The sequence below is a fragment of the Bacillus haimaensis genome, assembly GCF_048270625.1.
Taxonomy (GTDB): Bacteria; Bacillota; Bacilli; order Bacillales; family Bacillaceae_I; genus Sutcliffiella_A; species Sutcliffiella_A haimaensis.
On sequence record NZ_CP158164.1, the window covers coordinates 1,899,673 to 1,957,343 of the forward strand.

The 57,671-nt window shown below is 42.2% G+C and carries 52 protein-coding genes and 2 pseudogenes (2 of these 54 only partly in view); 4 read left to right on the top strand and 50 right to left on the bottom strand.

Going from position 1 to position 57,671, the window contains the following annotated elements:
- A protein-coding gene (locus ABN702_RS09690) for a recombinase family protein (protein ID WP_417900481.1) crosses the window boundary here: on the bottom strand, positions 1-600 show its 5' portion. 75 nt of this gene lie to the left of the window's left edge; only the first 600 of its 675 coding nucleotides appear in the window; the start codon lies at positions 598-600; its stop codon lies off the left edge, out of view.
- Positions 601-737: 137 nt separating this feature from the next.
- Between ABN702_RS09690 and lexA the strand changes: the two genes are divergently transcribed.
- The gene (gene lexA, locus ABN702_RS09695) at positions 738-1,355 is read left to right on the top strand and encodes a transcriptional repressor LexA (protein ID WP_204413878.1); all 618 of its coding nucleotides are present in this window, start codon (positions 738-740) and stop codon (positions 1,353-1,355) included.
- 50 nt (positions 1,356-1,405) lie between these two features.
- On the opposite strand, the gene ABN702_RS09700 is transcribed toward lexA, so the two are convergent.
- From ABN702_RS09700 to hflX, 8 genes and pseudogenes are all read right to left on the bottom strand, one after another.
- On the bottom strand, positions 1,406-1,636 hold the full coding sequence (locus ABN702_RS09700) for a phage holin (protein WP_417900482.1): 231 nt from the start codon (positions 1,634-1,636) through the stop codon (positions 1,406-1,408).
- 44 nt (positions 1,637-1,680) lie between these two features.
- A complete protein-coding gene (locus ABN702_RS09705) occupies positions 1,681-2,085 on the bottom strand; it encodes a hypothetical protein (protein WP_417900483.1) in 405 nt (134 codons plus the stop codon).
- Between the two features lie 125 nt (positions 2,086-2,210).
- Positions 2,211-2,837, bottom strand: a complete 627-nt coding sequence (locus tag ABN702_RS09710; protein ID WP_417900484.1) for a DUF421 domain-containing protein — start codon at positions 2,835-2,837, stop codon at positions 2,211-2,213.
- Between the two features lie 139 nt (positions 2,838-2,976).
- A pseudogene (locus ABN702_RS09715) lies at positions 2,977-3,482 on the bottom strand (GNAT family N-acetyltransferase).
- A 117-nt stretch (positions 3,483-3,599) separates the two neighbouring features.
- On the bottom strand, positions 3,600-4,934 hold the full coding sequence (glnA, locus tag ABN702_RS09720; protein WP_417900485.1) for a type I glutamate--ammonia ligase: 1,335 nt from the start codon (positions 4,932-4,934) through the stop codon (positions 3,600-3,602).
- A 68-nt stretch (positions 4,935-5,002) separates the two neighbouring features.
- Positions 5,003-5,404: a MerR family transcriptional regulator gene (locus ABN702_RS09725; RefSeq protein WP_417900486.1), complete on the bottom strand. Its 402-nt coding sequence runs from the start codon at positions 5,402-5,404 to the stop codon at positions 5,003-5,005.
- Positions 5,405-5,647: 243 nt separating this feature from the next.
- On the bottom strand, positions 5,648-6,916 hold the full coding sequence (locus ABN702_RS09730; protein ID WP_417900487.1) for an aminotransferase class I/II-fold pyridoxal phosphate-dependent enzyme: 1,269 nt from the start codon (positions 6,914-6,916) through the stop codon (positions 5,648-5,650).
- A gap of 12 nt (positions 6,917-6,928) precedes the next feature.
- Complete coding sequence (gene hflX / locus ABN702_RS09735) at positions 6,929-8,197, bottom strand: GTPase HflX (protein WP_417900488.1); 1,269 nt, start codon at positions 8,195-8,197, stop codon at positions 6,929-6,931.
- 387 nt (positions 8,198-8,584) lie between these two features.
- On the opposite strand from hflX, the gene ABN702_RS09740 reads away from it, so the two are divergent.
- Positions 8,585-9,193: a trimeric intracellular cation channel family protein gene (locus ABN702_RS09740; protein ID WP_417900489.1), complete on the top strand. Its 609-nt coding sequence runs from the start codon at positions 8,585-8,587 to the stop codon at positions 9,191-9,193.
- On the opposite strand, the gene ABN702_RS09745 is transcribed toward ABN702_RS09740, so the two are convergent.
- Both ABN702_RS09745 and ABN702_RS09750 read right to left on the bottom strand, forming a co-directional pair.
- Positions 9,190-9,717 (bottom strand): glycosyl-4,4'-diaponeurosporenoate acyltransferase, encoded by a 528-nt coding sequence (locus ABN702_RS09745; protein ID WP_417900490.1) that lies wholly within the window; start codon positions 9,715-9,717, stop codon positions 9,190-9,192. The genes ABN702_RS09740 and ABN702_RS09745 overlap by 4 nt on opposite strands.
- Before the next feature lie 16 nt (positions 9,718-9,733).
- A complete protein-coding gene (locus ABN702_RS09750) occupies positions 9,734-10,810 on the bottom strand; it encodes a glycosyltransferase (RefSeq protein WP_417900491.1) in 1,077 nt (358 codons plus the stop codon).
- Between the two features lie 147 nt (positions 10,811-10,957).
- Between ABN702_RS09750 and ABN702_RS09755 the strand changes: the two genes are divergently transcribed.
- On the top strand, positions 10,958-12,463 hold the full coding sequence (locus ABN702_RS09755) for a phytoene desaturase family protein (RefSeq protein WP_417900492.1): 1,506 nt from the start codon (positions 10,958-10,960) through the stop codon (positions 12,461-12,463).
- A 63-nt stretch (positions 12,464-12,526) separates the two neighbouring features.
- On the opposite strand, the gene spoVK is transcribed toward ABN702_RS09755, so the two are convergent.
- The 25 genes from spoVK to yfmF form a co-directional block, all read right to left on the bottom strand.
- Positions 12,527-13,450 carry a stage V sporulation protein K gene (gene spoVK, locus ABN702_RS09760; RefSeq protein WP_417900872.1) on the bottom strand — a complete coding sequence of 308 codons (924 nt, stop codon included), beginning with the start codon at positions 13,448-13,450 and terminating at the stop codon, positions 12,527-12,529.
- 305 nt (positions 13,451-13,755) lie between these two features.
- A complete protein-coding gene (gene hfq / locus ABN702_RS09765) occupies positions 13,756-13,983 on the bottom strand; it encodes an RNA chaperone Hfq (protein ID WP_204413848.1) in 228 nt (75 codons plus the stop codon).
- A gap of 30 nt (positions 13,984-14,013) precedes the next feature.
- A complete protein-coding gene (miaA, locus tag ABN702_RS09770; protein WP_417900493.1) occupies positions 14,014-14,964 on the bottom strand; it encodes a tRNA (adenosine(37)-N6)-dimethylallyltransferase MiaA in 951 nt (316 codons plus the stop codon).
- A 101-nt stretch (positions 14,965-15,065) separates the two neighbouring features.
- Positions 15,066-16,955: a DNA mismatch repair endonuclease MutL gene (gene mutL, locus ABN702_RS09775; RefSeq protein ID WP_417900494.1), complete on the bottom strand. Its 1,890-nt coding sequence runs from the start codon at positions 16,953-16,955 to the stop codon at positions 15,066-15,068.
- Between the two features lie 16 nt (positions 16,956-16,971).
- Complete coding sequence (gene mutS / locus ABN702_RS09780; RefSeq protein ID WP_417900495.1) at positions 16,972-19,581, bottom strand: DNA mismatch repair protein MutS; 2,610 nt, start codon at positions 19,579-19,581, stop codon at positions 16,972-16,974.
- Positions 19,582-19,756: 175 nt separating this feature from the next.
- Positions 19,757-20,296 (bottom strand): outer spore coat protein CotE, encoded by a 540-nt coding sequence (locus ABN702_RS09785; RefSeq protein ID WP_386637371.1) that lies wholly within the window; start codon positions 20,294-20,296, stop codon positions 19,757-19,759.
- Between the two features lie 310 nt (positions 20,297-20,606).
- Positions 20,607-21,038 (bottom strand): RicAFT regulatory complex protein RicA family protein, encoded by a 432-nt coding sequence (locus ABN702_RS09790; RefSeq protein ID WP_417900496.1) that lies wholly within the window; start codon positions 21,036-21,038, stop codon positions 20,607-20,609.
- Positions 21,039-21,043: 5 nt separating this feature from the next.
- Complete coding sequence (gene miaB, locus ABN702_RS09795) at positions 21,044-22,579, bottom strand: tRNA (N6-isopentenyl adenosine(37)-C2)-methylthiotransferase MiaB (protein ID WP_417900497.1); 1,536 nt, start codon at positions 22,577-22,579, stop codon at positions 21,044-21,046.
- Between the two features lie 164 nt (positions 22,580-22,743).
- Positions 22,744-23,922: a glycine C-acetyltransferase gene (locus tag ABN702_RS09800; RefSeq protein ID WP_417900498.1), complete on the bottom strand. Its 1,179-nt coding sequence runs from the start codon at positions 23,920-23,922 to the stop codon at positions 22,744-22,746.
- Between the two features lie 42 nt (positions 23,923-23,964).
- On the bottom strand, positions 23,965-25,005 hold the full coding sequence (gene tdh / locus ABN702_RS09805) for an L-threonine 3-dehydrogenase (protein WP_417900499.1): 1,041 nt from the start codon (positions 25,003-25,005) through the stop codon (positions 23,965-23,967).
- A 507-nt stretch (positions 25,006-25,512) separates the two neighbouring features.
- On the bottom strand, positions 25,513-26,379 hold the full coding sequence (locus ABN702_RS09810) for a 2-oxoacid:ferredoxin oxidoreductase subunit beta (protein ID WP_417900500.1): 867 nt from the start codon (positions 26,377-26,379) through the stop codon (positions 25,513-25,515).
- Between the two features lies 1 nt (position 26,380).
- The gene (locus tag ABN702_RS09815; RefSeq protein WP_417900501.1) at positions 26,381-28,117 is read right to left on the bottom strand and encodes a 2-oxoacid:acceptor oxidoreductase subunit alpha; all 1,737 of its coding nucleotides are present in this window, start codon (positions 28,115-28,117) and stop codon (positions 26,381-26,383) included.
- A 260-nt stretch (positions 28,118-28,377) separates the two neighbouring features.
- The gene (locus ABN702_RS09820; protein ID WP_417900502.1) at positions 28,378-29,364 is read right to left on the bottom strand and encodes a dipeptidase; all 987 of its coding nucleotides are present in this window, start codon (positions 29,362-29,364) and stop codon (positions 28,378-28,380) included.
- 45 nt (positions 29,365-29,409) lie between these two features.
- Entirely contained in the window at positions 29,410-29,670 is a 261-nt protein-coding gene (spoVS, locus tag ABN702_RS09825; RefSeq protein ID WP_009330666.1) for a stage V sporulation protein SpoVS, read from the bottom strand.
- A 151-nt stretch (positions 29,671-29,821) separates the two neighbouring features.
- Complete coding sequence (locus ABN702_RS09830; protein WP_386637388.1) at positions 29,822-30,616, bottom strand: TIGR00282 family metallophosphoesterase; 795 nt, start codon at positions 30,614-30,616, stop codon at positions 29,822-29,824.
- A gap of 108 nt (positions 30,617-30,724) precedes the next feature.
- Complete coding sequence (gene rny, locus ABN702_RS09835; RefSeq protein ID WP_239582705.1) at positions 30,725-32,284, bottom strand: ribonuclease Y; 1,560 nt, start codon at positions 32,282-32,284, stop codon at positions 30,725-30,727.
- A gap of 366 nt (positions 32,285-32,650) precedes the next feature.
- Positions 32,651-33,691, bottom strand: coding sequence for a recombinase RecA (gene recA / locus ABN702_RS09840; RefSeq protein WP_417900503.1), 1,041 nt, complete (start codon positions 33,689-33,691; stop codon positions 32,651-32,653).
- 241 nt (positions 33,692-33,932) lie between these two features.
- Positions 33,933-35,183: a competence/damage-inducible protein A gene (locus tag ABN702_RS09845; protein WP_417900504.1), complete on the bottom strand. Its 1,251-nt coding sequence runs from the start codon at positions 35,181-35,183 to the stop codon at positions 33,933-33,935.
- 32 nt (positions 35,184-35,215) lie between these two features.
- Positions 35,216-35,794 (bottom strand): CDP-diacylglycerol--glycerol-3-phosphate 3-phosphatidyltransferase, encoded by a 579-nt coding sequence (pgsA, locus tag ABN702_RS09850; RefSeq protein WP_417900505.1) that lies wholly within the window; start codon positions 35,792-35,794, stop codon positions 35,216-35,218.
- A 109-nt stretch (positions 35,795-35,903) separates the two neighbouring features.
- Positions 35,904-36,797, bottom strand: coding sequence for a helix-turn-helix domain-containing protein (locus tag ABN702_RS09855; protein WP_417900506.1), 894 nt, complete (start codon positions 36,795-36,797; stop codon positions 35,904-35,906).
- 22 nt (positions 36,798-36,819) lie between these two features.
- Positions 36,820-37,611, bottom strand: coding sequence for a DUF3388 domain-containing protein (locus tag ABN702_RS09860; RefSeq protein ID WP_386637398.1), 792 nt, complete (start codon positions 37,609-37,611; stop codon positions 36,820-36,822).
- Positions 37,612-37,768: 157 nt separating this feature from the next.
- Entirely contained in the window at positions 37,769-38,026 is a 258-nt protein-coding gene (locus ABN702_RS09865) for a DUF3243 domain-containing protein (RefSeq protein WP_386637400.1), read from the bottom strand.
- Between the two features lie 68 nt (positions 38,027-38,094).
- Positions 38,095-38,811: an elongation factor P 5-aminopentanone reductase gene (ymfI, locus tag ABN702_RS09870; protein WP_417900507.1), complete on the bottom strand. Its 717-nt coding sequence runs from the start codon at positions 38,809-38,811 to the stop codon at positions 38,095-38,097.
- Between the two features lie 83 nt (positions 38,812-38,894).
- Positions 38,895-40,178: an EF-P 5-aminopentanol modification-associated protein YfmH gene (gene yfmH / locus ABN702_RS09875; RefSeq protein WP_417900508.1), complete on the bottom strand. Its 1,284-nt coding sequence runs from the start codon at positions 40,176-40,178 to the stop codon at positions 38,895-38,897.
- The gene (gene yfmF, locus ABN702_RS09880; RefSeq protein ID WP_417900873.1) at positions 40,179-41,456 is read right to left on the bottom strand and encodes an EF-P 5-aminopentanol modification-associated protein YfmF; all 1,278 of its coding nucleotides are present in this window, start codon (positions 41,454-41,456) and stop codon (positions 40,179-40,181) included.
- A gap of 242 nt (positions 41,457-41,698) precedes the next feature.
- Here yfmF and ABN702_RS09885 point away from each other — a divergent pair, with 242 nt between their 5' ends.
- Entirely contained in the window at positions 41,699-41,842 is a 144-nt protein-coding gene (locus tag ABN702_RS09885; RefSeq protein ID WP_417900509.1) for a hypothetical protein, read from the top strand.
- Between the two features lie 46 nt (positions 41,843-41,888).
- Here ABN702_RS09885 and ABN702_RS09890 read toward each other — a convergent pair whose 3' ends face one another.
- The 14 genes and pseudogenes from ABN702_RS09890 to pnp form a co-directional block, all read right to left on the bottom strand.
- Positions 41,889-42,614: a GntR family transcriptional regulator gene (locus tag ABN702_RS09890; protein WP_386637406.1), complete on the bottom strand. Its 726-nt coding sequence runs from the start codon at positions 42,612-42,614 to the stop codon at positions 41,889-41,891.
- A 695-nt stretch (positions 42,615-43,309) separates the two neighbouring features.
- Positions 43,310-45,664 carry a DNA translocase FtsK gene (locus ABN702_RS09895; protein WP_417900510.1) on the bottom strand — a complete coding sequence of 785 codons (2,355 nt, stop codon included), beginning with the start codon at positions 45,662-45,664 and terminating at the stop codon, positions 43,310-43,312.
- Between the two features lie 148 nt (positions 45,665-45,812).
- Positions 45,813-46,028 carry a YlzJ-like family protein gene (locus tag ABN702_RS09900; RefSeq protein ID WP_417900511.1) on the bottom strand — a complete coding sequence of 72 codons (216 nt, stop codon included), beginning with the start codon at positions 46,026-46,028 and terminating at the stop codon, positions 45,813-45,815.
- Positions 46,025-46,777, bottom strand: a complete 753-nt coding sequence (locus tag ABN702_RS09905) for a ClpP family protease (protein WP_417900512.1) — start codon at positions 46,775-46,777, stop codon at positions 46,025-46,027. The genes ABN702_RS09900 and ABN702_RS09905 overlap by 4 nt, the downstream gene beginning before the upstream one ends.
- A 144-nt stretch (positions 46,778-46,921) precedes the next feature.
- Positions 46,922-48,585, bottom strand: a pseudogene (locus ABN702_RS09910) (ribonuclease J).
- A gap of 241 nt (positions 48,586-48,826) precedes the next feature.
- Positions 48,827-49,699, bottom strand: a complete 873-nt coding sequence (dapA, locus tag ABN702_RS09915) for a 4-hydroxy-tetrahydrodipicolinate synthase (protein ID WP_417900513.1) — start codon at positions 49,697-49,699, stop codon at positions 48,827-48,829.
- Entirely contained in the window at positions 49,692-50,963 is a 1,272-nt protein-coding gene (gene dapG / locus ABN702_RS09920) for an aspartate kinase (protein WP_417900514.1), read from the bottom strand. Before dapG ends, dapA begins: the two co-directional genes overlap by 8 nt.
- Before the next feature lie 160 nt (positions 50,964-51,123).
- On the bottom strand, positions 51,124-52,164 hold the full coding sequence (gene asd / locus ABN702_RS09925) for an aspartate-semialdehyde dehydrogenase (RefSeq protein ID WP_417900515.1): 1,041 nt from the start codon (positions 52,162-52,164) through the stop codon (positions 51,124-51,126).
- Positions 52,165-52,290: 126 nt separating this feature from the next.
- Entirely contained in the window at positions 52,291-52,890 is a 600-nt protein-coding gene (locus ABN702_RS09930) for a dipicolinate synthase subunit B (protein WP_386637421.1), read from the bottom strand.
- Position 52,891: 1 nt separating this feature from the next.
- On the bottom strand, positions 52,892-53,788 hold the full coding sequence (gene dpaA / locus ABN702_RS09935; RefSeq protein ID WP_417900516.1) for a dipicolinic acid synthetase subunit A: 897 nt from the start codon (positions 53,786-53,788) through the stop codon (positions 52,892-52,894).
- A gap of 243 nt (positions 53,789-54,031) precedes the next feature.
- Complete coding sequence (locus ABN702_RS09940) at positions 54,032-54,274, bottom strand: YlmC/YmxH family sporulation protein (protein ID WP_417900517.1); 243 nt, start codon at positions 54,272-54,274, stop codon at positions 54,032-54,034.
- 77 nt (positions 54,275-54,351) lie between these two features.
- Complete coding sequence (locus ABN702_RS09945) at positions 54,352-55,593, bottom strand: M16 family metallopeptidase (RefSeq protein ID WP_417900518.1); 1,242 nt, start codon at positions 55,591-55,593, stop codon at positions 54,352-54,354.
- A 30-nt stretch (positions 55,594-55,623) separates the two neighbouring features.
- Entirely contained in the window at positions 55,624-56,589 is a 966-nt protein-coding gene (locus ABN702_RS09950) for a polysaccharide deacetylase family protein (RefSeq protein ID WP_417900519.1), read from the bottom strand.
- A gap of 160 nt (positions 56,590-56,749) precedes the next feature.
- A protein-coding gene (gene pnp, locus ABN702_RS09955) for a polyribonucleotide nucleotidyltransferase (protein WP_417900520.1) crosses the window boundary here: on the bottom strand, positions 56,750-57,671 show its final stretch. It continues 1,196 nt past the right edge of the window; the window shows 922 of its 2,118 coding nt (coding positions 1,197-2,118); its start codon lies off the right edge, out of view; its stop codon occupies positions 56,750-56,752.

A 57,671-nucleotide genomic window follows, 5' to 3' on the forward strand; every position in this document is an offset into this window, starting at 1 on the left:
CGCTTTGGAGACATCATTTCCGAGCCCTCTTAGTGTGGCTGCAATCTCATGGAAGGTCAGCTTGTTGTTACGGAGCCTTGCTATCTCCTCCACTGGAACATCAAGCCTTTCACGGCCTGGGCTCGCATGCAGGTTGGAAAGGTTCTTGGATGGATCATATCCATTCCTGACTGCCCGCTGCATTCCCCTTTTAATTTTCAGGTTATGTAATTTGCGTTGATATTCTTCAACAATACCTACGATATCCAAGACCATGGAATCGGAATCTGATAGGGACACCTCCCCATTGTCTGTGATGGTGAATATCTTCACCTTATGCTTTCTCAGCCAATGCAAGAATGCAATCTTAGCATTTCCGCGCCCCAAGCGTGTCTCATCCTGTATAAGGACGACATCAATTTCCTGGTTGGACGTGATCTCGATGATCTTGAAAACTCCTTCCCTATCCAAATCGAAACCGCTAGCCTGCTCTTCTATCACTTCCACAATTTCAATGTGGTGCTGTCTAGCCAACATGAGCAGCTCTTCCTTCTGTCTTACCAGTGACGTTTCCTGAGTCTCTTTCTTTGTACTGACTCGGCAATAGATGATGCCCTTCATCGTTACCACCCCTATAAATATCTAGATTACTTATTATCAGGCGAACAAATATTCCTGTCAATTATTCGAACTTATGTTTGTATTTTTGATGCGAACATGCTATACTATTCATAATATTAATGATAGAGGTGCGGAATATGAAACTATCAAAAAGGCAACAAGATATCCTGAATTTCATTAAAAAAGAAGTACAGGATAAAGGCTATCCCCCATCCGTTCGTGAAATAGGCGAAGCGGTAGGACTTGCTTCGAGCTCCACAGTCCACGGACATCTTGCCCGCTTGGAAAGCAAAGGGCTTATCCGTCGTGACCCTACTAAGCCTAGAGCCATTGAGATCAGAGATATGGAAGACGAAATGACGCCAAGAATTTCTGCAGTCAATGTCCCGATCATCGGTAAAGTAACTGCAGGGCAACCTATCACAGCCATCGAGAACGTTGAAGACTACTTCCCGTTGCCTGACCGCTATGTTGCACCAGATGAGCAGGTTTTCATGCTTGAAGTTATGGGAGACAGTATGATCGAAGCTGGAATCCTTGATGGAGACTATGTCATTGTACGCCAGCAGCAGTCCGCAAATAATGGGGATATTGTTGTTGCGATGACTGAGGATGATGAAGCAACTGTAAAACGTTTCTTCAAAGAAAAAGACTACATCCGTCTTCAACCGGAAAACTCCACACTTGAGCCGATTATTGTTCGGAACGTGAGCATACTTGGTAAAGTGATCGGGGTTTATCGTAATATCCATTAACAGAACCAAAAAAGCCAACAGCATTTGTTGGCTCTTTTTCGTTCTGTTTTTCATTTGACTCTTTGTCTTGCTTTTTTCGTCCAGTCATTATCCTTCCACCATGCAATCACCGATGCGACAATTGTCCATATTAATGTATAAAGCTGTTCCAACTGCTCGGAGCTAACAGGTATAGGAGATTTGTCCATCATTACCAAAACCTGATTGACCAGTGCAAGAACCAGGAAAACCACACGAAACCAGGCGCCTTTGGATATAGGTCTAATAGGTGCTTCCGACATTATGAATTCTCCTTTATTAATAGAGTTTCGATTAAATTTATCTTTTATCTTGGAGTAATGGGCTTGACCGTTATAGCAAAAGAAGTAGAGGTGGTTAGGCACCCATCCAGGTCACATTCACTCAATAATCCCAATTGGATAGCTGATTTTATTTTTGCTTCATCAGGTTTTTTCACGACTTGAACTAATTCATTCATCTCTAATTCTTCTAATCTCCTAACAGTTGGTTCTTCATTGTATTTCTCACTCTTCCTTACTTGCCTCTGCAATTTAAAACTTCCCAATTGTATTTCACCCTTACCTTGAGCTCCTATCTGTTTATCAAAGTAATGATGGAACGCTTCTTTCAGTTGATTCATTTCTATTTCAATCTCTTTTTTTTGCTTGTTGTATTCGTAATATTTCTCCAGCATATCGGCAGTTAACGACTGTTCCGTACTTTTAGACATCCCCGTGCCTCCTTAAAAGACTAGATAGTTCATCATATTTGATAATCAAAAAAATATACCTTCATTTCAATATAAAAAGTCCCCTCCTATTTTTCATAGAGGGGACACAGAGAAGCGGATCCACATTAATCCAACCATTCTGCCGGTTGGTCTTTTTTGGCATGTTTCTTTTCATTCACTTCACTGAAAAGATTACCTTCCTTCTCACTTTTAGGTAGATTATTGGTGGACACTGTTGGGTCTATCATGAGTTTAATTAACTGAAGTTCCTGGTATAAAAAGGACAAGTCCTTTCGTGTAACTGGTTTTGCCTGTTCTATCAATTCATAACCAATTTGTCCGTTCGGTTCCAATGTAGCCCATTTTACATTACTGATTTTAGTAATATTTTGTTGTCTTAATTTCATTTCCAATTGATCCACTGTAAACCTTAGATTTCGTAGAGTGTTCTCCTTGATTACACCATTCTCTATGATAATCTTGGATTTCCCGGTTATTAGTTTTTCAAAGACGTCTGATTTCAACTGCAAGTATTCGATTAGTACCAGGGTTATTACCAGGACAGCCCCGACACCGAATGTCGTCCAAATATTCTTTCCTGCCAATGGCTGTATCAATAAAGAACCAATACCGATCATAATGACTGTTTGAGCAAGTGTCATTTGAGAAATTGATTTTCTTCCAGCAATTCTTAGAAGAAAGGTTCCAATGATAGTAATTAATACTGCTTTCCATAACCAATCCCAATCCATTTTAGTTAAACCTCCTTACAATTATGACAGAGCATGCTTTTACTATTTACTATTTACTATTTACCATTTAAAGATAATTATTGGAAAACAAAAAAGTGACTTACTTTTACAGTAAAGTCACTTGTATTTAAACATCTATCTATTGCAAGATCAATTCATAATAAGGTTCTTCCTGTTTTGTATATTCAAACCATCTTGTCTCCAGAAAGTGTAGTCCAGCCTTCTCTAGTACCTTTAATGAACTAGTATTATTAGCATCAGCAGCTGCATGTATTTTTTTTACATTTCCATTCAATTTGGCAAATTCCACGCAGGCTAGAGCTGCCTCTGATGCATAACCTTTCCCCAGCTTGATTTTGAAAAGTGGTAGATTAATTCGATTTCCTCTACAGACTCCTTCACATTAAAACCTGCAGCTCCAATCGTTTTCCCTGAATCCTTCTCCACTACCGCATAGACCGATAGACCATATTTTTTATGGCAATTACGGTACCACTCCAATACTCTGGACAATTTATTTAATGGGGTTGCCCCACCACAGAATTTCATTCCCTCCTGATCTCCCCAAAAGTTTTTTGCGGCTTCCACATCATGTTCATCAAATATTTTCAAATATATCCTCTCTGACTTCGCAACGAACTCCATATGTACCCCCTAATTAGAAAAAAAATACTTTTCTTAATATTAGCACGTCTGCTTGAAATAAGGATATATACCCTAAAAAAAACCCCTTACACCAATGGTATCAGGGGTTTGCATGTATTAATATTGAGATAGATACTGGTCGCGTTCCCAAGGATGAACTTGCGTGCGGAACATATCCCACTCTATTTCTTTCGCTTCGATGAAGTGCTCAAGCAAGTGCTCCCCAAGAGCGGCTTGAATGACTTCGTTGGATTTCAATTCTTCAAGTGCAGCAGCAAGAGTTGCCGGAAGATCTGCGATTCCTGCAGCAACGCGCTCTTCTTTGTTCATTACGTAGATATTGCGGTCAATTGGTTTAGGTGCTTCCAATTTGTTCTTGATTCCATCAAGTCCAGCTTGCAGTAATACAGCCATTGCAAGGTAAGGGTTGGCAGCCGGATCTACACTGCGCACTTCTACACGGGTAGAGATTCCACGTGATGCCGGGATACGGATTAATGGGCTACGGTTACGTGCAGACCATGCAACATAACAAGGTGCTTCGTATCCAGGTACTAGACGTTTGTAAGAGTTTACAGTCGGGTTGGTTACTGCTGTAAAGCTTGTAGCATGCTTAATAATACCTGCGATGAAATGTCTTGCATTTTCGCTGAGCTCTAAATCACCATTTTGGTCATAGAACGCATTTTCGCCATCTTTGAATAAGGAAAGGTTGCAGTGCATACCAGATCCGTTAACACCGAACAACGGCTTAGGCATGAACGTTGCATGTAATCCATGCTTGCGTGCAATTGTTTTTACAACAAGTTTAAATGTTTGGATATCATCACAAGCTGTAATAGCATCAGCGTATTTGAAATCAATTTCATGTTGTCCTGGAGCTACTTCATGATGAGAAGCTTCGATTTCAAAGCCCATCTCTTCAAGTTCAAGAACGATATCACGACGGCAGTTTTCACCAAGGTCTGTTGGAGCTAAGTCGAAGTAACCACCTTTATCGTTCAATTCTAAAGTAGGTTCTCCTTTTTCATCCAGTTTGAATAGGAAGAACTCTGGCTCTGGTCCAACGTTGAAATTTGAAAATCCTAAATCTTCCATTTCTTTTATCATACGTTTTAAATTAGCACGAGGGTCCCCTTCGAATGGAGTTCCATCGGGATTGTAGATATCACAGATAAAACGGGCAACCTTACCTTTTTCGGAAGTCCAAGGGAATACCACGAAAGTATCCAGGTCCGGATATAGGTTCATATCTGATTCTTCAATACGTACAAATCCTTCAATGGATGAACCATCGAACATCATTTTATTGTCTAAAGCCTTTTCTAATTGACTTACAGGAATCTCCACATTCTTGATGGTACCAAGGATGTCTGTGAATTGAAGACGAATGTACTTTACGTTTTCTTCCTGAACAATGCGTTTAATATCCTCTTGTGTATACTTAGCCATTTACATGTTCCTCCTCAGAATTTTTACTATGTTAGTTTTTAATAAAACTTACCAAATAACTCAAAAAATCAATGGAAAAATCGAGACATGTCTCCTTGGCGAAGACTGGTTCGATTCTGTCTTCCGGCTTGCATCATTTCTGCTCGCAATAGCTTTCGAAGTTCTTCGTCCGATAAATCAGGCTTTGCAACATTTTCGGCCACTTCTGGCGCTGGTATTGTATGCTGATCTTTCATAGCCATCAAATGCTTGACTCCTGCTATGTTAACCTTCTGTTCAATCAGATGTTTGATCTCAAGTAGCGTATCCACATCATTGAAAGAAAAAAGGCGGCGGTTTCCTTCAGTACGTGCAGGTTGAATCAAATCGTTCTCTTCATAATAACGGATTTGCCGAGCGGACAATTCCGTAAGCTGCATGACAATCCCAATTGGAAACAATGGCATTGAGCGTCTGATATTGTCACTCATTCCAAATCCTCCTTTCACTAATTACTGTGAAGTTAACCTAAGTTTATCTGATGTTAGATAATCTGTCAAGAACATGTTAGGTTTTCTAACATAGAATTTAGAAATGGAGTGAATTATGTACAATCGAGGGATGCCCCTTATTACTATAGCCTGTCCACACTGAATGAAAACATATAATTACCCCTGATTTCCGAGTCAGGTAATCAAAAATAAAAGAGCCCTCAAAAAAGAGAGCTCTTTCACTTAAATATCCAATAAATCCTTTTCGATGAGATGATCGATCGCAGTACATACAGCAATCTTCACGTGCGAATAGGTAAGTCCACCTTGAACATAGGCAACATATGGTGCACGAATCGGACCGTCCGCTGTAAGCTCGATGCTTGCTCCCTGGATGAAGGTCCCGGCAGCCATGATGACATCATCCTCATAGCCAGGCATATAATTGGCGTAAGGCGTGACGTGGGAATTGACAGGAGATGCATATTGTATCGCCTGACAGAATGCGATCATCTTTTCCTTGTCATCAAACTGGACGGATTGAATCAGATCTGTTCTTGGTGCATCCCAGCTTGGCGAGGTATTCATGCCCAGTTCCTCCAAGAACGCAGCCGTGAAGATGGCGCCTTTCAAAGCCTGTCCTACTACATGGGGGGCAAGGAAAAAGCCCTGATACATTTCCTGCAAGCTGTACAGGGATGCCCCGGCTTCCGCTCCGATTCCAGGGGAAGTCATTCGATACGAGCACGCCTCAACCAATTCCTTCTTACCGACAATATAGCCGCCTGTCTTGGCTATTCCGCCACCGGGATTTTTAATGAGGGAGCCGGCAATCAAGTCTGCCCCTACATGGCAAGGTTCAAGCTGTTCGACAAATTCCCCGTAGCAGTTATCGACAAACACTACCACATCTGGTTTGATTTCTTTTACAAACGCAATCATTTCCTTGATTTCTTCTATTGTAAAGGAAGGACGTGTTGCATAACCTTTGGAGCGCTGTATCCCGATCATTTTCGTTTTCGGCGTGATGGCGTTGTTGACAGCCTCCCAATCGATTCCACGGTTATTCTTCAGATCCACCGTTTTATAGTCGATGTTGAATTCTTTAAGTGAGCCCACTCCGGTTCCACGAATGCCAACAATCTCCTCCAATGTATCATATGGTTTGCCTGTCATATATACCAGCTCATCCCCAGGACGCAATATACCGAACAAAGCAATGGAGATGGCGTGTGTACCCGAGATGATTTGGGGACGGACCAAGCCCGCTTCCCCGCCGAACACCTCGGCATAGATCTTTTCCAATGTTTCTCTTCCACTATCATCATAGCCATAACCGGTAGTAGGAATAAAATGGGAGTCACTCACCCTGTTCTGCTGAAAACTTTGCAGAACCCTGAATTGATTCGTTTCGATATTCGAGTCCACTTGTTTAAAAAGTTCTTGAAGCTGATTTTCCACTTTGATTACTAATGGTTCTATCGTTTCCCCGTGCTGTAATAATTGAAACATGCCTAATCTCCTCTAATTTCGCTTTCTATTTTTTATCTCTGTAGACAATTTGGAGTTGTCAAAATAATACCCTTCCATTTCGTAACCATCTTTTTCGTCCACGAACACAAATTTACGGACAATGGTCTCCTGCTTGAGCTGCGACATTAATTTACCTTGTTCGGAGGGGACGAATATATGGTAAGGGTTCATCTCTTTTACCATCATTTTTTCAATTCTTTGTACCAAAGCATGGATATCCTCTTTATTCAAAGCACTGATATGCAGCATTTCTTCATTATAGGAAGGAACAAAGGACTCTGTCACCTGATCCTTTTTGTTGTAGATGGTAAGCACAGGTATCCCTTCTACGCCAAGCTCCTTCAATAGCTTATCTACCGTCTTCTCATGGTTAACATGATCAGGACTTGAACTGTCCACTACATGCAGGATAAGGTCCGCTTCCGTCACTTCTTCCAATGTGGAACGGAATGCCGCCACCAATGACGTCGGAAGATCTTGAATGAATCCTACCGTATCTGTCAGAAGCGCCTGGAATCCAGATGGCAGACTCACTTTTCTTGTAGTCGGATCCAACGTGGCGAATAGAAGGTTTTCCTCAAATGTCCCCGCTTCCGTCAGACGATTGAATATGGTGGACTTCCCTGCATTCGTATAGCCGACCAAAGAAAGCTGAAAAGCCTGATTACGTTTCCTGCGTTCACGATATCGCTCACGATGGCTTACAATAGATGTAAGCTGTTGTTTGATATCAACGATTCTGCGATTAATGTGTCTTCTGTCGGATTCAAGCTTGGTTTCCCCGGGTCCCCTCGTACCTATTCCTCCACCAAGCCGGGAAAGCTCTACTCCTTTTCCACTTAGCCGGGGAAGAAGGTACTGCAGCTGAGCCAATTCAACCTGAAGCTTCCCTTCCTTTGACTTTGCTCTCTGTGCAAAGATGTCCAAGATCAGCTGAGTTCGGTCGATGATTCTCGCGTCAAGCACTTTGGAAAGGTTTCTATTCTGACTCGGAGACAGCTCGCCATTGAAAATGATGAGATCCGGCTCCAGTTCTTCCTCCAATTGGACCAGCTCTTCTATCTTCCCTTTGCCGATATAGGTGGCTGGGTGAATTCGTTCCCGTTTCTGCGTGAGCGTAACGAGCACTTTTCCATTTGCCGTTTTCGTCAGGGACTCCAGCTCCTCCATAGAGTAAAGGAACGATTCTTCCTCAACATTGGGCAGTTGGCAGCCGATTAATATGACTTGTTCTTTTTCTGTTTTTTGCGTCTCGTTCAAGCGCGATACCCCTTTTTCCTATTATTTAATGAAATATATTTTGGCCTGAATATGTATGTAAATAGAAAGTTTCATCTAATCATATCAAAATATCGCCCATTTCTCTAATATTTCTTGTAGACTATTGATTTCCTAGTGGATTCTATATAAAATCAGGAAGGCTTTAATGTTTCTGCAAAGCTCTTTTTGTAAAGTTTGGTGCTTATGTCCGTAAAAAATCGGCTTTTGGATTTTTTACAGCATGTCTCCCCATATTATTCAAAGAGTAAATAAAACTAACACACGGAAAAAGAGCACGAAAGCGAATAATATTATGTGTTTAAGTTATAAACGTCAAAAGCAACATTGTAAGCGAAAACAGCCATTTGCAAGAGAGTGAGTGATAAAATGACTTGGGAAGTCTTTAGTATCATCGGGACAATCGCCTTTGCGATAAGTGGAGCAATTGTCGCGATGGAGGAAGAATATGATATTCTCGGTGTATATATATTAGGTATTGTGACAGCATTCGGCGGTGGAGCAGTTCGTAATCTTTTGATTGGTGTACCGATATCCGCCCTTTGGGACCAAGGAATGCTGTTTCAGGTAGCACTAGTGGCGATGACTGCAGTTTTTTTATTTCCTAACAATCTATTACGCCATTGGAGAAAATGGGGTAACTTTTTTGATGCCATAGGATTGGCGGCTTTTGCCATCCAAGGCGCACTTTATGCCACCAATATGAACCATCCGATCAGCGCGGTTGTCGTTGCTGCAGTTTTAACAGGTAGTGGCGGCGGGATCATCCGTGATCTCCTGGCAGGCAGAAAACCCTTGGTGCTTCGAGCGGAAATCTATGCAGCCTGGGCCATTCTTGCAGGGCTTGCGATAGCGTTCGGAATAACCAGTTCTCCTTGGCAACTTTATGTACTATTCGTTTTGATCGTGCTATTACGGGTACTCTCCTACACGTACAAATGGAGACTGCCGAACCGATCTCTTCAGCAGCAAGCTTAGCACTCCCTGCTTGAAGAGGATGAATAATGAGAAGATGGCGAGTTTATCGTCATCTTTTTTGCTTTACCTAGAATCCTTAAGATGCGAAACCGATTATAGCGCTGGATGAAGAGGAATGGCAGGTTGACAAAAATACCATACAAAACCATCAATAAACCCACTGAGGGCGGATTCCACAAAAAGAAAAATATCCCTGGAATAATGGTGATAGCATGTGTTACCTCCCCTCTTTTTGTTTCCAGGATAAATTGATGGAGGTAGAAAAATGATCTGTTGGAAAGATTTCTTTTCGAAAAAGACTCGCTGAAAATTGCAGAACCATCAGGAGCAAGGTCCTTCCACCTCTTTATCAGGATCCGTTTATAGAATGTGCTTTCCCAAGGTCTTTCCTCAAACCATTCCCGCTCCTCTTTCAGCCACCAACCGGGTATCTGATTGCAAAGGTATGTACCTCCAAGGTGAATGATGAGCCAAGCTACGATATTTACCAACGTTCCCTCCAAAGCAGATAGTTGAACAAGCATTTTCGACACCACCTTTTTATAGATCCATTCTTCTATCTTTCCACATGATATTCTTTGAGAAAAAAGTCCGAAAACAGGAATAACCAAAAACGATAATAAAAAAAGCAAGCCAAACCGGAAAAGCCACTACCGTATACCACTTAAAGTTTCCTATATTCTTAAGCACTCTCCAAAATTGCCAACATAGGATTCCATAAATGACGATAAACCATGTGAGCGGAAAGTCTTGTACTTTCAACAGGAAAGTCACTAAGCCACCCAACCATAAGGATACAAGCAGAAGATAGAGGAAATCAGTCCGCGATGCTCCAGTGGCAAAGCTTTTGCTCCACCCTTGTATTAACGATGAAAGGCCATCCGGATACATCCGCATACTGATAGCCCCTTTGCCGGAATATGCACGAACAGTACCCCCTTGATTCGCAATTAAAGCGCCAAGTGCCATATTATCCATCAACTCTCCTTGAATCGCTTGATGCCCACCATACCGAAAATAATCCTTACGGCCGATCAGCATACATTGACCGAATGCACCATTGGTAGCCAAGTTTTTTTTGAACGGCAGAAAGGCACCAAGAGAGCCCATGATTACCAAATGGAAAAAGGAAGAGAGAGATTCATACGGCCGCTTCATTTTATGAAACGGTTGGATCGAAACCATATCCTCTTCAGCTTTTATCTCAGAAACCAACCTTTCCAGGCCGTTTGCCTCAACCGTTGTATCTGCGTCCATAAAGAGCAGGAACTTCCCAGAGGCTGACGTTGCACCGTTCCAGCATCCGAATGATTTACCGAACCAACCCTTTGGAAGCTCATTTAAACTCAACACGGTAACTCCATAGGATTTTGCAATTTGAGCGGTGCTGTCCGTTGAATGGTCATCCACCACAATAATGTCCTTCACCTTATTCAGGTAAGGCTGCAGCGAATCTAACAACCTGAATATATTTTTCTCTTCATTTCTTGCAGGAATAATGACAGAAAGCTCTTTAAGTGTTTTTGCTTCATCAGGAACACTATGGTCAAAATGAGGGATTCGATAGAAAAGTACATAGTTCAAAAACAGGGTTATGGCTGTCAGGAGTTCCATCATTTTAAGCTCCTTCCTTAAAATAGACATATTTTCATGTTATGAAAATCAAAGATATGGGCAAAATGGAAAGTTGAGTGAAGTATCACCTTTTATAATTATGTTATCTAGTTTAGTCAAACTTTCTATTTTTCATAAGGAGGATTTCGAATGTCGAAAAAAGTAATAGTTATCGGTGGTGGATTGGGTGGCATGTCAGCTGCCGTTCGTCTTGCTGCGGATGGCTACCATGTTCAACTGATTGAAAAAGGAGAACGTCTAGGAGGTAAACTTAATAAACGGAGCGGCAATGGGTTCACCTTTGATACAGGACCATCCATCCTGACCATGCCATGGGTATTGGAGCAGTTGTTCGCAAGTGCCGATCGTAACTTGCACGATTATCTCACGATCGAACGGATTGAACCTCAATGGAGGACCTTTTTTGAAGATGGCGTCACGATTGATGTAACGAGCGACCTGCCTAGGATGCTCGAGGAAATAAAATCAAGATCCACAAAGGATGCTAATGGTTTCTTTGAATATCTGAACTATTGCAGTAAAATGTATGAATATAGCTTAAAGAGCTTCTACAAAAAGAGCCTATCAGGGCTGAATGAACTTAGAGCTCTCCACAATTTAAAGGAACTGATCGGAATGGATCCAATGAAGTCGATGGATCAGATTACAAAAAAATACTTTGAGGATAAGCATCTTCGTCAGTTGTTCAACTTCATGATCATGTATATCGGTTCTTCCCCTTACCACGCACCCGCCGTCCTTTCCCAATTGACGCATGTGCAGCTTGGGTTAGGAATCTACTATGTGAAGGGTGGCATGTACAAAATCGCCGTGGCCATGGAAAAACTGCTGAACGAATTACAGGTGGACTTTCAGGTGAATGCATCTGTAAAACAGATTCTGACTGCTGGAAGTAAGGCGACTGGGGTCAGACTCGAAAATGGGGAAGAGCTTTTTGCTGACATTGTTGTTTCCAATCTCGAAGCGGTTCCAGCCTATAAAACCCTCCTAAAGAATGTTCCTCACTCAGAGCGGGCACAGGAAGACTTAAGCAAGTATGCTCCAACTGTTTCAGGCCTGGTTTTACTGCTGGGAACGGATAGGAAATATGACGAGCTTGCACATCATAATTTCTTTTTCTCTGAAGATCCGGAAAAGGAATTCCATGAAATCTTCAACGAAGGGAAACCTGCAATGGATCCTACCATTTATATCGGTGTTTCATCCAAGTCCGATCCTACTCAGGCACCGGATGGTAAGGATAATCTTTTCGTACTGACCCATGTGCCTCCATTGAAGGAGGGAGAAACATGGGAGGAATATAAAGATGTCTATCGTGGGAAGATACTCGACAAGCTTGAAAGAATGGGTATGAAAGATTTGAAGAAATCTATCGAATTTGATTATTGCTTTTCACCAAATGACCTTCAAACCCTATATGGTGCAAACGGCGGTTCTATTTACGGGGTAGTGACGGACCGCAAGAAAAATGGCGGGTTTAAGATTCCTAGCCGAAGTAAACTGTTGGACAATCTATATTTCGTGGGAGGCTCCACACATCCAGGTGGCGGGGTTCCGATGGTTACTCTATCCGGCCAGTTGACTGCTGACCTTATCAACGAAGATACGGAACATGCACAGAAGAATATCGGGTAATAAATATATCAAATAAATAAGCAAGCGGGAGGCAGGGTAATGAACCCATCCGCTTGCTTTTTATTACCATTGGAGAATAAGGTCCTTGCCTTCGATGGTCATCAGCTCCATTTTTTCATACCGATCTACCATCAACAGTCGCATCGCCTGTGTACGGATCGACTTTTCGAGGATATTTCGTATATACCTCCCATTGCTGAATGCAGTGGGAAGCATGACGGTTTTCATTTGATTCAGATGTTCACGAAGCTTCCATTCCGCTTCTTTGCTTAACAGGTACTCCCTTTCTTTCAGCATCCTCATACAGATTTCCATCAATTCATCTACATTGTAATCAGGAAAATCGACAATGATGGGAAATCGGGATACAAGACCTGGATTGGTACGGAGAAATTCCTCCATTTCTCGCTGATAGCCTGCCAGTATCAAAATGAACTCATGTTGTTTATCTTCCATATGCTTGACGAGGGTATCAATTGCCTCTTTTCCAAAATCCTTTTCTCCACCTCTTGCTAGAGAATAGGCTTCATCAACAAACAATATTCCCCCTATCGCTTTTTTAACAAGATCACGCGTCTTCTGGGCGGTATGACCGATATATTCCCCAACCAGATCCGCTCTTTCAGCTTCAATCAGATGTCCTTTGGCCAGCACATTCATATCACAGAACAATTTCCCGATCAGCCGGGCAACTGTTGTCTTCCCAGTACCCGGATTTCCCTTGAACATCATATGCAAAACTTGTTTCTCAGCCTTCAACCCAGCCTCTTCCCTCTTTCTATTAACATAGATCCAAGCATAGATCTCCTTTACTACCTTTTTCATTTCCTGCAGACCGACAAGTTCTCCAAGCTCTCTCTCTATTTCCCTTAATATTGCATGTTTTGGATACGTGTATTGCTCTTCCATCGGTTGAATATGGGTTACTCTAATCGGTTTCTTCTGCCCGTTGAGAACGATATTTATTTTCCCATTATGATTGGTCATTGATTGTTCCAAGAGCGCTCACCTCTCATTCCGTCCGAACCAGGTTCCATATTGCCTGCTGCATTACGACAAATACCAATCTATTTACCTATATTTCTTCCTCAAATCGATTTCTTTCTACATTTTACTAATCTTTTCAACAAACTATTGACATTTTTGTCATATTATGCGCTTTCCCGAGAAATAATGAGGAATTTATAAATAATTGAAGAGAATATCTCCATTTATTAACTAACTATATGTATAAGTAGGATGAAACATGAGTCTAAATAAAGGAAATAAAAAAACCAGCAGTTATGCTGGTTTTAAGCTTCCGTTTCGATTTGGACATTTTTGGACGGAGAAAAAGTGGAAATGGCGTGTTTATAAATTAACTGCTGCTTGCCTTCAGTCTCTAACAGCACAGTGAAATTATCAAACCCTTTAATTAATCCTCGAAGTTGGAACCCATTTAATAAAAATACCGTTACACCTGTGCTATCTTTTCTTAGTTGGTTCAGAACCTGATCTTGGATATTAATCGATTGCTTCATCTTTTCGTCCTCCTCTTATCTCTATATTTCTTACTTATTCGCTTCAAGTTGGAGCTTTCCTGCTACAAATAAAAAAATTTCCTCTAAGATGACCTCAAAATTGGCATCTGTCATATCAAACCATGTAACATCCATTTTATTTCGGAACCATGTCAGCTGCCGTTTTGCATACCTTCTGGAGTTCTGTTTCAATGTTTCGATTGCCTGTTCCTTTGAAAGCTTTTCATCAAAATAGCCATAGAGCTCTTTATAGCCTATTGCCTGGATTGACTGACAATCTCGTATTCCTTTTTTGTAGAGCGATTCCACTTCTTCAAAAAGGCCTTGTTCTACCATAAGGTCTACCCGCAGATTAATTCTATCATATAATACTTCCCGGTCCATGGTTAAACCGACAAAGGCCACATCATACAGTAGCTCCTGCTCCTGTGACTCCTGGTACTCCGCCATGGTCTTGCCTGTAGCATGAAAGACTTCCAGCGCCCGGATCACTCTGCGCACATTGTTGGGGTGGATGTTTTCTGCACTTACAGGATCGATTCTCCGAAGCTCTTCAAAGACTCTTTCCATCCCCTCTTCCTCCACTTGCTTTTCAAGGCGCAGACGAATCTCTTCATCCTTTCCCGTGTCAGAGAACTGATAGTCATAGAGAACAGATTGTATGTAGAGGCCGGTACCTCCTGCAATGATAGGAACACAGCCTTTTTTCGATATAACGTCAATCAGTTCTCTTACTTCCCGTTGGAATTCTGCAACAGAGTATGATTCAGTTGGCTCTTTCACATCGATAAGGTAATGCGGGACTCCTTGCATTTCCTCTTTGGAAACCTTGGCTGTCCCTATATCCATTTCCTTGTAGATCTGCATGGAGTCCCCACTGATGATTTCCCCATTGACTCTTTGTGCCAATTCCACACTTAATCTCGTTTTCCCAACTGCTGTTGGTCCAATAATAACAATTACCTTCTGCTTTTCTCCCAACACTCATTCACTCTCTCAACTAATCTGTATCACAAGATATCATTATACCCACATTTTTATGGGTTCAATCCAAATTTAATGAAAATGGGCAAATTCTCCCTCTACATCACCCTTTTGAACATTTTTTCCATATCATAGGTGGAAAAGTGGATCAATATAGGTCGTCCATGAGGACATGTAAATGGATTTTCCGCGTTTCGCAATGTATCCAGCAGTGCTGAAATCTCTTCTGGTCTTAGATGATGATTTGCTTTGATTGCCGCTTTGCAGCTCATCATGATGGCTGCCTCTTCCCGCAGGTCTGACAGTTTTATTTTCTTTTTATCCATCACATGCTCCATCATTTCGTCGATGATTTCCCGCTCTTCCCCTTTAGGAAACCAGACAGGATGCGCTTTGACGATGAATGTTTGGTGACCGAAAGGCTCCAGGAACACTCCCACCTCGCGAAACTCCTCCACATACTCCTCTAAAAATAAGTATTCATCGAGGGAGCATTCAATCGTAAGTGGGACAAGTAGTTCCTGGAGATTCCGCTCCTCCTCGCCAAGCTTCTTATAATAATACTCATAATTGATTCTTTCCTGGGCAGCATGCTGGTCAATCAGATAAAGTCCATTTTCATTTTGTGCCAGAATATAGGTTCCATGCATTTGACCAATCGGATAAAGTGGAGGAATCCTGGAGGAAGTTTCCTCTGGAATTGAATCTTGAACAGGCTTTTCATACACTTTTTCCTCAACAAGATTCTCTTCCGTATGCCATTCATCTACTGGTTGCACCTTTGGAACATTCCAAGCTGAACCTACACTTTCCTTTAATAATGATTGATCATCATCTTCTTTTTGTAAATATGGTGTTTTAGGTTCGGTGAATAATGTTCTTTCCTCTTGAGGCGTGCTTTCCATTCGCTCCAGTTTATGCTCCAGGGTAAATGCTTGCTGCAAAGGTTTTTCTTCCTTATGAAGGCTTCCTGTTTTTCGTGGTGCATTGGAAGGAATGAGCTGTCTATCCTGAAAAGATGCTTTTATTCCGTCTGCAATAAGGCGATACAGTTCTTCTTCCTTGCTTAGGCGCACTTCCAATTTTGCAGGATGCACATTGACATCGACCAGCAATGGGTCCATATCTACTTGTAGATAGCAGATAGGAAAACGTCCAATCGGCAAAAGGGTATGATACCCCTCCTGTATGGCTCTGATGATGGTATAGTTTTTCACGTTTCTTCCATTGATGATGGTGGAGATATAGTTTTTCGATGCCCGGGTGATTTCCGGCAAACCTATATAACCTCTCACTTCAAAATCGAGTGAGGAAAAGGATACAGGGATCATTTTCTTGGCGATACTCAATCCATAGATCGCCGCAAGCACCTGCAGACTATCTCCGCTTCCTGTTGTGGAAAGCATTCGCTTCCCATTATGACTCAGCCTGAAAGAAATGGATGGATGAGCAAGCGCCAACCGGTTCACCAAATCTGAAATATTACCAAGCTCAGTATGGATGGTCTTCATGTACTTCAGTCTCGCAGGCGTATTGAAGAAAAGATGCTGTACGACAATGTCCGTCCCTTTGCGGCTGCTGGCCATCTCCTTTGCCTCAAGATGTCCACCTTTAAACTTCAGGCACGTGCCAGGGCCATCCCCTGTACTTGTTGTAATATCAAATAGGGATACGGAAGCAATACTCGGGAGTGCTTCGCCGCGAAAACCTAGCGTTCTGATGCGAAACAAATCATTTTCATTCTTGATTTTACTTGTCGCATGCCGCTGGAACGCTGTTATGCAATCCTCTTGATCCATCCCATCTCCATTATCAAGAACACGAATCCTCGTCAATCCGGCTTCTTCCAGTTCAATTTCGATAATGGTGGAATTTGCATCTATGGCATTCTCCACAAGCTCTTTTACAACGGATGCAGGGCGTTCGACCACTTCCCCTGCAGCTATCTTATTGGCTAGGCTTTCATCGAGCTGGATTATCTTCCCCATCTAGCTCCCTCCTCTCCTATTTTTTCGTTTTTAAAAGCTTTTGAATTTCATAAAGTTTATTTAACGCATCAAGAGGTGTCGTATCAAGTAGATCCATCTTCTTTAATTTTTCAATTGCTTGCGTTTCCGCTTTACTCATTTTCTCTGGACCATGCCGCTCTTCGTTCACTTCAAAGAAAGAAAGCTGTGTAAGTGGATCTGCACTTTCCTTTGCTTTGAGGTTTTCCGTTTCTGGAATAGCCGTTGAACCAGGTTCCGCTTCAAGCTGTTCCAATATGACTTGGGCACGCGCTATCAGCTCTTTTGGCAGCTCAGCAAGTTCCGCTACATGTATACCATAGCTCTTATCTGCAGGACCTTCCTTCATCTTATGCAGAAATACAACTTTTCCGTTTTGCTCCACCACACTGACATGGATATTCTTCAGTTTATCCAGATTCTGATCCAGTGTGGTCAATTCATGATAATGGGTGGAGAATAACGTTTTAGCACCGATCTTATCATGGATATATTCAATCAATGCCTGTGCAAGCGCCATTCCATCATAAGTGGAGGTTCCTCGCCCTATCTCATCAAATAAGATCAAGCTGTTTTGCGTTGCATAGACAATCGCATTTCTCGCTTCCAGCATCTCTACCATAAAGGTGCTCTGACCCGAAATCAAATCATCTGCTGCACCGATCCTTGTGAAGATCTGGTCAAAAATCGGAAGGGATGCCTCACTGGCTGGAACAAAACACCCGATTTGGGCAAGAATCGAAGTCAGGGCAACCTGTCGCATATACGTGCTCTTCCCTGACATGTTCGGTCCTGTTATGAGCAACATCTCTTTTTCCTTATCCATCCAGCAATCGTTCGGCACATATTCATTGGAGTCCATAACCTTCTCCACGACTGGGTGACGACCATCCTTGATATGGACTCTCCGTTCGTCATTGAAAGTCGGCCTCGTGTAATGCCGCTCTTCGCTGATTGTCGCAAAGCACTGCAGGACATCCACTTCACTGACCGCTTTTGCCAGCTTTTGAAGTCTTGGAATATAGGCCTTCACTTCTTCTCTCAATTTAAGAAACAGCTCGTATTCCAATGCCACTATCTTTTCTTCCGCTTCAAGAATAAGTGTTTCCTTTTCCTTAAGTTCCTCGGTAATGTATCGTTCCGCGTTTGCTAGTGTCTGTTTTCTTTCATATCTACCTTCAGGCAATGTTGCGAGATTTGCTTTTGTTATCTCAATATAGTAACCGAATATCCGATTGTATCCTATTTTCAGTGAACGGATGCCCGTAAGCTCGCGCTCTCTTTTCTCAAGCTCCGCAATCCAGGTCTTGCCGTTCTTACGTGCATCCCGGTACTTGTCCAGTTCTTCATGAAAGCCTTCCTTCATCATATTGCCCTCTTTAACGGAAAGGGCCGGCTGTTCTACGAGACTGTCTTGCAAAAGTCCTCTTAAATCAGTGCATTCATCCATATGTTCCAACACACTGACCGTGTCAATCGGAAGCATTTGAATCTGCTCTTTTAATGCAGGAATTTGCGACAGGGATTTTCGGAGCTGCACGAGGTCGCGGGCATTCACATTCCCAAAAGCAACACGTCCCGCCAGCCTTTCCAGGTCATAGACCTCTTTAAGGAGCTCCCTTATTTCCTGCCTCGTAAAATACTCCTTCATTAACGTCTCAACTAGTTCATGACGGGTTTCTATTTCTTGTTTTTTTATTAATGGTCTGTCCACCCATTGCTTTAATAGCCGGCCGCCCATAGCTGTTACAGTTTGATCCAACAGCCAGAGCAAGGAGCCTTTTTTACCTTTGGATCGGATGGTTTCAGTGAGCTCAAGGTTCCTTTTTGAGAACAGATCTATTTTCATTGTTTGATCCAGCTCATAGAATTGCGCTGGCTGCAAATGGTCAAGACTCCGTTTTTGAGTTCTTTTCAGATAGTTTAAAAGTCGTCCAACAGTAATTAGCAGTTTTTCCTGCTCCAGCTTGTCCGCAATATGGGAAAATTCCGGGGTAATCACTGTTGATTTTTCATAGGAGAATGTGACTACCATTCTCTCTTTAAGCATCTGGACAATATGTGGCGGAAACCCCTCTTCTACCACAACTTCCTTCGCACCAATTGAATAAACCTCATTCAGCAGCTGCTGTTCGGGCCCGGACATAATGGTCGTATGTATTTCCCCGGTCGATAAATCTGCAAATGCCAATCCGTAAGTTTCGTCACCAAAGTCAGATAGGGTCGTAAGGAAGTTATTTTGCTTATCCGTTAAACCTTTACCTTCCATAACCGTACCAGGTGTGATAAGCTGGACCACTTCACGTTTCACCACACCTTTTGTAAGCTTCGGATCTTCGACTTGCTCGCAAATCGCCACTTTATATCCTTTGTTTATTAATTGTTCTATATAGTTAGGAGCCGCATGATATGGAACCCCGCACATCGGAATCCGGTCCTTGGATCCTCCATCACGGCTCGTTAATGTAATCTCTAGCTCCTGGGATGCCTTAACCGCATCCTCAAAAAACATTTCATAAAAATCTCCAAGGCGAAAAAATAAAAAGGCATCTTGGTAGTCTGCCTTCACTCTTAAATATTGCTGTATCATAGGCGTATAAGAAGCCATGTTATCCCCAACCATTCTCCATTGTTTTTGCTGTTTTATTATATCATATTTCACATGGGGCTTATAGCTATGAGGAATTGGTTATGTTGGATAATGTTGAATGATGTTAGCTCGGCCGCTTTAAGATAATGCCAAAACAAAAGAAAACTAGGAAGTGGCCTCCCTAGTAATCTTCTTACTCTTCGTATCCGTCTACAATAAAGTCAGGATTCAGATCTTCGAAATCCTCATCTTCTACATCCCAGTCCGAATCATCAGTAGAAGTTTCAGGATGTACCTCCACAACCACTTTTGTTTCACCGATTATTTCAGCAAGGAACTCTCTTTCCACCTGCACTTCCACTTTTCCACCATTCTCAGAAATGCTCGCCTCCAGGCAATTGGGCTGCTGCAGTACGCGTGCTACAACTTCGTGCTCATCGCCAATACTGTTGTCATCCTTATAGCGGAGCTTCACCACATCCGTATAGGAGACAGTTTCCGTGACAACCTGCGTTTTCGTATTGTCACTATGGGAAAACCAACAGTTGATATCATAATGACCTGCCACTTCAACTGTGTCGTCCACTTTCTTCGCATCATACTTATGGTTAATGACCCAGCATCCTAAAATACTAGTAGGACGATGCGAGGGACTAATCGTATGTTTAGACTGCGTAAATTTTCTACCTTTACCGGTAACTGCTCTTGTGATAATTTCTCTGTATTCAGACATTCGAGCATACACCCTCCTCATGACAATCTTCATTTCATCCTATGCGGGTTAAATGACTATTGTGCTTTAATGGCATTAAAAAACGTAACCTATAATTTCTAACACATTAACGTATAGTTCATTGTATGCAAGCTTTCCGAGATATGTGCCTATTTTTTATGAATTTTTCAAGAGGAGGGTTGCGCTCCATAAAATGTATATTACGAATTCGCTTTAAGCCTATGACGCATTTTCAATTCTAAAAAAAGAAGCAGCAAGGATATGACTCTTATCCTTGCTGCTTCTCTATACTGGTTTGGCTGCTTTTCAATTAACTGCAAGAACCGCCGTGGCTGTTCTTTACATAGGAGCCAGTTTCCCCACGTAGAACATCGCCGCCTGTTGAAACGACGATTTCGTCTGTCACCTTATTGGAAATGGCAGATGAAACTAATTGCAATAGATCGTTAACACTTTGCTGGGAGTTTTTGAATTCTTGGACAATCGGAATCTCATCCAATTCTTTCAACAGATTATCCAGCTTTTCTTCTGTTTTCTTCAGTGCTTCCTGCTTGCCGTAGTGTTGGAAATTCACCGCTTGTTTTTGCAGGCTCTTTACACTTGCAACCATCTCTTTGATTTTTTGGTTTTCATTGATCTGTGCTTCTGCACGTTTGAAGTAATCCACTTCTTCCGTCTCCGCGATCATTTGTGCCAATTCTTTTGCTCTTTCAATGATGTCCGTTTTTGTATACTTAGTCATAATCCTTATACCTCCAGTGCTTCTTCTACCAGTTCACCATCAAGTGTCCAGGTTTTTGCTTTTGTTACCTTCACTTTTATCAACTTTCCGATAACGGATTTTGGTCCTCTGAAGTTAACCAATTTGCTTTTTTCTGTATAGCCTGCCAATACATCAGGGTTCTTCTTGCTTTCCCCTTCTACCAGCACTTCCACCACTTGTCCTTCATACTCTTTCAGCTTTTTCGCTGAGATCTCGTTTACAAGGGCATTCAAGCGCTGAAGACGTTCTTTTTTCACTTCCAATGGAACGTTGTCCACCATCTTGGCAGCAGGAGTTCCTTCACGAGGGGAATAGATGAAAGTATATGCTGTGTCAAATTCGACTTCACGATAAAGGGAAAGCGTTTCTTCAAACTGCTCTTCCGTTTCATTTGGAAATCCTACGATAATATCAGTAGTCAGAGAAGCGTTGGGCATTGCCGCTTTAATCTTGCCAACAAGCTCCAGGTAGCGCTCTCTATCATACTTTCGTGCCATCATCTTCAACACCTCGGAACTGCCCGATTGTACAGGAAGATGAATATGGTCAAGGAGGTTTCCGCCTTTTGCCAGAACCTCAATCAATCTATCGTCGAAATCCCTTGGATGACTGGTTGTAAATCGGATTCTCGGGATATCTATCTTTCTTATTTCGTCCATCAGATCTCCAAGTCCATAAGTCATATCCTCAAAGTCTTTTCCATATGCATTAACATTTTGTCCAAGAAGGGTGATTTCCTGATAGCCTTGTGCTGCAAGATGACGAACTTCCTGGATGATATCCAGAGGACGTCGGCTGCGTTCTTTCCCGCGTGTGTAAGGCACAATGCAATACGTACAGAATTTATCACAGCCGTACATGATATTTACCCAGGCTTTGATCTCACCTTTACGGACCTTAGGAAGATTCTCGATCACATCGCCCTCTTTGGACCAAACTTCGACAACCATTTCCTTAGACATGTAAGCCTCTTTGAGTATGTTAGGAAGACGGTGGATGTTATGTGTACCGAAAATCATATCCACCTGATTGTAGGTTTTCAAAATCTTATTAACTACTGATTCCTCTTGGGACATACAGCCGCAAACACCAATCAATAGGTTGGGACGGTGTTTTTTCAAGGTTTTCAAATGCCCCAATTCACCGAACACCTTATTTTCGGCATTTTCCCTGATTGCACAGGTATTCAATAGGATGACATCTGCATCATTTACTGTATCTGTTGGTGCATAGCCCAAACCTAGAAAAATACCAGCCATTACTTCTGTGTCATGCTCGTTCATCTGACAGCCATATGTGCGAATATAGAATTTCTTACCGTTACCCAATCCTTGAAATTCTTCTGAAATATGAAAGTCATTATGATAGTTCACTTCTTCTTTTCCGCGCTTTTTTGCATCCTTCAAGGATGGTGGAACATACACGGTTTCAAAGTACTTGCTGAAATCTTTAGCGGATTTTTTGTCCGATGGATATCCAGCGACCACTTGCTGTGATTCTACTCTTTGCTTTTCATTCATTAAGATGACTCCTTCCCATAGAGTCTCTAAAACTCTACACATTAACATAGTATATAATTTTATCCAGTTCTAAACAATATAAATACCTAAGCTGTAGGAAAATGTTCATATTCATAGATAAAGAAGAGACACGCTTTTAGTGGTGTCTCTTCTCTTGTTGTTTTTTATGAAATAATCCCTAGCTCTTTGCCGGCCTTTTCAAAAATATCCAAAGCCTCTTGTAGTTCTTCTTTTGTGTGCTGTGCTGTAACGATGGTACGGACACGCGCCAACCCTTTTGCAACAGTCGGGAATGCGATACCTTGAGCGAAAACGCCGTACTCCAATAGTTTATCGGAGAATTTGTGAGATAATGCTTCATCTCCAACAATAACCGGTGTAACTGGAGTTTGGCTGTTTCCAGTATCGAAGCCAAGCTTTGCTAATCCATCTTTGAAAAACTTCGCATTGTCCCATAGTTTTTCAATCAGTTCCGGCTCCTCCAAAAGAACCTGGATCGCCTCATCACATGCAGCCGTAACTGCAGGTGGATGGGATGTACTGAATAGGAATGGTCTGCCTTTATGGATTAGATAGTCAATCAAAGAACGCGTACTCGCTACATATCCTCCAAGTACACCAACAGCTTTACTCAATGTCCCGACTTGGATATGAACTCTTCCGTCCAACCCGAAATGGTTCACTGTGCCGCGGCCATTTTCACCAAGTACTCCTGAGGCATGTGCATCATCAACCATGACAAGTGCATCATACTTTTCTGCAAGCTCGACAATTTTATCCAGTGGAGCAATGTTGCCATCCATGGAGAATACACCATCTGTTACGATGAGGCGTTTACGGAAGTCCGCTGATTCCTTCAGTGCACGCTCCAAGTCTTCCATATCAACATGCTTGTATACTTTACGGGCTGACTTTGTCAGACGGATACCATCAATGATGGATGCATGGTTAAGTGCATCTGAGATAACAACATCCTCAGGTGACAGAATGGCGGACAAAACTCCCTGGTTTGTTGTAAAACCTGATTGGAATACGAGCGCTGCCTCTGTGTGCTTGAACTTTGCGAGCTTTTCCTCAAGCTCTTCATGCATGGTGAAAGTTCCCGCGATAGTACGTACGGAACCTGTTCCTGCACCGTACTTTTCAACTGCTTCAAGCGCAGCTTTTCTAAGGCGAGGATGAGAGGTAAGTCCTAAGTAGTTATTGGAAGATAATTGAATAACTTCCTTACCGTTTATTACCACTTTGGATCCTTGATCGGATTCTAGAGGAACCAGTTTTCTAAATGTGCCCTGTTCCTTCATTTGATCTAATTCTTCCTGCAGGTATTCAAACCCTTTCATTATAACCCCTCCTGAAAATAGATGTTCACTTTTATATTAAAATTAAGGTTGTAACACTACTTTACCACATTGACCTGAAATCATTAAATCAAACCCTTTTTCAAAGTCCTCGAGTGGGAAATGATGTGTAATCATCGGTTTTACATCTACTTGGCCAGATTTAAGAAGTCTTGAAACCTGCTGCCATGTTGTATACATTTTCCGGCCCGTAATCCCTTGGACCGTCACACCTTTAAATACGATATCATTGGTAATATCAAGCTCCACAGGACGGACTGGTAAGCTAAGAATGGAAACTCGGCCGCCGTTTGTCACCATTTTGAATCCTTGGTTCATAGCTATCGGATGACCGGACATTTCACAAATGACATCCACACCATTACCATCGGTCAGCTCCATTACAAGATCTACCGGATTATTCTCTTTTGCATTGATGACAGTTGTCGCTCCCATTTTGGTTGCTAGGTCCAAACGATATTCATTCAGGTCTATTGCGATGACCTGAGAAGCACCTGCAGCTTTTGCTACGCCAACTGCCATGATTCCGATAGGGCCACATCCGATTACCGCTACCGTTTTCCCTGCAACATCACCGGCAAGAACAGTGTGAACAGCATTCCCCATTGGCTCCTGCACAGAAGCAACATCGTAAGGCATATCTTTCGGATTTTTCCATACATTAACCGCCGGAAGTGCTACATACTCAGCAAAACAGCCATGTGTATCCACCCCGATGATTTTCGTGTTCTTACAAATATGGTAGTCCCCAGTTAAACATTGTGGACACTCATAACATACAATATGTGTTTCCGCTGAAACCTGGTCTCCCAATGCTACATTAGTTACTTTGCTTCCAACCTCTACGATTTCGCCGGCAAATTCATGACCAAACACATATGGAGGATTCACTCGGCTCTCGGACCATTCATCCCATGTATATATATGAACATCTGTCCCGCAGATAGATGTCGCTTTCACTTTTATCAGTACTTCATCTTCTTTGATTTGTGGTATATCAACCATCTGAAGTTCGGCACCATATCCACGATGATGCTTCACGATTGCTTTCATTTTTCCATTCACAGAGAACACTCCCTCAATAAATAAGTCTATAATTCTTGATTTCTACTAACAGTGTATCATCTATGAAGTTTTGAGTAAACAGTAGTGTCCACTGGATGTGTACAAGTGATTACGTTGGGGAAAATCACGAAAAAATTTTTCTGCGCGCAGTTAAGCGCTTTCATTTAATTTAAAGACTGTGTTAAACACCGCTGTTGATTTCCGCACTAGGCTGCGCTTTCCGCGGGCGGTCCGGGAGCCTCCTCGGCGCTTTTGCGCCTGCGGGGTCTCCCTCAACACGCTGCTTCCGCAGGACAAGGAAGTCTTCGGCAGCGAAACATCGCACGAAGAAAATGCTTGCATTTTCGAGGAGTCTCACCCCTTGCGCTCCAACAAACAGGGGGCGAGCAGAATATAAATTTTGCTTCAAATACTTCAGTACAATAACAACGAAGAAACATTCATCCTATTTTGCTTTACAATAAACAAAAAAGAACCCGGACGATTGTCCGGGCACTTTTGATTGTATTACATGAACTCTTTCACTAGCTCATTGAACTGTGCTTCATCCAGTTGAAGATCGGCTTTTGCCAGTGGCTCTTCACTGTAGTTGTGCACTAATTCCTGATAGGATTTCTGTTCTTTGTTCTGGTAGATAAGACCTGTAACAAGACCATTGTGCTCCATAAGTGTTTGCATAGCAGATACTTTATTGTGCGCATCGTAGCCTTCGATATCGCTCAGTTTAGTCAGATTCTCTTTGAACCAATCATACGTGTTGACCTTGTTATAGGTAACACATGGACTGAATACATTGATCAGGGAGAATCCTTTATGATTGATACCCTGTTCGATCAAAGAAGTTAAATCCTTCAGGTCTGTAGAGAAACTTTGGGCAACAAATGTTGCACCGGCAGTCAATGCCATTTCCATTACAGATAAAGAGGACTCTATTGACCCTTGTGGAGTGGATTTCGTTTTGAAACCTACTTCACTACGAGGGGAAGTTTGACCTTTAGTTAATCCGTAAATTTGGTTGTCCATTACAATGTAAGTAACATCTATATTACGGCGAATTGCATGGATGGTATGACCTAGTCCGATGGCAAATCCATCTCCATCTCCACCTGATGCGATAACCGTCAAATCTTTATTGGCCATTTTCACACCTTGTGCAATCGGAAGGGAACGACCATGGATCCCGTGGAAACCATATGAATTGATGTAGCCGGAAATACGGCCGGAACAGCCGATACCTGATACTACAGCAAGGTTTTCTGGCTCAAGTCCAACGTTAGCAGCTGCACGTTGGATGGCAGCCTGCACAGAAAAATCTCCACAGCCTGGGCACCAGTTAGGTTTTACATTATTACGAAAGTCTTTAAACGTTGCCATCTTATAACAGCTCCTTGCATTTTGTGTGGATTTCTTTCGGTAGGAATGGATCTCCATCGTACTTCAAGAGGCTACGGATTTTTTCAGCATGACCGACATTCATTTTCAGGATGCTGGCCAACTGACCTGTAGCGTTGTATTCCACAACAATTACTTTTTTCGCCGCTTTAACCAATGGCATAACTTCCTCTGTCGGGAATGGGTGAATCAGTCGGATTTGCGCATGGTTTGCTTTGATGCCTTCTAATTCTAGACGTTCCATTGCTTCTTCGATTGTCCCTCTTGTAGAGTTGAATCCTACAAGCAATACATCCGGATCTTCATGCTTCGCATTAACATGAACAGGGTTGTTGAACTTCAAGTTGTTCAATTTACGAAGACGCTTGTCCATTTGAGCTTGACGGTTAGCCGCAACCTCAGAAGGTTTACCTGTTTCTTCGTGCTCAACACCGGTTACATGGTGAATTCCGTTCTTCATACCAGGAATCACACGTGGGGATACCCCGTCTTCTGTTACCTCATAGCGCTTAAAGTAGCTCTTGTCATCTGTATCCGGAATTTCTGCATTAATATCTAGTTTACCGCGGCGGATTTCTACCTTATCAAATGCAAGAGGCTCAACCGACTGCTTGCCCAATGATAATTGCAGGTCTGTCAATAGAATAACCGGCACTTGATATTCTTCCGCAATATTGAATGCTTCCACTGTATCGTAGAATGCTTCCTGAACAGTACTTGGAGCCATAACAACCTTAGGGATTTCACCATGTGTGCCATAGATCATCGCCATAAGATCAGATTGCTCGATTTTAGTTGGAAGACCTGTACTTGGTCCACCACGCTGCGTGTCGACGACAACAAGCGGAGTTTCTGTCATACCTGAAAGACCAATCGCTTCCATCATCAAGGACAGACCAGGACCTGCAGAAGCTGTCAGCGTACGTACCCCAGCGTAGTTAGCACCGATTGCCATTGTACATGCTGCAATTTCGTCTTCTGTCTGGATAACTGTTCCACCGAATTTAGGGAGCTTTTTAATCAAGTATTCCATGATCTCAGATGCCGGAGTGATAGGATAAGCAGGCATAAAACGTGAACCTGCAGCAACAGCACCCATTGCGATTGCGTCATTTCCGATCATAAACAGGCGCTTTTTGCCATCGGCTTTTTCCAACTGCATCGTCTGGACATTTTCTGCTTGTTCCTTCACAAATGCAACACCCGCACGGATCGCTTCCATGTTCTTTTCCACAATGGATTCGCCTTTTCTTCCGAAAATCTCCTGTACCACTTCACGGAATGATTCTGCATCCAAATCAAGAATGGCACTGGATGCCCCAACGGCAACCATGTTCTTCATTAAAGAAGTACCAAGTTCTGTAGCGATTTCTGTGAATGGTACAGCATACAATGTTGCTTTTCCATCTTCAGGAATACTTGGCTTGAATTTCGCATCGGCGATAACCACTCCGCCTTGGCGTAATTCATGGTAATTTACATCGATTGTTTCCTGGTCAAATGCTACTAATATATCAAGATCATCAGAAATGGAACGGACCTGGGTTGTACTAACGCGGATTTTATTGTTAGTATGTCCACCTTTAATACGAGAAGAGAAATGGCGATAGCCATATAAGTAATATCCTAAACGATTTAATGCGATGGAGAAAATTTCACCAGTACTTTCGATACCTTCTCCTTGTTGCCCTCCAACTTTCCATGAAAGTTGATTGATCATGTGCCTTACACCCCTTTAATTACCTTCATTGTCAGAATTTATCATACGAATTCAATTGTAACACTATTCCGATTAGATTACTTATTTAATAAGGAAATATGGAATAGAAACTACTATAAAATCAGGTAAAATATGTACTAAACGCTTTCATTGTAGACCTATTTTTTTAAAAATACAAGCGTTTGATTCAATTTCTTTCAAAAAATTTGAAAATTTTATTAGTAAAATATGAAAACGCATTCATCGGTGCTTTTTACTAATCATTTAGGGAATCTTTTAAAGAAATTCCCATAAAGAAAGCCTTCCACCTCAGTATTAGAATAGTATTTTAATAACGTATTCACCAGACTTGAGTAATCTTCGTATCTGGATAATCCACTGACTGTTTTTGTGATTCCGTCAAAATCCGACCCTAACCCTATATGATTGATACCGCCAAGAGAACAAATATGATCTAAATGACGTATCACATCAGAAATGTTACATTCAGGATTATTGGAGAGGAATTGTGGAACAAAAGTTACGCCTATGACAGCATCTTTTTCAATCAGCGCTTTTATTTGTGCATCTGACAAATTCCTTGGATTTGGACAGATCTTTTTACAATTGGAATGCGATGCGATCACATATCGACCTATATCCAGCACTTCCCAGAATCCCTTTTCGGATAAATGGGAAACATCCGTCCAGATAAAGTGGTCGTTGTTCTCCAGTACAACCTGCTTACCGAACGATGACAGTCCTGCCCCCCTCTCCTCAAGAATTCCATCCGCAACTGTGTTGGCATAATTCCATGTCAGACCGACAGAAGAAACTCCTAGTCGGAATAGGGTCCTTAATCGTTCCAAACTGTTGCCAATCGCATCACAGCCTTCCAATGTCAAAACGGCACCTACCTCATCTTCCTTCAAATGCAGCATATCCCTCTTTGAGGTAACAAGCTTCATTTTTGGAAATCGCTGCAGGATATCTCTATAAAAAATATCGATCATTTCCAATGCTACATCGAACTTGGATTCCGCTCTTACCATTTCCGGTATGTAAATAGCAAAGCATTGTACGCTTGCATCCGCTTTCTTTAGACCATCCCATGTAACATGAAGGTCTGTACTATCTTTGAAGGATAGATGAGGTTCTTCCCACATTCTGAATATGGTATCACAATGAGCATCAAAAATCCGCATTAGATTCTTCCACCTTTTTACAGTTATTTTTGACCCACTTATAAAAAACAAGCCCGTCTGCATCTAATTGCAAACAGGCTTTTTTTATACTATTCTTCTGATTTTTATCTATCTAGGTTCTACAATCAATTTTATTGCAGTTCGTTCCTCACCGTCAATTAATATATCGGTAAAAGCAGGAATACATATCAAGTCCACTCCACTAGGAGCGACAAAGCCTCTGGCAATCGCTACAGCTTTTACAGCTTGGTTCAGTGCCCCAGCCCCGATTGCCTGTATTTCTGCATTCCCTCGTTCCCTTAACACTCCTGCTAAAGCCCCTGCTACCGAATTTGGGTTAGATTTGGCTGAAACCTTTAATATTTCCATTTCTAGCTCCTCCTTAACATTTACAGTATATGGTGAAAGGTCCATAGATGAATGAATTGTTAATAATTTCATTCCTACTATATTCGGGAGAAGCCAGATGTATTCCAACTTGTATCACTAAAGATATCTTAATATTCAAAAAAACAGATAATCAATCAAAAAACGGATGATCCTCATTAATGATCAGTGGTTTGATGGACTTCGCCTTACCTGTTTTCATATCTACATCGAGGATGACAGCATTAAGCTGCGTTCTTCCTTCCGTCACCTCAAAACGAACTGGAAGAGACGTCATAAACCGTTTCAATACGGCATCCCGCTCAACCCCTAATATACCGTCATAGGGTCCTGTCATCCCTACATCGGTAATATAAGCAGTTCCTTCAGGCAATACCCGATAGTCGTTTGTTTGAACATGGGTATGCGTTCCGACGACTCCTGTTACGCGCCCATCCAAATACCAGGCAATCGCCTGCTTTTCACTGGTCGCTTCTGCGTGAAAATCGACAAATATAAATGGCGTCCGCTTTCTCGCCTCCTCTACTAGCTCATCAGCTTTTTTGAAAGGACAGTCAATAGGAGGCAAAAAAGTTCTTCCCTGTAAATTGATTACGGCAAGCTCCTTCCCGTGAAAAGGGATATATGCAATGCCCTTCCCAGGTGTCTCACTTGGAAAATTGGCAGGGCGTATCATAAATTTTGCACTATCTATAAACTCAAAAATTTCACGGTTATCCCACGTATGATTCCCGAGCGTCACCAGATTTGCTCCAGCAGATAAAAATCCTTGATAAATTTTTTCTGTGATTCCTTTTCCTCCTGCTGCATTCTCTCCATTGACAATGGTGACCGCAGGTTGGAACTTACTTTTTAATTTTGGCAAATATTCTTTGACCATATCTCTACCGGGAGAACCCACAACGTCTCCGACAAATAAAATTCTCAAGATTAATCGATTCCCTTCTATATTTCTTGTTAGTAATAGTTTCCCATACCTTTCGTTGATAGGCAAACCACTTTAAAGACAAACAAAAAAAGTGGTGCGAGCACCACTTTACTTTGCGTATTCTACGGCTCTTGTTTCACGAATCACCGTTACCTTGATATGTCCTGGATAATCCAGTTCTTCTTCAATGCGTTTTCTGATGTCTCTTGCAAGACGATGCGCTTCCAGATCATCGATCGTATCAGGTTTAACCATGATACGCACTTCACGACCTGCTTGGATAGCAAAGGATTTCTCAACACCTTCGTAGGATTCTGAAATCTCTTCCAGTTTCTCTAAACGACGGATATAGTTTTCGAGTGTTTCACTGCGTGCTCCCGGTCTTGCAGCTGATAAGGCATCGGCTGCTGCCACAAGTACCGCAATGATGGAAGTCGGTTCCGTATCTCCGTGGTGGGAAGCGATACTGTTGATAACAACAGGATGCTCCTTATACTTCGTAGCTAATTCTACGCCGATTTCCACGTGACTACCTTCGACTTCATGGTCAACCGCTTTCCCGATATCATGCAGCAATCCTGCACGACGAGCCAATGTTTCATCCTCGCCAAGCTCAGCTGCCATTAGACCGGATAAGAAGGCCACTTCCATCGAATGTTTCAGAACGTTCTGTCCATAACTTGTACGGAATTTCAATCGACCCAGGATTTTAATCAAATCAGGGTGTAATCCATGGACGCCGACTTCAAATGTAGTCTGCTCACCCATTTCACGGATGTATTCATCCACTTCACGTCTTGATTTTTCAACCATTTCTTCAATACGCGCAGGGTGGATACGCCCATCCTGTACTAGCTTATCAAGGGCAATACGTGCTGTTTCACGACGGATCGGATCAAAACCAGATAATATTACAGCTTCTGGTGTGTCATCGATGATCAAGTCGATTCCAGTCAATGTTTCAAGAGTACGGATATTACGTCCTTCACGACCAATGATTCGACCTTTCATCTCATCATTAGGTAAGTTAACAACGGATACTGTCGTTTCTGCAACATGATCCGCTGCGCAACGTTGGACAGCTAAAGAAAGAATTTCTCTTGCCTTCTTATCCGCATCTTCTTTTGCTCTGTTTTCGCTTTCCTTCACCATCAGAGCAATATCATGGGATAGTTCGTTTTCAACACGGTCAATGATGATGTTTTTAGCCTCATCTCGTGTCAAAGCCGAAATGCGTTCTAGCTCTTCCTGCTGTTTACGCACTAATTGATCCACTTTGCTTTCTAATTCTTCAATATGCTGTTGTCTATCGTTTAAAGAATCTTCACGCCTTTCCAAAGCTACTTCACGTTTATCAAGCGATTCATCTTTTCGATCTAGATTCTCTTCTTTTTGCATTAAACGATTTTCTTGTTTTTGCAGTTCGTTTCTACGGTCACGAATTTCACGTTCAGCTTCTGTGCGAAGTTTGTGAATTTCGTCCTTAGCTTCTAATAGTGCTTCTTTCTTAAGTGATTCAGCTTCACGTTTCGATTCTTCCACAATCTGTTCAGCTGCACTCTTAGCGCCTAAAATCTTTTGCTCAGCAATAGATTTACGAACATAAAAGCCAACAACTACACCGACGAATAAGGCAAGCAAAGCGGAGATGATTGTTACAGTTTCCATTATTACACCTCCTCTTGCTATGAACTTTTTTCTTGCTAGATTTCATTGTCGGCATGTACATTGTTACAATGTGTGTCAACATACAGCTCAAAGGCTTTTTTAGCTTTTTTATAGCTCTAAAATTCTAACAAAATGTAAATTATACATACTAATTGTAAATCTGTGAAAATTTATTGTCAAGCCTGTCCTATCAAGCATTTTACCTTTTTGGTAAACTAATCCTATTTCAAACACTCAAAGTAGGTATAACTGCATGGTTTTCGGCCTACAAAAAAAGGGCCGTACCGACTCTCCAGCGGCACAGTACCACTGTGCAGACAGGTACTGTGCCAGAAAAATCGATACAAGCACTTAACTAATCGGAAATTAAAAATCAAGAAGTTCCTCTTGGTCATTTTCCTCCGGAGGAGCCGACAACTCTTTATCAAGACCATGGTGATCACGGATTAGTTGATAGATTTCTTGACGCACTTCCTTGTTTTCCTTCAGGAACTGCTTGGCATTCTCACGGCCTTGGCCTAATCTTTCCTCATTATAGGAATACCATGATCCGCTTTTTTGTACGATATCCAGGTCAGAGCCCATGTCAATGACTTCTCCCTCTCTGGAGATTCCCTCTCCATACATGATATCCACTTCCGCTACTTTGAATGGAGGGGCAATTTTATTTTTCACTACTTTAATTTTCGTTTTATTCCCGACAATTTCATGACCTTGCTTCAACTGTTCAGCACGACGAACCTCTAGACGTACGGAAGAATAGAATTTAAGCGCACGCCCGCCTGGTGTAGTCTCAGGGTTACCGAACATGACACCGACTTTTTCACGGATCTGGTTGATGAAGATCGCAATGGTTTTGGATTTATTGATTGCACCGGAAAGCTTACGAAGTGCTTGGGACATAAGACGGGCCTGAAGACCTACATGGGAGTCTCCCATTTCCCCTTCAATTTCCGCTTTTGGAACTAGCGCTGCAACAGAATCGACTACAATGATATCAACAGCACCACTTCTTACAAGTGCCTCTGCAATTTCAAGGGCCTGTTCCCCAGTATCCGGCTGGGATAGAAGCAATTCGTCTATATTCACACCCAATTTTTGTGCATATACAGGATCAAGTGCATGCTCGGCATCGATAAATGCTGCTTGTCCACCCTGCTGCTGTACCTCAGCGATTGCATGAAGTGCAACCGTTGTTTTACCTGAAGATTCCGGGCCATAGATTTCCACTACTCTTCCTCGCGGATATCCGCCGGCACCCAATGCTACATCCAATGCCAGGGAACCACTTGGCATTGTGGAGATTTTACGCTCGGCCTGTTCCCCTAATTTCATGATGGAACCTTTACCGAACTGCTTTTCTATTTGTTTTAATGCCATATCTAAGGCCGCTTTACGATCACTCACACAATTTCCTCCTTTATATCTATGAAACTTGATAATCTATATCTATTAACTAATCTAACTATACCTCTTTTCAGTGTGTTTGGCAACTAAAAAACGAACATCCATTCGGTTTTTTTATTATTGAAAATAGAACAAAAAAGACATTTCCTTATAGCTAATTGGCCCTTTTATGCGGACAAGCCGACTCAAAAAACTTTTTTCGGTTTTCATTTACTTCCTAAAACAAAAGCAGCTGAGGGTATCAGCTGCTCTTGAATAACTCCTTTAACAGGAAATGACAACCATATTTCACTGTTCTTTGCCTGATGGAGTCCCTTCCACCAGCCAGCCTGATAGAATGAACCATAGTTCTGCCATCAGGAAGGGCCAAACCAATAAATACGGTACCTACCGGCTTCCCTTCCATCATACCTGGTCCTGCAACTCCGGTGAAACTGACACCAATATCTGTCTTAAATAGTTTTTTCACCTGTTCAGCCATTTCTGCAGCACATTCTTCACTTACAGCACCATACTGTTCCAGTGTTTGTTCAGACACACCTAATACTTTATGTTTGATATCGTTGGTATAGCAAACGATACCTCCCTCTATCACCTCGGAGGCCCCAGTAAAGGCTGTCATCTTTTCAGAGAACAGTCCTCCCGTCAAACTCTCAGCACTGCTGAGTGTATAGTGGGAATGCTGTATTTTCCCGAAAAGGACAGAAAAAATGGTATCTTCGTCGTAACCATAAAAGTGCTCGCCCACTCTGGCTTGAATAAGTTTTTCCGTAACGCTGATCAACCTATTCGCTTCTTCTTCCGAATGGTGCTTCGCCGTCAATCGCAAGGTTACTTCGTGGTCGCCTGCCAAAGGCGCAATAGTAGGATTTGTCTGTTGCTCAATCAAATCGTCGATATCTGTTTCAAGCTGTGATTCCCCAATTCCAAAAAAGCGCAGAACCTTTGAAACTATCTGTTCCTTCACACCAAGCTTGGAGAGGATAAATTCCCTTCCGTAGTTCAGGAACATAGGCTGCAGCTCTTTTGGAGGACCAGGCAGGAGCATATAACTGTGATTCTGGCCGGTAAGAGCCATGCCTGGTGCCATTCCGTAATCGTTCGGTAACACTGTAGAACCCTCTAGAACGATAGCCTGTTTTTTATTGTTCTCACTCATCGTTCTTTTTGTTTTTTGATAGTAGGCTTCAATATTCGTTAATGCCTCATTGTCCATTACAAGGTTCTTTTGTAGAACCTTCGATATCGTTTCCTTGGTCAGGTCGTCCTTGGTTGGTCCGAGTCCTCCAGTGAAAATGAGAAGGTCGGCCCGCTTTTTTGCGGTATGTATAGCTGTGGTCAGTCTATCAGGATTGTCCCCGACTACAGTATGAAAATAAACATTGATTCCAAGTTCCGCCAACTGCTTGGAAAGAAATTGTGCGTTCGTGTTGCATATCTGCCCCAGAAGCAGCTCAGAACCTACAGCAATTATTTCTGCACTCCTAAACATATATTTCTCTCCCTTTTTTCTAATTGAAGCTTTTATTTTGACCGAAGAATAGCATCTTTATTTTTATAGAAATAGTCCCACCCCGATACAAGGGTAAAAATAAGCGCAACCCAAAGTGCGATCGTATCAAAAGGTACGGAAATCAATTCAAAAGGTATATTATGTAATAATAATGCGGAAACTGCAATAATCTGTGCCCATGTTTTGACCTTCCCCAGCATGTTTGCTGCGACAACTTCCCCTTCACCTGCCAACACAAGGCGGAGACCTGTTACTGCAAACTCCCTGCTGATGATCAGGATGACGATCCAGGCCGGAGCCATCTGAAGTTCCACCAGCGCTATTAAAGCTGCGGAAACTAGTAGCTTATCTGCTAAAGGATCCAGGAATTTCCCTAGATTGGTCACAAGGTTAAGCTTCCTTGCATAATAACCATCCACCCAATCAGTAACGGAGGCAATGATAAATATGAGGGCTCCGAATAGATGTGCATAGGGAATGGTTTCTTGTCCGATTGCCAGTTCTCCTAAATCTAAAGGCGCAAGCATTAATACCATGAATACTGGAATTAACACAATTCTTGAAACGGTAATTTTATTAGGTAAGTTCACATTCATTCCTCCAACATTCAATATTGCTTTTCCAATATACATAAATATGGGTTGTTTGTCTAATCATATGAGATTAATGTGTACAAAAAAAGCCATCATGCCGATGACTTTATTGTTCTCCATTCTTTACAAATTTAATAGTGAATGTCTGTGTAGTTTTCTGATCTGTCGGAAATGGAAACACGAATGGCTCTCCATTAATCTTTATATCTGTCTCAAAAGTCCTACCTACTTTAAAACTAACTTCTGTTTCATTTGACAAATCAATTTTTTTGGCCTCGTCTTCTTTTTTCACCAGACCATAAAGAAAATTTTTACCTTTTTCATTATCAATTTCAATCCATGTTTCACCCGGAGATGTTAGTTCCACAAGAAATTGATCCGTACCACTCAATTCCAAGGTAGCATTTGAGCCGCTTTTTTCTATCTCCTTCAAGGTTCCAGCGGCTGGAGTTTCCTCTTCAGCCGGTTTCTCTTCTTCCGCAGGCTCCTTCTCTTCCTCAACAGGAGCCGTTTCCTCTTCTTCAGGCTGGGCATCTTGATTCGGAGCATCTATTTCTGCAGGCTGCGTATCTTGTGCAGCTTGATCTGCATCATTTCCTTCTCCACCTGACAGGCTGATGACGACCGTATAAACAATGGCGCATATTGCTACAATTGCTAAAATTGTAAAAAGAATAGGCAGGAACTTCCAGGACTTGGTGCTTTTTGCAGGCACTTGTTTTCGCGTTTTCACACGGGAAAGCTGTGGTAAATCCTCTTTCTCATTTACAGGTATATCATTTTTGTATTCTTCAAATATTTCTTCCGGATCGAGGCCAACCGCCTCTGCATACTGTTTGATGAATGCACGGGCATAGAATTGTCCAGGCATAATGGAATAGTTACCTTCTTCCACACCTATCAAGTACCTCTTTTGAATCTTTGTTGTCGTTTGTAGATCCTCTAGGGACATCTTTTTTGCTTCACGTTCCTGCTTCAGTCTGTTTCCGAGTTCTGTCACTACCTAACACCTTCCAACATTATTAAAAATCAAAGCCTCCAAAAGGATTATCTTCGAACATATTATTGGATTGCACAACTTCGTAAGTTATTTCTTCGTCCTCCGAATTTCTCAATTCAATAATATAATCAAAATCATCAAGTTTATATTCTGTATTTTGCACGAAAACATCAGGATGTTCAACCACTTTCACAGCAGATAATCTCATAATTTCCCGTATCAGCTGCCAATGCTTTTCATTTGCTCTTTTCGTAGAAACAATTCCATCAATAATAAAGAGGTTATCCTCACTATATTCATCTTCAATCAATTGACTGCGAATCGTTTGTTTCAGCAGGGTGCTGGAAACAAATAGCCATCGTTTATTCGCACAAACACTTGAGGCAACGATGGATTCGGTTTTCCCTACCCTTGGCATCCCCCTGATTCCAATCAGTTTATGGCCTTCCTGCTTGAACAGCTCTGCTAAAAAGTCAACTAGTAAGCCCAAGTCTTCCCTTACAAAACGGAAAGTTTTTTTGTCGTCTGCATCTCGTTGTATGTATCTTCCATGTCTAACAGCCAGACGATCACGAAGTTTTGGCTCTCGAAGCTTTGTTACTGTTATATTATCCATTGTATTCAGGATAGATTCAAGACGGACTATTTGCTCATTTGTATCACTTAACAATAGCATTCCTCGTCTAGAGTCATCCACTCCATTGATTGTTACGATATTTATGGAGAGCATTCCGAGTAAAGACGCTATATCTCCAAGAAGGCCCGGCCTGTTAATATGTATTTGATATTCTAAATACCACTCTTTTTTCTCCATCAAACCACTCCCGTCCATCAAAACGTTTCGTTCACCATTGTAACTTCTATAATAGCTAATAATAAGTAAATTAGAAAGCAATTCCTGAATAATGAATAAAAATTTGAAAAATAAAGTATAAGAAAAGTGCAAAAAAAAAGAGAGGATTTAGCCTCTCTTAGTGTGAACCGTCATTTTGAACAAGCTTAACCATCATGTTAGCAATAGCATGCTGCTCTTCCGGGCTTGCCACTTTCCAAAGGTCTGCCAATACGCGTTCCTGTGGATTTTTTGCTTCTACTTCTTGGGCAAGGTAGTCTCCGATTTCGTATGCAAGCTGTGAAATGGCACCGTGATCCATTCCTTCGTGCTCTGCATGATTCAGGCGATCACCTAAAAACCCTTTCCATTGATCCCAATTATCCAACACTGACATAATTAACTCCTCCTTCCACATATGTTCAAGAGTTAGTATGTCTTGCAGGAGAAAAAATATGCATATTCTTAATTCCATCCTCCATTAACGCCTAAAATTTGCCCAGTTATGTAGGATGCTTTATCAGAAACCAGGAAAGAAACAGTGTCGGCGATTTCAGAAGGATCGGCCAGTCTGCCAATCGGAATTTCTTCTGCTATTGCATCTTTTTCCTCTTTAGAAAAATGGTGTAGCATCTTTGTATTTACTGCACCAGGTGCAATGGCATTTACTCGGATTCCGCTCAAACCAACTTCTTTGGCCAATGCCATGACAAAGGAATTTTGAGCGCCTTTGGTCATGGAATACAGCACTTCGCATGACGCTCCAATTTCACCCCAGATGGAAGAGATGACAACTATGTTACCTGCCTTTTTGCTGATCATATCAGGAAGGAACAACTGGATAGTCGAATATAACGATGTTATGTTAAGTTGTATCATATTGATTTTTGTCGCTTCATCAATATCTGTCATAAGTCCGTAAAAGGCTGATCCAGCATTATAAATGATGCAATCCAGCTTGTCGGCTATTTCATTCTTTAAGAGACCCGCTCCATCCATACTTGCCAAATCGGCTTGTATGGCAATAAATCGATCATTCCCAAATTTACTTCCCATTTCGTCCACCGCGCACCGATCCCGATTATAATGAAGATAGGTAAAATACCCTTCTTCCAAAAGATTTTCAGCAATCGCTTTACCAATATCCCCGCTTGCCCCAATAATCAATGCTCTTTTTTGCAATAGATTCACCTTCATAACTTAATATTCGATAAAAGGAAAGAAGTCGACTCAACTATACTTTCGCACAGTTGAGTCGACCGGTTTTATTTCGGTACTACCTGACAAACGGTGAAAGCCTCCTCTTTAATTAGGGCTTTCGCCACGTCAGAGAGATCCTGTAATGTGATTTTTTCCAACTGAGGGATTACCTCGAATAGATCCATTTCATTGAATGCATACCTTGTGAACTGGTTGGCAATGAACTCTGGTGAATTTAATGCCCGCAGGAAGGATCCAATTTTCTTTTTCTTTATCCGTTCCAATTCATCCTCTTTAATGGTGGAAGGATCCAGGGATAGCAGAATCTCTTTCAGCTTTTCAGCAAGCTTATCCGGATGGGCTGTATCTCCGCCAAGCATGGCAAAACCAAATCCATTTTCTCCTGTATAGTCATAGGCGAACGTTTCGTCGATAAGACCGTCGTCGTAAAGCTTTTGATAGTGATCGGAACTTTTTCCAAAAAGAAGATCCAATAGCACATTGACAGTTAGTTCGTGCTTCAGAAGCTCTTTACCTTGTTTGTCGGGAGTCGACTCTTTGACTCCAAGCAAGCTTTTTGAGGTATGAACATTCATCTTCAGCACTTTCTTCGCCTCGTGTACGGTGGTCGGTTCCTCTTCAAAATGCCTTTTTATCTCCTTTGGCTCCTTGAATGTTTTCTTGCTTTGATTTTCTTTTATAAATTGCATCATTTTTTCCGTATCCATTGGTCCGACAACAAATAACAGCATATTACTTGGATGATAGAACGTTTCATAGCATGTATACAGCAAATCCTTCGTGATTTTTGCAATGGATTCCTTTGTACCGGCAATGTCAATCTTCACTGGATGATGATGAAACATGCTTTCTATCAAGCCGAAGTAAGCACGCCAGTCTGCGTTATCCTCATACATGGTGATTTCCTGTCCGATGATCCCCTTTTCCTTCTCCACTGTTTTTTCCGTAAAGTATGGACTCTGAACAAAGTCCATCAATGTTTCCAGATTTTTTTCGACATTTGATGTACTGGAGAATAGATAGGCTGTTCTGGTAAAGGAAGTGAAGGCATTAGCCGATGCACCCTGCTTACTGAAATCCTGGAACACATCTCCGTCCTCTTTTTCAAACAGCTTGTGCTCGAGAAAGTGTGCGATTCCATCAGGTACATGCAAGTACTCGTCTCCATCAATAGGAATGAACTGATTGTCGATTGAACCATACTTGGTTGTAAAGGTGGCATAGGTTTTGTGGAAGCCATCTTTAGGCAATAGATAAACCTGAAGTCCATTATCCAAGGTTTCATGATATAGGGTTTCTGCCAGTTGGCTGAATTCTATTTTCTCCATTTATTCTGCCTCCTTTCCCGTTAAAAAGTAGATTGTATCCAGTTCGACCTGCTTCGCAACCTGCTGAATCTCTTCCTTGGTGACCTTTTCGATCCCTTCGAGGAAAAGGTCTACCGGTTTATCAGCTTCCGCTACTTCATTATTATAGAGAATCTCGATTAATCCACGTGCAGTATCAATGGTCTCAAGCACCTGATTTTTAATGACAGCTTTTGTCTGTGCGATTTCTGCATCGGTATATTCCCCTTGCCTCATCGCTTCCACTTGCTTATGAATAATGTTAACCGCTTTATCATAATTGGAGAAATCAATACCGGACATGACAAGCAGCAACCCTTTATGGCTTTCTACCCTTGAAGCAGCATAGTATGCCAGGCTTTCTTTTTCCCTCACATTTATGAATAGCTTGGAGTGGGAAAATCCTCCGAATATTCCATTGAAGACTTGCAGGGCATAGTATAGGTCATCATTGAACGTTACATTTGTCCGATAGCCCATATTAAGCTTTCCTTGTTTCACATCTTGGCGTTCCACCACTTCATTCGGCTCTTTGGAAAGCTTTGGATGCTCGGTAATTGCAGAAGATTTTTTTTCTCCTTGATCCTCGATGGTGAAATATTTCTCAACAAAAGCCTTTACTTCCGATTCTTCAATATCTCCGACTACATATAGATGGATATCATCGTTTTTTAGCATCTGTTGGTAATACTCAAAAAGGGATTTAGCTGTTATACCATCCACCTGTTCGCTCTGGCCATTTGCTTGTAGGCGATACGGCTCATCACTGCACATTTCTTCTATCAACCTTTGGCTTGCGTATCTCATCTTATCGTCATAAACAGATTGTATTCTTTGTTTTAAGGCTCTTTTTTCTTTTTCTACAGTGGCTTGAGCGAAGGAATCGCCTTCAACAACCGGCTGGAGGAGAACCTCACTAAGAAGCTGAATGCCTTTTTCCAACAGAGGAGTAGTATCCTTAAGGAACTTTTCATTCGCAATTTCCAAACGAAAAGTGATGATGTGTGACTCCCCTTTTTTACTTAGATCCACCGCCAGGCTTGCACCGTAAAGCTCATCTAGATATGCACGGAAATGCGAAGACTTGGGATGGGATTTTGTGCCATTTTGAAGCACATAAGGAAGAAGCGCTCTTAGGGTGACATCCTCCTCGGAAAGTGGTGCCATCAATTTAAGGACTAGCGTATTTGTTTTAAATTTATCTGTTGATACATTATGAACTTTCACCCCATTGAGGGAAAATGTTCGTTCATCGATCAGCTTCAAGATATCTCCTCCTTAGATTGTATAATAATTTTTCATCTTTACTTTACACTTTAAAGGCAGGCTTTCAATTTTTCGCATAGTATTCATTACTATTTCAAACAAGTCAGTACTATTCTTTCATTATTTCATGAAAATTAGTCTTAGTTCCAATATAAAGGTTTATTAGAAAGTATTACAAGTTTTAGTGAGAGGTTTTTGTGCATTTTGTTTACATAATATTATTATGGGGTTTATTTATGAAAAATCGTGTTAAAAGACCGCAAATGATTTCCGCAAAAGGCTGCGCTTCCCGCGGGGCGATGCTGGAGTCTCCGCCTTTTTGCTCCAATCATCAGCTAGCGTTTCGCTATATTCAAAACTCTTCGTTTACCGATCTTTAAAAAAGAAAAATGACCCCCATTTTGGAAGTCACTTTGTGTGTGGTGATTATGGACGTTTCCTTAGGACGTGGAAACTGAATTTATCCGCTCTGAAATAATTCAAGGAATAGAGAATCGGTTCATCGTTTTGATCGTAGTGCATCTGTTTTAGCACCAACAAAGCTGTCTCCGGTTCACACTCGAGAATAGGAGAGATTTTATCATGGTAGCCTAATGGTTCAATGTGGGCAACTGCATAGGAGACGGTTCTGCCCGCAACTTTTTCCAATAGCTCAAGCAATGACTCATTTTTGTAAGATTGGTAGTCTTCCACTATCGTTGTCGGAATTTTATCGATACAGTAAACGACTGGCAGGTCGTTCGCTGTTCTTACCCTTTCAAAATGCAAAAGCTCCTCCATGGAAGGATCGTCGAATTTCTTGATGTCCTCTTCCGTTGGGCTTTCAATGGTGGACGTCAGGAAAATCGTACCCGCTTTCATGCCGGCTTGTGAGATCATTTCCGTCACACTGTTCAATTGCTCAATGCCTGAAGAGAAAACCGGCTTGGAATTGACAAAAGTCCCCACTCCATGACGTCGGATAACGATATTCTCCTCTTCCAGAACTCGAAGGGCTTCCCTGAGAGTCGCGCGGCTGACACCTAATCTGCGTGACAGCTCGAATTCTGAAGGCAGCTTTTCTTTTTCCTTATATATTTTATCCTCGATATCCTGTTTTAATTTATCTACCACTAGTAAGTATAAATGCCTACTGTCTGACCGAATTGACATAATTCTTCCCCCATTAACCGTTTACAAAACAAATTGTCTATGCCCTTTTATCCAAAATAATATAACACTTTTCTCCCGTAAAATAAATAGAAAATAAAGTTTTTGATAATAAAATTAGTCTCTTTTAATCAAAATTGTTTCTTTAAGCATAGAGCTAGACTAAAGATAAGATGTTCATATTAAACACCCTGTTGGTCTCCGTTCCAGGCGTTCGCTTATCCAGGAAGGCCTCGGGAGCCTCCTCGGCGCTTTTGCGCCTGCGGGGTCTCCCTTGACACGCTACTCCCGCAGGACAAGGAAGGCTCCGGCAGCGATACATCGCACGCAGAAAATGCTTGCATTTTCAAGGAGTCTCACGCCTTGCACTCCAACCAACAGGGGTGAATCATAGTATAAAATTTGCTTCTCTAAAGTTTGAGAATTGGCATTGGCTAATTTTTTTCTTCAGTAGAGCAAACAATGTAAAAAACTGAGTTGATTGTAGCGGAGGACACTTGACTCCTGCGGGAAGGTAGAGGGCATGGGAGACCCCACAGGCGAAGCCGAGGAGGCTTCCATCCGTCCCCGGGGAATCTTGTATCCCTCGCTGCAATCAACGGGCAACATTTAATAGTTACATTTTATCTTTATAACAGCAATGAATGAGAAAACAGCATAAAATTAAGAGGATAACAGAAAACTGTTATCCTCCAATCTTATGATCCTACGTCTTCGCTGTGGGAATTGGACATTAAGACGGTCCTTGGCTTACTGCCTTCATAAGGGCCAACAACCCCTCTGACTTCCATCGCATCAATAAGGCGTGCCGCTCTTGTATATCCAATCCTGAAGCGTCTTTGGAGCATCGATACCGAAGCAGTTTGCATCTCGAGGACAAGCTGAACGGCATCATCATACAAATCATCTTCCACTTCTTCCACTTCTTCATTGATATCCTGAGGAATCATCTCCTCTTGGTACTGTGCCTTTTGTTGGTCAATGACAAAGTCTACTATACGTTCCACTTCCTCATCCGACAGGAAGGCACCTTGCACCCTGACAGGCTTGGATGCACCTACTGGAAGGAATAACATATCACCGCGTCCCAACAGCTTTTCTGCTCCACCCATATCTAGAATGGTCCTGGAGTCTGTCTGAGAAGATACGCTGAAGGCGATTCTGGAAGGAATGTTCGCCTTGATGACCCCTGTAATGACATCAACGGATGGTCTCTGAGTTGCAATGATCAGGTGAATCCCTGCAGCACGGGCCATTTGTGCAAGCCTTGTGATACAATCCTCCACATCGGAGGAGGCAACCATCATCAGATCGGCTAACTCGTCCACTATAACGACGATATATGGAAGGGAAGGCTGCTTCGCCTCTTCATCCTGGTTATGTCTCTTGATATAATCGTTGTAACCTTCGATATTTCTCGTACCAGTATGGGAAAACAATTCATATCTTCGTTCCATTTCATTTACGACCTTTTTCAGGGCCTGTGATGCTTTTTTGGGATCTGTCACTACTGGCGCAAGCAAATGGGGTACACCATTATACATGTTTAGTTCCACCATTTTAGGGTCGATCATCATCATTTTCACTTCATGCGGCTTCGCTCGTACGAGAATACTTGTAATGATGCCATTTATACAGACACTTTTTCCGCTTCCGGTCGCACCAGCAACAAGTAGATGCGGCATTTTGTTCAATTCCGCTACCACAGCATCCCCGGAGATATCTCTCCCTAGCCCGATAAGCAGCTTTGCATCCGGCTTTTCGGCCTGCTTTGTATCCAATACCTCCCGAAGTGAGACCATGGCCACTTCGTTATTAGGCACTTCAATTCCAATAGCCGACTTTCCAGGGATTGGGGCTTCTATACGAATATCCTTTGCGGCCAACGCCAGTGCCAGATCGTCACTTAGATTCACAATCTTGCTGACTTTCACCCCCACATCAGGGTACACTTCGTATTTGGTAACTGCAGGTCCCAAATGGACTTTTGTGACCTTCGCCTTTACACCGAAGCTAGCAAAGGTTTTTTCAAGCTTACGGGCGTTCTGATAGATGTTTTCATGCTCCGTAGTCTGATGATTGGTAATTGGTTCGTTCAATAAATCCAAGGAAGGTAGCTGATATTCCTTGTTCTCCACTTCCGTGAAGGCCATTGGAGCTGCTATAGTAACATCCAGTTCCTCCTCTGGTTCCACTTCAGACTTACTTTCAGCAGGGGACTTCGCTTTCTTTGTACCTTCCCCTTTTTGCATATGATCAGATCGGTCATTGAAGGAGGAAATGATCGGTGGGGCAATGACTTCGTCTCCATGCTCCTCGGTTACTACCACTTCTTCTTTTACGGTATTATTTTTCACTTCCGGATCCTTTTGAGCTTTTACCGATTGTTTATCTTTTTTGCGCTTCTTGCTGTCCGTTCTCCACACCTTCATATCTTCTGTAAAGGCCAACCACTGTTCTTTTATAAAAGTAAAAAGTCCCACTGCCACTTTGATGACTGTATCGTTCAATGATTTGCCTGTAACCAGGATAATCCCGATCACAATAAAGATTGTTGCTATCCACTGTGCACCTTTTGCGTCAAATAGAAGGTGAAATAGGGCAAAGAGAACTGCTCCGATCATGCCTCCGCCCAAATCGGTTGTACTGGTTTCCCCATTCACTTCAAACCAGAATAGTTCCCAAGTATTTGCAATAACAGAAGGATCTGCAAATGTCCCGCCTCTGGATAACATTTTGAATAAAGAGACGTGACTCAATAGGAGTACCGACATGATAATGACATAAATACCTACCAACTGCCTTGTGAAAAAGGAAGGCATATCTCGCTTCCAGATTATATATCCTGATAGAATAAACAAGCCGAGCAGCATGAGCATATACCATTCACCGCTAAAGAAGCGGAATACCAAAACAAAGGCATGCCCTACCATACCCAGCTTGGCTATGGCAATACATGTTACGGCAAGCATCAACAGGCCCATCACCTCAAAGGTGACCGTTCTTTTCCATTCATTTCGATTTTTACTCGGTCTTTTTTTCCGCTTTGACATTTTATTCACCTATCTAATACCATAATGAGAAGAAGAAAGCAGCCAACAAAAATGGCTGCTTTTTCCTCTGATGCTTGTATTATATCATAAGCCATTCTTCTTGAAAGGTAGTTTACCGAAAATATCATCCTTTACCGAGCTTTTTGTATTATGGACCTAGGTAAATGGTTTGACCAGGTGCATAATCACTATTCAGGTAATGAGCCGGATCTGTACTGAGATTTCGTACAATCTGATAAGCATTCATTTCCGTCTGTTGAACAACCAGTGAGATTCCATTATAGGCAACAACACGCTGCTTTTCATATTCGCTGATGTCGGCAGGAAAAATGATCTCCTGCGGCATGGTCGTATACAAAATCATTGAAGCAACTTCCCTTCCGAATGTTCCTGGCGTGCTTCGACAAGCTCATTAAGTTTCTTTATTGCCTCTCCGACACCACCCACCCTATCAATCAGCCCGTATTCCACGGCATCAGACCCAACAACATTGGTCCCTATATCCCTGGTCAAGTTCCCTTTGGAAAGCATCAACTCCTTGAATTTCTCTTCAGTGACATTGGAGTTTTTTGTCACAAAGTTGATGACTCGATCCTGCATCTTGTCCAAATACTCAAATGTCTGAGGAACTCCTATTACAAGACCTGTCAGACGTACCGGGTGAATGGTCATGGTTGCCGTTTCAGCAATAAAGGAATAGTCGCAGGACACTGCAATCGGTACACCGATGGAATGGCCACCACCCAAAACGAGAGACACGGTCGGTTTAGACAGGGATGCCAGCATTTCCGATATTGCAAGACCAGCTTCCACATCCCCCCCTACAGTGTTCAGAATGACCAATAGGCCTTCTATATTAGGGTTCTGTTCAATGGCAACGATCTGTGGGATGACATGCTCATATTTCGTTGTCTTATTCTGAGGCGGCAATTGGACATGCCCTTCGATCTGTCCCACGATTGTCAAACAATGAATTTTTGAATCTGCAGGCATCTGTGGCACATTTGTTTGGCCAAGCTGTTGAATTTTATTTACTAAAGAATCCTTCCCGGCATCCTGTTTATTGGGTTCCTGCGGCGGCTCCCCTGAAGACTGGTATGTAAATTCCGTCATGCTTATTGCTCCTTTCGTCTATCAGTTAGGAAAAACTAATCTATTCTAGTATTAACCCAAAGACCAATTTCATTCTTTGCATTATCCATAAAATAAGAAAAAAGCCGTAAGGGAAGCAGTTCCCTAACGGCTTGATCTATTCATTTACACTTCCATGATGATAGGCAATATCATTGGTCTTCTTCTTGTTTTCTCATAAAGGTGCTGGTTCAGGGATTCCCTGATTTTCAGCTTCAGACTCGACCATTCCATCACATGCTCTTTTACTGCCTGATCAAGGATTCCTGTAACGATCTCGTTCGCTTTTTCCAGCAGCTGCTCAGACTCGCGTACATAGACAAAGCCTCTTGAGATGATTTCAGGTCCTGCAACAATAGTTTTCTGACCTCTGTTTATAGAAACCACCACGATCATGATGCCATCCTGTGATAGAAGACGTCGGTCTCGAAGGACGATATTACCTATATCCCCAACACCTAAACCATCTATCAGGACATTGCCTGCAAACACTTTCCCTCCATATTTCGCTTCTTCGCGATTGAACTCCATGACCTCCCCCTTTTCAAGAAGGAAGATCGAATTATCCTTTATGCCGACACTTTTTGCCACTTTGGAAAGTGCCATCTGCCTTTTATATTCACCTTGTATTGGTATGACGAACTTCGGCTTTAGTAGATTCAGCATTAGTTTTAATTCTTCCTGGCAGCCATGACCGGAAACGTGAATCTTCTTTTGCCCATAAATCACCATTGCCCCTGCGCGATAGATTTTATCAATAGCCTTGGCCACTGTAAGTTCTGTGCCCGGGATGGGGAAGCCGCAATCATCACCACATCATGTTCCTGAATCTGTACGTGCTTATGAGTACCTTTCGCCATTTTCAGCAAGGACGTCATCAGCTGCGAATGGGTGCCGATGGTAAGGACGACTATTCTCTCCTCATCCGTATTGCCCATCTCGTTAACTGGAATGATTATTTCCTCCGGTATTTCCAAATAGCCAAGCTTCATTGCAATATCCAAAATTTTATTGGTTGGGTGAGATACGATAACCAGCTTTCGTTTGCTTTCTAGAGTTGCCTGGACGATTTGCTGTATTCTGGCAAGATTAGTTGCCAGGCAGGCTGCAAACACTCTGCCCCTTGCATTGTATACCACATCCGCGATTTCCTGTTTTACAATCCCTTCTGAAATGGTGTATCCCGGCTTTTCTGCATTCATGCAGTCGGAGAGTACACATAAGACTCCATCGTTCCCGATTTTTGCCATTTTTCCAATATCAGCAGTTTCAGCCAATTGGGATTGATCAAATTTAAAATCACCTGTATGTACAATTGCCCCCTGGGATGTACGGAAGCAGATTCCCACTGAATCTGGGATGCTATGATTGGTGCGGAAAAAGGTGACTTCCGTTTTTGGAAGATCCAGAACGGTGTCCCCGTTAATTTCATGGAAGGTGACTTGTCCTGAAAGCCCCTCGCCTTTAACAAGCTCTTCTGCAAGGGCCAAGGTCAATTTCGTCCCAAATACTGGTATTCTTAATTTTCTGAGGATATAGGCTAAAGCTCCAATATGCTCTTCATGCCCATGTGTCAAGAATATGCCTTGTATTCTATCTTTATTTTCAACCAGATAAGATACATCGGGAATCACCATATCAATCCCAAGCATCCCATCCTCCGGAATCATCACACCTGCGTCTATCACATATATGTACTCATCGATTTCAAGCACGTACATGTTTTTCCCGATTTCTCCAACGCCTCCAAGGGAAAATACTCTTAGCTTCTCTGTCTTTGCTGTACTCACAGTCTTCCCTCCTATATGTATGTAAAAATTGGATGACAAATATGCTTCTTCTTTTTATGCTGTTTAGAATTGAAACTTTACTTAGCCTATTTAGCTAAAAGAATTTCCGCTCAGTCATTTGACAATATTATAACGTATGCAAGAATTGGAATACAAGAAATATTATGAATATCACACAATCCAGAAAAATCAAAAAAGACCAAAGTCTCTTTTAAGAGAACCCTGGTCTTTATTTTTAAGTTTATATTGTATTTAAAAGGGCAGTCAGCGTTTCTCTTTCTTCTTGGGAAAGTGGCACTAACGGAAGCCTTACCCCTCCGACATCCATGCCTTTAAGCTGCAAGGCTGTTTTGACAGGTGTTGGGCTTGGTGCGCTGAACATACCTTTCATGATAGGCAGCAATGTTTGATGGAGTTTTGCAGCTTTCGCGTGTTCCCCATCCTCAAAAGCTTGAATCATTTCCTGCATTTCGTTGCCTATGACATGGGAAGCAACCGAGACCACTCCGTTGCCACCAACAGACAGAACTGGCAATGTAAGTCCATCATCCCCGCTGTATAGCAAGAAGTCATCAGGTGTATTCGCGATTATTTCAGTCATGGCATCCAAATTGCCGCTTGCTTCTTTCACCGCCACGATATTTTCTATTTCAGCTAATCGGACAGTAGTGTCTACACTCATGTTGGCGACAGTTCGGCCTGGGACATTGTAAAGCATCACAGGTAGGACAGTTTCTGCAGCGATTGCTTTAAAATGCTGATACATGCCCTCTTGAGTAGGTTTATTATAGTATGGTGCCACAAGCATGATCGCATCCACACCGATTTCTTCCGCCTTATTGGAAAGATCGATTGATGCTCTAGTATTGTTACTTCCTGTCCCGGCTATTACGGGAATACGTCCAGCTGCGACTTCTACAACATGACTGAACAATGCCAGCTTCTCTTCTGTTGATAGAGTCGGTGATTCTCCGGTGGTACCTGCAACAACCAATGCATCCGTTCCATTTTTGATCAAATGGTTCACTAGAAGCGTCGTCTTCTCAAAATCTATATTTCCGTTGTTATCAAATGGTGTCACCATAGCTGTTAAAACTTTTCCAAAGTTAATCATGTACTTGAATCTCTCCTTCATCAACTACTGCTTGTCGAATGGTTAGTTGTTTTTTTGCCAGATTAAAAGCTTTGTGCAAGGCGTTCACTGCCTGAATCATATCATCCTGTCTGACAAGGACCCAAATGGTCGTATGGCTATCCGCCGATTGAAGAATCTGAATACCAAGTTCCGATAAGGCCGTAACTATCTTCGCGGTCACACCAGGCACTCCTGACATACCTGCTCCTACAGTGGCAACCTTCGCGCAATGGCGGGTCACTTTTGGCTCATAGCCTAATTTCTTCAGTACGGTTATTGCCTTTTCACTCATTTCGTCTGTTACTGTATATACCACACTAGTAGGTGAAATATTGAAAAAATCTACGCTGATCTGCTCGTTTGCCATTGCACGGAATACTTCTGTCTGTATCCCGTAATTTCCTTCTTTTGCATACACTTTAATTTGTGTCACATTCGGAACATGGGCAATTCCTGTGATCAACCGATCTTTCACATCTGACCCTTTGCTTACCTTATCCAAAGTGGTCACAAGGGTTCCTGGTGACTCCGAATATGTGGAACGGATACGAATCGGGATCTTTGCTTGCATGGCTATCTCCACTGCACGAGGATGGATGACCTTTGCACCTTGATAGGCCATATTGCAAATTTCATTATACGTAACAACAGTTAAAGGGCGGGCATCCTTTACAATTCTCGGATCGGCCGTCATGACACCTTCAACATCTGTGAAAATATCGATCCACTCAACTTGTAATGCGGAGCCCAGAGCAGCGGCGGAGGTATCGCTTCCTCCTCGCCCTATCGTGCAGATGTCCCCGTTTTTTGCCTCTCCCTGGAACCCTGCAACCACCACGACATCATGTTTATCCAATGCTTCCAAAAGCCGATCACATTTCATATCAACAATGCGAGCATTCATATGGTCATTATTCGTGCGAAATCCAGCCTGCGGGCCATTGAATGATGTTGCTTTTAAGCCTTTATTGATGAGCATATTGCTGAAAACTACAGCGGAAATAATCTCCCCGCAGGACAATAAACTATCTATTTCACGTCTGGAAACAGAATGACTTCCACTTCCAATCAAGCTAAGGAGGGTATCTGTAGCATAGGGCTCCCCTTTTCGTCCCATAGCAGAAACGACCACCACGACCTTAAAGCCCTCTCCTACTGCCTTTTTGATATGCCGGAAAGCATATTCCCTACTTTTTTCATCTCTTACAGACGTTCCACCAAATTTTTGAACAATTATCTTCATGTCATGGCACCTCTTTGTTTTAAAACATCCATAATACATACGAAACATGCTGTCAAAATAGTACCTGATGCATTGAAATGTCATTGTTCAAGATTAGAGGTGGTGTCTACAGCAGAAAAGAAAAGGTCGGAATTAATCTGGACCTTTCCTGATGGGAATTTTATTTTACAATTCCTAGTTCAACTAAGCTTTCTGCAATTTGCACGGAATTCCAGGCTGCGCCTTTTAGAAGATTATCGGAAACAACCCATAAATGGAAACCTTTTTTGTTATCAAGGTCTTTTCTGATTCGTCCGACAAACACATCATTCAAGCCCACGCAATTTGCAGGCATCGGGTACAGCTGTTCTTCCGGTTTGTCTTGCAGCACCACACCAGGCGCATTTTGAAGCAGCGCTTTAATATCTTGAACATTCACATTTTCGTCCTCAATTTCAATATATACGGACTCGGAATGTCCTGTGACAACTGGCAAGCGTACACAAGTTGCGGCAACCTGCAGGTCAGGTGCATGCATGATTTTCTTTGTTTCATTAATCATTTTGAGTTCTTCAAATGTAAAGCCGTTGTCTTCAAATTTATCAATCTGCGGTATGGCATTGAATGCGATTTGATAATGCTTTTTGTCACCTTTTACAGGAAGTATTCCAGGAGTGAATTCCTCTTTGTTCAAGATAGCTTGGGATTGGGACTCAAGTTCCTCAATGGCAGCCGCTCCTGCACCAGAAACTGCCTGATAGGTGGAAACGATGATTTTTGATAATCCGAATTTCTGACGGATCGGTTCAAGCGCCACTACCATCTGGATGGTGGAACAGTTGGGGTTGGCAATGATCCCATTGTGACCGTTCAGATCTGATTTATTCACTTCAGGCACAACAAGCGGCACATTTGGATCCATACGGAATGCACTCGTATTGTCTACGACGATAGCGCCTCTTTTGGCCGCTTCTGGAGCCAACTCCTTGGAAACGCCGCCTCCTGCACTGAACAATGCTATTTGAACACCGTCAAATTTCGCCGGTTCTGCTTTTTCAACTGTATATTCCTGGCCTTTATACATGATCTTTTTACCTGCTGAGCGCTCTGATGACAATAGTGTCAGCTTCTCAATCGGAAAGTTTCTTTCTTCTAATGTATGAAGCATTTGTTGTCCAACTGCCCCTGTTGCCCCTACTACTGCTACATGATAACCTTTCATCTATTCAAGCACCTCTCCATAACAAATAAAATAGTATAAACATTCATACTTAATTTTTAATTTTATCACATTACTCAAATAAAGAAGAGAAGAAAATTTAACTTTTTCTTCTCTTCCTGCATCATCCTATAGGTCATCTTTGTACCGTTCAACTATGACGGGCTGTACTTGTTTGTTTTCAAGTGCATGCAGTACTGTCGGCACCAGCATTTCCATTCTGGCAACCATCGAATTTGGTTTCTTTTCCGGAGCATCCTGACCAAATGGAATGAAATAGATATTCTTTGTGGACATCAGTCTCATAAGATTCATCCCATTCAACCCTAACGCGTCATTGGTGGAAATACCAAGTACAACCGGCTTATGATTGCGGAGTGTGGCTTTTGCAGCCATCAGTACTGGTGATTCAGTCAGGGCGTTGGCCAACTTGCTCATGGAATTCCCGGTCAATGGCGCGATGACCATACAGTCCAATGGAATTTTCGGTCCTAGTGGCTCTGCTTTTACAATGGAGTCAATCACTTTGTTTCCTGTTATTTCCTCTATTCTTTTGATCCACGCTTCCCCTTCACCGAAACGGGTATTGGTATTCTGTACGGTGAATGAAACGACTGGAAGGACATCTGCACCTGCATCTACTAACTTTTTCAATTCAGGCACCACTGCATCGTATGTGCAGTGTGAACCGGTTAAGCCAAACCCTAATCGTTTACCTTTTAAATCCATATTATTTCTCCCCTCTCCCATCCATGCCTTCCTTAAGTAACTGTGCCAGCACATTGGCCACTATCTGACCCGCTGTTTTCGGAGCAACAATGCCTGGAAGCCCTGGTGCCAGTAATGCTTTTATTCCTCTTTTTTCTGCATAGCGGAAATCCGTTCCACCCGGTTTGGATGCCAGGTCGATAATCAATGTGTGTGCAGGCATCTTTGAAATAACATCTGAAGTCACAATCATATGCGGGATGGTGTTGATGACCACATCCACATCCGATACATGGGAGGACAGATCTTTCAATGAAAAAGGAGCCAATCCCATTTCAAAAATCCGGGCAATATGCTCTGATTTTCTTGCTCCAACTCTTACATTTGCGCCAAGAGCTGCAAACGTACGAGCAACACTCATCCCTACTCTACCCAGCCCCAGCACCGCCACTTTTGAATGATGAATTGTAATATCCGTGTGCTGGATAACCATCATGATTGTTCCTTCGACGGTAGGTATCGCATTGTAAATAGCGACGTCATCCCGCTCAAACAATTGCACCAGCTTCCTTCCGGTACTTGTTACGAGATGATCAAGATAGCTATTGGTAATTCCTGAGTAGATGGTGCAATGGGCCGGAGTCTGTTTGACAAGTTCTTCCGTCAAAATAATCTTCTCGTTCGAAAATATGGTATCCACTTGCCCTTCTAAATTCGTCCCAGGAACAGGTAGGATAATGGCACTTACCGTGGAAAAATCCACTTCATCTATTTGCTCCTTTGAAGCACCAGTAAAGCCGTGATCCAATTGATCAAATCCAACTAGCGAAAGCTTTGCGTCCAGCTCAATAAGCTTACGAATCACTTCCAGCTGCCTTGCATCACCGCCAATGACAGCTATGTGCATTCCGGTCAGCATATAAGTTCACCTTCTTCTATTTCGTGAAAGTATTGAAACAATAACCTCAACTTTTCTTACTTCCACATCTTATGTCATCCAAAGATATTCTGTGATTGAATAGGCGTATAAAGGTGCAGGGAAGTTGAATAGTGGTGGAGGGATTGTGGTAAGGGTGGGTGATAAAGGGGCTCTGTGGAACCAGGGCTACTCGATTCTTTTATACATTCAAAAAAAAGACCCGGCAACAAGCCGGGTCTCTCCCTATTCCTCATCCGGTATATCAATGATGATCATATCTGTTCCAATTTTCTTGATATGCTGCCAGGGTACGCGGATATCGCTTCCCTCTTTCTTCAGTCCGAACCATTTTACTGAGGGAATGATTAGTGATCTGATTTCCCCTGTGTTTTCGTTGATTTCCAAATCAGTATGTCCCAAGATTCCTAATCTTTCGGCACGTTTTACATCCACTATCTCTTTTCCGCTCATTTCACTCAGTCTCATGCGCATCGCCTCCTTATACCTACTATATTAAGGAGCTAACGAAAAAAAACCTGCTAGTTTCCCAGCAGGCGAAATATTTATTCTTTTAGGGAATTTGGCAATTCTCCATCAGGGCTGATCAACGCGACAGAATATTCATCCGTGAAGATTTTCTTTGCAAGGGTGTTGACAGACTCCTCTGTAATGCTATTGATACGTTCCAATATATCATCAAGAGAACGATGTCTGCCCAATAACAGCTCGTTTTTACCGTTTCTGCTCATGCGGCTGTTTGTACTTTCTAAGCTCAGCATCAAGCTGCCCTTTATCTGTTCTTTACTGTTCACGAGCTCTTTTTGAGTTATTCCATCCGCTTTCAGCTTATCAAGAGTCTGCTGGACCGTTTCAAAAAGCAGGTCCAATTGACTGTTGCCAGTTCCACCGTAAATGGTCAGCATCCCGTTGTCCTGATAGGTGGAATGGTAGGAATAGACGGAATAGGCAAGTCCACGTTCTTCGCGTACATCCTGGAATAGTCGGCTGCTCATGCTCCCGCCCAATACATTATTCAGTACAATCAGATTGTAGATGTCTTTGTCACCTATCGGTAAGCCATTGTATCCAAGGCATAGATGGGCCTGTTCAGTTGTTTTCTTTTTTGCAATGCGTCCCGTTTCAAAAGCTGGCTTTACATAGTCGCGTTTGGAGAATCCAGTTTCATAGCTTCCAAAATGCGCTTCGATTTCTTTTATGAAAGAATCTTCAATATTACCTGCCACCGAAATAACTACATTATCTGGAGTATAGGTTTCCTTCATATAATTTCGCAATGTATCCCCATTAAAAGTGGATAACGTACCTTCTGTACCCAGAATTGGATAGCCAAGTGGATGATTTCCATAGGAGGCTCTGCTTAACACATCATGGACTATGTCGTCTGGAGCATCCTCATACATTTTAATTTCTTCGTACACGACATTTTTTTCTTTTTTCAGCTCTTCCTCATCAAAGATGGAATGGAAGAACATATCTGCAAGAACACCTAGAGCATAATCGGAATGTTCATCCATTACTTTTGCGTAATAGCATGTATATTCTTTTGAAGTAAATGCATTCACCTGTCCACCAATGGAATCGAAGGCCTCAGCTATTTCTCTTGCATTCTTCGTTTTGGTCCCCTTAAAGAACATATGCTCCAGGAAATGGGATACCCCATTATTTTCATGGTCTTCATTTCTAGAACCGGTACCAATCCAGACGCCGATTGCAACAGAGCGGACATGTGGTATATTTTCTACTACGATTCTGACTCCATTTGAACATGTATGTTTAGTAAGCAACGATAATCCTCCTATTCAAGTCTGTCAATTCTAGTGGTGATGTGTGATTCTCTCTTCACTTAGCAAAGAGGAAACAGATCCTAGTTCCAGCCCTTTTTCTTTAATTGAGATGATAAGCGTTTCCAATGCCTGTGCCGTCGATGGTGTGGGATGCATGAGGATCATGGCACCTGGGTGAATTTTCCCCATTACCCGATTGACCAGCACATTCGGCTCCGGCCGCTGCCAATCGATGGTATCCACACTCCACATAATGGTGCCAAGCCTCAAGTCATGAGCAATTGCGACAACTTCATCACGGTAGCTTCCACTCGGCGGTGCAAACCATACGACATCGTTGCCTGTAATCGCTTCTATTACTTCATTTGTTTTCACTAACTGTTCCCGGACTGCATTTGCTCCGAGTGTCTTCATATTTGGATGGGTATAGGAGTGGTTTCCCACTTCATGCCCAGCTTCAACAATCATTTTCGCCATGGAAGGATTCTCCTTGACCCACCGCCCCTCAAGGAAAAACGTTGCTTGTACCCCATGTTTCTTTAATGTTTCAAGCATCCCGGGAATGTGTTCATTTCCCCATGCCACATTTATCAAAAAAGATGCCATTTGTTTTTCGGGATGTCCGCGGTAAATGGGGGAAGCTGGGAGATCACTCAGGTGAACCTTCGGCGCTACCTGATCCATTACGAGTTTTTTCTCATCGAATACACCGTTTTTCTTCATATTTTCATATGATTTTTCCACATTGACCTTCAGCCCGTTCAGGCCCGGCTGCGCTTTCCATACCTTATCTATCTTGGCATCCTGGGCTGCAACCTCGTAGTCTTGTGCTTTCTCTTCAATCTCTCCATATAAAGCATCCTTCTGCTTGGAAACTTCCGAAAGATTAAGTGACAGAGATTTGGTAAGATCCTCCGGATTTGGATGACTCACCGTTTTATATGTAAAAAAAGCTACAATCGTAAAAGCTGCAAGCTGTAATATTGATCTTTTCATTCTAGCCTTCCCCTTTCTACTAGAATTTATGTAGAAGGGGGACAAGGTAGAACATAAAGTACGTGTTCAAAAGAAGGATAAAACCAGACTTTTTTAACACCCTCATAAAGAAATATTGTTCCTATTGCAAAAAAAGCCCGGTCTTCACCAGGCTCGTTTTTTAAGACATTTGTTCATTCTTTTCTTTTTGCTCTTTAAGGAGAACTTTTCTGGAAAGATTTACTCTTCCTTGTTTGTCGATCTCCATAACTTTCACCAATACTTCTTCGCCAAGCTTCACAACGTCCTCCACTTGTTTCACACGTTCTTCTGCAAGTTCAGAAATATGAACAAGACCGTCTTTGCCGCTGAACAATTCGACGAATGCACCAAACTTCTCGATGCGCTTCACTTTTCCAAGATAGATTTCTCCTACTTGTACTTCACGCACGATATCTTCGATGATCTTTTTCGCCTTTTCGTTCATTGAACTATCTACAGAGGAGATAAAGACCGTTCCGTCCTGTTCAATATCGATTTTAACGCCAGTTTCCTCAATAATCTTATTGATTTGTTTTCCGCTCGGTCCGATTACATCGCGAATCTTATCCGGATTGATTGCCATCATCAAGATTTTAGGAGCATACTGAGAAAGCTCTTTACGAGACTCATTTAGAGTTGCAAGCATGGATTCCAGAATATGCATACGCCCAACTTTCGCTTGCTGTAATGCTTCTTCCAGAATTTCACGGGAAAGCCCTTCAATTTTAATATCCATTTGAAGTGCTGTAACACCTTTAGAAGTTCCTGCAACCTTGAAATCCATGTCTCCCAAGTGATCTTCCATACCTTGGATATCGGATAGTACTGTATAATGTTCGCCTTTTTTGATCAATCCCATTGCAATTCCGGCTACCGGTGCTTTGATTGGAACACCTGCATCCATCATTGCCAATGTGCTTGCACAAATACTTGCTTGGGAAGTGGAACCGTTTGACTCCAATACTTCAGAAACAAGACGAACCGTATATGGGAAGTCCTTTTCAGAAGGCAGGACAGGTTCAAGTGCACGTTCACCAAGGGCACCGTGACCGATTTCACGA

Excerpts from the sequence above, each read along its gene's own strand:
- ABN702_RS09890 (WP_386637406.1), bottom strand. The coding sequence starts at position 42,614 with ATGTCAATTCGGTCAGACAGTAGGCATTTATACTTACTAGTGGTAGAT.
- ABN702_RS09905 (WP_417900512.1), bottom strand. The coding sequence starts at position 46,777 with ATGACGGAATTTACATACCAGTCTTCAGGGGAGCCGCCGCAGGAACCC.
- dapG (WP_417900514.1), bottom strand. The coding sequence starts at position 50,963 with ATGAAGATAATTGTTCAAAAATTTGGTGGAACGTCTGTAAGAGATGAA.
- lexA (WP_204413878.1), top strand. The coding sequence starts at position 738 with ATGAAACTATCAAAAAGGCAACAAGATATCCTGAATTTCATTAAAAAA.
- ABN702_RS09895 (WP_417900510.1), bottom strand. The coding sequence starts at position 45,664 with ATGTCAAAGCGGAAAAAAAGACCGAGTAAAAATCGAAATGAATGGAAA.
- ABN702_RS09705 (WP_417900483.1), bottom strand. The coding sequence starts at position 2,085 with ATGTCTAAAAGTACGGAACAGTCGTTAACTGCCGATATGCTGGAGAAA.
- ABN702_RS09900 (WP_417900511.1), bottom strand. The coding sequence starts at position 46,028 with ATGATTTTGTATACGACCATGCCGCAGGAGATCATTTTTCCTGCCGAC.
- ABN702_RS09745 (WP_417900490.1), bottom strand. The coding sequence starts at position 9,717 with ATGCTTGTTCAACTATCTGCTTTGGAGGGAACGTTGGTAAATATCGTA.
- rny (WP_239582705.1), bottom strand. The coding sequence starts at position 32,284 with ATGGAAACTGTAACAATCATCTCCGCTTTGCTTGCCTTATTCGTCGGT.
- ABN702_RS09885 (WP_417900509.1), top strand. The coding sequence starts at position 41,699 with ATGAAAAATCGTGTTAAAAGACCGCAAATGATTTCCGCAAAAGGCTGC.
- mutS (WP_417900495.1), bottom strand. The coding sequence starts at position 19,581 with ATGGCTTCTTATACGCCTATGATACAGCAATATTTAAGAGTGAAGGCA.
- ABN702_RS09740 (WP_417900489.1), top strand. The coding sequence starts at position 8,585 with ATGACTTGGGAAGTCTTTAGTATCATCGGGACAATCGCCTTTGCGATA.
- spoVS (WP_009330666.1), bottom strand. The coding sequence starts at position 29,670 with ATGGAAATATTAAAGGTTTCAGCCAAATCTAACCCAAATTCGGTAGCA.
- ABN702_RS09820 (WP_417900502.1), bottom strand. The coding sequence starts at position 29,364 with ATGCAGACGGGCTTGTTTTTTATAAGTGGGTCAAAAATAACTGTAAAA.
- miaB (WP_417900497.1), bottom strand. The coding sequence starts at position 22,579 with ATGAATGAAAAGCAAAGAGTAGAATCACAGCAAGTGGTCGCTGGATAT.
- ABN702_RS09940 (WP_417900517.1), bottom strand. The coding sequence starts at position 54,274 with ATGAGACTGAGTGAAATGAGCGGAAAAGAGATAGTGGATGTAAAACGT.
- ABN702_RS09750 (WP_417900491.1), bottom strand. The coding sequence starts at position 10,810 with ATGATGGAACTCCTGACAGCCATAACCCTGTTTTTGAACTATGTACTT.
- ABN702_RS09790 (WP_417900496.1), bottom strand. The coding sequence starts at position 21,038 with ATGACTAAGTATACAAAAACGGACATCATTGAAAGAGCAAAAGAATTG.
- ABN702_RS09930 (WP_386637421.1), bottom strand. The coding sequence starts at position 52,890 with ATGGATTTAAAAGGTAAACGATTAGGGTTTGGCTTAACCGGTTCACAC.
- ABN702_RS09725 (WP_417900486.1), bottom strand. The coding sequence starts at position 5,404 with ATGAGTGACAATATCAGACGCTCAATGCCATTGTTTCCAATTGGGATT.
- dpaA (WP_417900516.1), bottom strand. The coding sequence starts at position 53,788 with ATGCTGACCGGAATGCACATAGCTGTCATTGGCGGTGATGCAAGGCAG.
- ABN702_RS09810 (WP_417900500.1), bottom strand. The coding sequence starts at position 26,379 with ATGGCAACGTTTAAAGACTTTCGTAATAATGTAAAACCTAACTGGTGC.
- ABN702_RS09700 (WP_417900482.1), bottom strand. The coding sequence starts at position 1,636 with ATGTCGGAAGCACCTATTAGACCTATATCCAAAGGCGCCTGGTTTCGT.
- ABN702_RS09860 (WP_386637398.1), bottom strand. The coding sequence starts at position 37,611 with ATGGAGAAAAAAGAGTGGTATTTAGAATATCAAATACATATTAACAGG.
- ABN702_RS09755 (WP_417900492.1), top strand. The coding sequence starts at position 10,958 with ATGTCGAAAAAAGTAATAGTTATCGGTGGTGGATTGGGTGGCATGTCA.
- ABN702_RS09815 (WP_417900501.1), bottom strand. The coding sequence starts at position 28,117 with ATGATCAATCAACTTTCATGGAAAGTTGGAGGGCAACAAGGAGAAGGT.
- ABN702_RS09710 (WP_417900484.1), bottom strand. The coding sequence starts at position 2,837 with ATGGATTGGGATTGGTTATGGAAAGCAGTATTAATTACTATCATTGGA.
- spoVK (WP_417900872.1), bottom strand. The coding sequence starts at position 13,450 with ATGACCAATCATAATGGGAAAATAAATATCGTTCTCAACGGGCAGAAG.
- ABN702_RS09950 (WP_417900519.1), bottom strand. The coding sequence starts at position 56,589 with ATGAAAAGATCAATATTACAGCTTGCAGCTTTTACGATTGTAGCTTTT.
- mutL (WP_417900494.1), bottom strand. The coding sequence starts at position 16,955 with ATGGGGAAGATAATCCAGCTCGATGAAAGCCTAGCCAATAAGATAGCT.
- asd (WP_417900515.1), bottom strand. The coding sequence starts at position 52,164 with ATGAAAGGTTATCATGTAGCAGTAGTAGGGGCAACAGGGGCAGTTGGA.
- ABN702_RS09800 (WP_417900498.1), bottom strand. The coding sequence starts at position 23,922 with ATGAAAGGGTTTGAATACCTGCAGGAAGAATTAGATCAAATGAAGGAA.
- ABN702_RS09730 (WP_417900487.1), bottom strand. The coding sequence starts at position 6,916 with ATGTTTCAATTATTACAGCACGGGGAAACGATAGAACCATTAGTAATC.
- ABN702_RS09865 (WP_386637400.1), bottom strand. The coding sequence starts at position 38,026 with ATGTCAGTGTTGGATAATTGGGATCAATGGAAAGGGTTTTTAGGTGAT.
- hfq (WP_204413848.1), bottom strand. The coding sequence starts at position 13,983 with ATGAAGCAATCGATTAATATCCAAGATCAGGTTCTGAACCAACTAAGA.
- dapA (WP_417900513.1), bottom strand. The coding sequence starts at position 49,699 with ATGATTAACTTTGGAAAAGTTTTAACAGCTATGGTGACACCATTTGAT.
- ABN702_RS09785 (WP_386637371.1), bottom strand. The coding sequence starts at position 20,296 with ATGTCTGAATACAGAGAAATTATCACAAGAGCAGTTACCGGTAAAGGT.
- glnA (WP_417900485.1), bottom strand. The coding sequence starts at position 4,934 with ATGGCTAAGTATACACAAGAGGATATTAAACGCATTGTTCAGGAAGAA.
- yfmH (WP_417900508.1), bottom strand. The coding sequence starts at position 40,178 with ATGGAGAAAATAGAATTCAGCCAACTGGCAGAAACCCTATATCATGAA.
- ABN702_RS09845 (WP_417900504.1), bottom strand. The coding sequence starts at position 35,183 with ATGTTTAGGAGTGCAGAAATAATTGCTGTAGGTTCTGAGCTGCTTCTG.